This is a genomic window from Bradyrhizobium sp. CSA207, from assembly GCF_029051685.1.
In the GTDB taxonomy this organism is placed as follows: domain Bacteria; phylum Pseudomonadota; class Alphaproteobacteria; order Rhizobiales; family Xanthobacteraceae; genus Bradyrhizobium.
In genome coordinates, this window is the sequence record NZ_JAACFT010000037.1 from 1 (window position 1) to 56,676 (window position 56,676).

Below are 56,676 nucleotides of genomic sequence, written 5' to 3' on the forward strand. Positions count from 1 at the left end.
TCTCGGCGTCCTTGAGCGAAATCCAGGCCGGCCTGTCGGCCAGCTCCAGCGAAGTCTCCTGGGTCCAGACCGCCTATCTGATTGCCGAAGTCATCGCGATCCCACTGTCGGGCTTCCTGTCGCGCGCCGGACGGCGCCGTCGGCGCGGGCGGCGCCGGCATTGTCGGGTCCGGCCTCACCGTCGTCACCGGCGGCGCGATCAACGGCGGCCTGTCCGGCGACGGCGCGACGCGCGCCAATGCGATCAGTTTCACCGGCGGCAGCAATACGTTGCAGTTGCAGTCGGGCTATTCGTTCCTCGGCAATGTCGTCGGCGCCGGCTCCGACGCGCTGCAACTCGGCGGCTCGAGCAATGCGAGTTTCAACGTTTCGAACATCGGCGCGCTCTACACCGGCTTCGCCAGCTTCGAGAAGGTGGGCACGAGCACCTGGACACTGACCGGAACGACAAGCGCGGCGACGCCTTGGATCCTGACGCAAGGCGTTCTGTCGGCCTCCTCTGACGCCAGTCTCGGCGCGGCCTCGGGCGGCCTGACCTTCGGCGGCGGAACCTTGCAATTCGGCGCAAGCTTCAACCTGGCGGCAACGCGCGGCATGACGCTCAACACCGGCGGCGGGACGATCGACACGCAATCCTTTGCGACGACCATCGCCTCGGCGATCATCGGCACCGGCGGCCTGACTAAGCTCGGAAGCGCGACGCTGACCCTGACGGGCGCAAGCACATACACCGGAGCGACGAATGTGCAATCCGGGACGCTCATCGTCGATGGCTCGATCGCCGCGTCAAGCCTGACGAGCGTGAACGGCGGCGCGACGCTGTCCGGGCAGGGAACGGTCGGCGCGCTGAAGGTGCTCGCCGGTGGCGTCTTTGCGCCGGGCAGCGGCACCGCGGGCTCGTCGATGACGGTGACCGGCAGCCTCGCGCTGCAGTCCGGCGCCTCCTACATGGTGCAGATCAATCCGACGACATCGAGCTCCGCCAATGTGACAGGCGCGGCGACGCTGGGCGGATCGACCGTCAAGGCGATCTATGCCAATGGCAGCTACGTCGCGAAGCAGTACACCATCCTGACCGCCGCCAGCATCAGCGGGACGTTCGGGTCGCTGGTCGATACCAATCTGCCGTCGAATTTCCATACCACGCTGAGCTACGATGGCACCAACGCCTACCTCAACCTGGGGCTGAACTTCGTTCCGCCGCCCGGCAGCGGCCTCAGCGGCAACCAGCAGAACGTCGGCAATGCCATCGTCAACTACTTCAACAGCAATGGCGGCATTCCGCTGGTCTACAGCGCACTCACGGCCAACGGCCTGACCGAGGCGTCCGGCGAGACCGCGACGGGTTCGCAGCAGACCACGTTCCAGGCCATGACCCAATTCATGGGCCTGCTCACCGACCCCTTCGGCGTCGGACGAGGGACCAGCGCATCCGCGCTGCCGGCATTTGTCGAGGAAAGCGAAGCGGCAAATTCCTATGTGGCAAGCCGCACGCGCAACGCGGCCGCGCGCGACGCCTATGCGATGTTCGCCAAGGCGCCGCCGCGTGCCTTCGACGCGCGCTGGAATGTATGGGCCGCGGGCTTTGCCGGCGACCAGACCACCGATGGCAGTGCGACGCTGGGTTCGAATATGTCGACCAGCCGGCTCGGCGGCGTCGCTGTTGGCGCCGACTACTGGCTGTCACCACAAACCGTCGTCGGTTTCGCGCTGGCCGGCGGCGCGACCAATTTCTCCATCGCGAATGGATTGGGAAGCGGGCGCTCCGACCTGCTCCAGGCCGGTACCTTCGTGCGGCACACCGTGAATAACGCCTACATCACCGTGGCCGCGGCCTATGGCTGGCAGGACATCACCACGGATCGCACCGTGACCATCGCCGGCATCGACCAACTCCGTGCACACTTCAATGCCAATGCGTATTCGGGGCGTATTGAAGGCGGCAACCGCTACGTCGTGCCATGGATTGGCGGCGTTGGCCTCACGCCCTATGCCGCGGGCCAGTTCACGACATTCCAATTGCCCGCTTACGCCGAAAGCGTCGTGTCGGGCGCAGGAACCTTTGCATTGGCTTATGCGGCCAGCAGCGTCACGGACACGCGCAGCGAAATCGGGCTGCGCAGCGACAAATCCTACGCGCTGGCCGACGCCATCCTTACCTTGCGTGGCCGGGCCGCCTGGGCACACGACTTCAATCCGGACCGCACGATCGGCGCCACCTTCCTGACACTGCCCGGCGCAAGCTTTGTCGTGAACGGCGCACGACAAGCGAGTGACTCCGCACTCACCACAGCATCCGCCGAAATGAAATGGCTGAGCGGCTGGTCGATAGCGGCGACGTTCGAAGGCGAGTTCTCCAACGTCACCAGGTCCTATGCCGGAAAGGGCGTCGCGCGGTATAGCTGGTAGACAATGGAATTCATAAAGCAATCTCAACCAAATAAGAGTTCGTAGTTTTGTTCTGAGTGGCGCGCCACGCTACGGATGTTCCGCGCTGTTCTGCGATATTGTCCGGTGCTGCGCGGGTGAAACACGTGCGTCCGAACAAATTGAATCCACCCTTTCCTAAAGCTCATCTGCGCGAGACCCCCGCACCGGCCGAACTTCGCAAAGATTGGATCGATGCGACGGCGTGCCGCTGACGGGATCGCGGACGCTGGCGTCGATTGTCAGGTTGAAGTTCGTGCCGTTCGGATCGAACGGATCGCAATCGCCAAGTCCCAGTTCATCGCAACCTTGCCACCAGCCATGCTCGCCCACGACCACGCGCGGATCGAGCTTTTCACTGAAGCGCGCCCGGGCTCGCATTCCGCCGGCCGGGGTGCGCACGTCAACCCACTCTCCGTTGCTGATTCCGCGTGCTGAGGCTGTCGCCGGATTCAGCTCGATCTCCGGATCCAGTGCGCGCTTGCGCAGGCTCGGCAGTGAACGCTGCTGGGTCTGACAAAAAAGGCTGGGCTTCGCGCACGTCAGGATCAAGGGGAAGGACGCAGCCAGATCGGGGCGGGCAACCGGGCCGATGGTTGGTTCGACAAAATCCGGCATGGCCGAATAGCCGTGATCAAGGAAAGTTTCCGACCAGAATTCGACTTTCCGCGACGGCGTCGGGAAGCCGCGCGGGTTTCCCTTGTCATCGCTTGCTGCGTACTTGATGTGCTGCGTTGTCAGCGGCTTCCGTAGTCCGGCAGGGTGCGCTCGAAGCTCGTCGAGGGTGACGCCGCTGGGAGCAAGTTGCTGCCGGTAAGCGGCATCGACATCGCCGTTCCAGAAATGCTCGCCAAGGCCGAGACGCGCGGCAAGGCCCAAGACAATGTCGGTATCGGACCGTGCCTCGCCGGGTGGGGCGACGATGGCCTGCCTGAGCTGAACGTGCGATTGCGCTTCTGCGCTGATTTCGAATCCGATCTTGAGGGATTCGCGTTCGAAGCAGGAGGCCACAGGCAGCACGATATCCGCAAGCGCCGCCGTCGGCGTCATGAACAGGTCGGCGTGGGCGTAGAAATCGAGCGCGGCCAGCGCCGCGCGTCCGCGAACCGGATCGCCGTGAGCGAGCAGCAAGTTGGCGCCGAACCCGATGAGTCCGCGGACGGGATAGGGCTTGCTTTCGAGAACAGCTCGGTAAAAGTCGCGAGGGGAGACATGGTTCCAGCGCGCAGGTCCGAGCGGGCGCTCGGCAAATCCGACCGCGGGAGCAAGCTGACTTGCCGCGGGCAAGTTCTCCCCGGTGATCGACCCGGCCGGCACCGCAGGGAACAGGACATTGCCTCCGGCCACATCGAAACTTCCGGTCAGAGCATAGAGCATGGCCATCGCCCGCGCCGTCTCCGTGCTGTTGGCGTGATGCTCGTGCCCGCTCCAGGCATAATAAGAGACAGGCCGGGCGTGCCAGATCGTGCGGACAGCTTCCTCCAATTGGTCGCGCGTGATCCAGCATGTCGATTCAATTATTTCGGGCGAATATCTGCGGCACAGCGCTGCGTAGCGATCGAAGACCGGTCGGCAAGCGGTCGGACCGTCCCTGGTTGCGACCGTGTATTCGCCTCGCAAGGCAAGGGTCACGGCGCCTTCCTCGTAGCGGCCAACCGCCGGATCATAGCTGACCACGCGGCTGGATCCTGAATCCCAAGCGACAAATTGTCCGGCGCCGCCGCCAGAAAGGAGGTCATCCGCCCTGAGCAACCTATCTGTATCGGAACGCACCAAAAGAGGTCCGTTGCTCCATGTGCGGACGAACGCTTCATCGTACCATCCGCGCTCGATCATGATATTGGCCAGACCCAGCGCGAGGGCGCCGTCGGTTCCGGGGCGCACCCGCAGCCAGACGTCGGCCTTGTTGGCAAGCCCGACGTTGCGCGGATCGATCACGATCAATTTCATTCCGCGCTTCAGGCCCGCGACCGTCGCGGTCGCATGCGTAATGCGCGTAAACGATGGATTATACCCCCACAGGATCAGGCAGCCGGATTCGGCAATGTCTGCCATTGCGCCGCCGCCACTTCCGGTCGCAACGCTGCCGACGCCGAAGACGTAGCGCGTCGCAAAGCCGCGTCCCCAGCCGCACAGCTCAAGCGCCGACACCATGTTCGGCGTGCCGAATGCATTCATCAGCCTGACAACGAAGGCAGCAGAATCCGCAATGGCGGTTGTCGAAGGCGACGATTGACTGAACGCCACCGCTTCAGGTCCATGCTGCTCGGCGATGCGCCGCATGGCGCTGGCGATCTGATCGAACGCCGCATCCCACGATATTTCCTCCCATCCCGGATCGGAGTCGCGTTTCGGCCGTGTTCGACGCAGCGGTCGCTTCAACCTGTCCTTGTGATAGACCAGCTCGGGAGCCGCTCGGCCCTTGGCGCAAATTGCCGCGCCGGTAGGGTGGGTCGGATCGGGGTCCAGACGTGCAAATCTACCATCCGTCACCGTTGCGACGGTGCCGCAACGGGCGATGCACAGACTGCAGTACCCTTGCACCTGCCGAACGTCCGGGCTCTCTGCTGACACCACAAACTCCCTTGCGGCAATGAGTGCTGCGTATAGTCGCACCGTATCGCGTCGATCGCCAACTGGTCACGCGGACCGAAGCCATCCTTCAGCAGCCAAGGCTTCCAGCTCGGCGAAATAAGCCTCATGCGGATTCTGGTCGCATGGCGTATCGAGGTCGCCGCCGCCCGATCTGATTCCACGCACCAGGTCGTTGATGTATCCGGCAAGCACCGAGCCGATCGCATGAACGGCTTCGTGACGATCGAGCCCTTCGGACATCAGTCGTTGCGCCGTGCCGCGCACCGGCAGTTCGCGATCAGCAATCTGGTTCTCGACGATGGCGTGAATAACGGCATGCAATTTCTCGCGTGGGAAACGGATCCGCGCACGTCGATGATACTCCATGACAAGATCGATCCGTTCTTGTTCGTCCAGCGCAAGCCACTGCTCCGGGTCTGGCTCCGTGAATGGATCGTATCCTCGGATCGCTCCTTTCGCTTGCTCGAGCGCCGATCGGGCGAGTTCCCGCGCCTGCGGATCATCCGGGTGTAATCGGGACGAGGCCTCGTTCAGGCCCTGTGAGTTGAGACAGCACCTCTTGAATTTCTTGCCGCTGCCGCAGGGGCAGGGGTCGTTCCGTCCCACTCCCTTGTATGAATTCACCATGGAAACGGCAGCGATCTAGCCGAGCGACAAATTCTGTTCCGAGCCAAGGGAGAGTCAAGGGACAATATACAATATGGAATAGCGTGGCGAGCCGGGCAAGCCCAGGGTCGGCGACCAGCGCAGCGGTCATGGCCAGACGCGTTCACTCCCTCCGTTCGCTGAGACCCAACTCTGTCCACAGCCACGCGAAATTGTAGCTGGCCATCGGATCATCTGGATCGGCGGACTTCGCCGTCCGGTTCTCCATGATCTTGAGCCACTCAACCACCTTGATCCGTCCGCCCTCCGTCTTGACCGCGGCACGCGGTGTTTGCCCTCCAAGCGCGGGAACCGGTTGATCGAGCACGTCGCGGTAGTGCCGGTCCATGTAATCATGGACAATGGCGCGCTGCTCCTCCGCAGGGATATCGAGCTGGTTTGGCATCGCAGGTTCTCGCGACGCCATGATCTGTTCGATCGATTCCGTCTTGACCGAGGGCTGGCGCAGGCGTCCGCCGAGCGCGTCGGACAGTAGCGCGCATCCGCGGCCGCAGCGCTGTTCGGAGTTGGCGCTGAGCACCAACGTTTTGCCCTCCAGCCGTATATCGCCCAGCACGAGCTTGTCCTCGTCGGACCACGTTTCGAGGGTGAGCAGTTCCCGCGATGGCCCATCGGGCTCCGATGCGGCGGCGGCCGGCCCGGCTACGCCTCTTTCTTCGCCAACCCAGCTCCATGACTTCGAACTGGTGGCGCGAAACTCCGGACGTGCTTCCAAAGCCGCTCTGATGTCACGCCCCGTGGTGCGGGCGGCGAGCGGGAAGCGCGCTTCGCACAGCATCACCTTGTCCCCCTCGGCGTTCCGCAAATCGGGAATCCTCGGCGACTGAATTCGGTCAATCGCGTCGACAAGCCAGAATGTCGTGAACATGGGCGCGATTGCGCGCAGCCTCTCGGTGGGAGAAAGATCCGAGAATGCGTCCTCGTCGAACTCGTATCCGTTCGCTTCGGCCAATTCTCGCTCGTCCTCGCTGCCGAGCGACTCCAGCTTCCGAACGGCCTCGATCAGGAGTTCCGATGTCTCGTGGTCGAATGCCAGCACAGCGCCACCGATCTGCGTCCGCGATCCCACATCAACGACGCGCGCGGCAATGCGGTCCCATGGCTTGAGGCTTCGGGTCGCGCTCCGCTCGCTGACCAGGATCGGTTCGCCGTCGCGGAGCAGGTCGCGCGCCAGAAACGAAGTGCCAGGGACGATGTCGCTGACCTCATAGAGGCTCATCGTCGATTTTCGCAGCGCGGCCACGTAATTGCGAACCGAGGCGGGTTCCTTCCAGCCGCGGCGCTTGAGATAGTCATCGGTCGCGTTCTCGCCGTCGAATTCACGGGTCAGGAAGTCCTCGAAAGCGCAGGCCCACACCGCGCTCATGAACAGGTCTTCGCCGATGGTCGAAGCGATATCCGCAATCTCGATGCCGATTTCCTCGCAGGTGGGGGCAAGGTGACATTCAAGGACCCACTCGAACCGTTCGGCCCATCGCTCGCGTGTAGACCAACTTATCAGCCCATCGAGCATGTGCTTGCCGGCCATGTTCCTGCTCGCGTCACGGAGTTCCCAGTCGCCGCGTAAGCGCGACCGTGCCGCAGATTAGCAGGTCCGCGCCATCTGTTCGATCCGGAACTGGATCTTTCGAAATGACATCAACGAATTTCTTTGGCACCCGAACTGGCCCGGCGACGCTAGGCACGTCTTCGGCCGTTTCGAGGTCGAATCGCGTCTGCCTGTTCATCCGGAAGGCCGCGCCGGTCTCGAAGCAGTTTGCCGAGCCGCCGCGCATGCGGGTTAAATCAACCGACAATTTCGATCTCATTCAGCGCACACCAGTCGCGCAGCGCCTGCTCGGTGGCTTTTGCTTCGAAGGCATGCCAGTGATCGATCGCATCTCGTCTGGCGAGCAGCGCCTTGAATTTCGAATAGGCACCCCGCTTGTTGAAGAAATAGCGGACGTCATCGAAATCGTCCGGCAGGTATTCGCGCACAAAATTGAGCACGAGCGGCTTGCCCAGGTCGAGTTCGCGCTTGTCCGGGAGCGCGACATATTTTTCCTCGTCGTCGATGTCGGCCGGTAGTTCGTCGAGCAACTCTGCGGTGTCGGGGAAATCGGTTTGGTAATGGATCTTGCCCGTCCGCTTGCAGACGAAGGCGCGAAACTCTCCCATGTCGCCGCCGGTATTGGCGAACTCGAAAGCTTCGGTAATTTCCGCGATAGTTAATGGCATGGTGGTTGGCCCGTGGCGACTATGATGATCTCAGAATTACGGAATTACGGTGACCGTGCACTACACCCTTATGCCGCCTTGTAGGAGGCGATCTTCCTGATCTGCGGTGCCAGCACGTCTTCGGCCGTTTCGAGGTCGAAGCGCGTCTGAATGTTCATCCAGAATGCTGCGCCGGTCTTGAAGAACTTGCCGAGCCGCAGCGCAGTGTCCGCCGTGACGGGCTTTTCTTCGCGCGCAATGCGCTCGATCCGGGTACGCGGCACGTTCAGGGCGGCCGCCACCGCGTAGGGTGTCAGCTTGAGCGGAACGAGAAATTCTTCACGCAGGATTTCGCCGGGATGAATCGGCGGAAGTTTCCTTGCCATCTGCGAACTCCTTTGGTTGGCTACGGTGACCCGTCTAATGATAGTCGATGATCTCGACATCTTCGGGACCTGTATCGGTCCATCTGAACACGATCCGCCATTGATCGTTAATGCGGATCGAGTGCTTGCCCGCCAAATCGCCCTTGAGAGCCTCAAGGCGATTGCCGGGAGGCGATCTCAGGGCATCGAGAAAGTCGGCGGCGTCCACCATGATCAGCTTTCGGCGCGCGACCTTGGCGATATCTGCCGGGAACCCCTTTGAGACCATGCGGCCCTGAAGGATCGTCTCGGCGAACTTGCCCTTGAAGCTCTTGATCATGGTGATACGTATCTTGTCGGGATACGTATTGCAAGACCTTCGTATCTCAATGAGATACTATTTGCGAGTGGCGCTTCGCGCATGTCGAACGGACGTGCGGGCCTTGGCCCGGCCGTCGGGCAAAACAGCCTAAATCAATGTCAACGCGTTGCTGCGAAAATATTCCAGTTTACCGAAACTCGGAGTTGTCGTACGTGTCGGCCATCCCAGCCCACCAAAGGGGCGGTCGTACGTCGTCACGAACGCGGGCTGGGTTGCGGTGTACGCGGGCGGCGTTAAAGGCGGGCTCGTGCGTGCAGGGCGAGATGAACCTCGTGAGCATGGCACGAACCCGCGATCGACGGACGGCGCCCAAACTCGGCGGAGCCTTTGGGCGAAGCAGGGTTGCCCGCGTACGGCGAAACCGTGGGGTCCCGACCGTCGTTGCTACGGTCAAGCCTTTGCGAAGGCAGTCATCGCGTCAACCGGTGCGATGGTCGTGAATTTCGCCAGGGTGAGGGAGGCCAGAACGAACTCGGCTCCCGGGAGAGCGCGGCATAGGCCGTCAAACCACTGCGCAGGGAAGGCCGGACGTTTGGCTGCCCTGTGTCTCCCCTGTGCATTTCGCGTGCATCCATTCAGCACGGGGGCTTTGCGGGTGCCAGCCGGCGCCCGGTCTTCCCTGCGCCCTTTCTTCGGAGAGGGTGACGAGAGAAGCATAGCTCGGGCAAAACATGCCGCGAGAACGCGGGCGCGCAGCCGCGACCTGTTTGCGAATTCTTTCAGTCGCTGCTCCATCGCTCCTCGATGTGTCCTGCGAGCATCGGACCTTCCGCTCAAGCATGATGCATCGGCTTCAGTGGAGGTGGTCGTTCGCCTTGGAATCTGCCTCTATGCGGCTTGAATCTGCCTCCGGAGCCACTGTCGGCCTTTGGAGGCTTTGGCAATCTGCTTGCGGAGTGACGATATGAGCGGCTTGGTGATCTCTGGCGGCCGGGTGGTTGATCCCGCCAGCGGGATGGACGCGATCGGCGATGTGGCGGTGGTGGATGGCCGGATCGCCGCGGTCGGCTCCTCGCTCGGCGGCGCTGAGCGGGTGATCGACGCCAGCGGGCTCGTGGTCGCGCCCGGGTTCATCGATTTGCATGCGCATGGCCAGTCGCTTCCCGCCGACCGCATGCAGGCATTTGACGGGGTGACGACGACGCTCGATCTCGAGGCCGGCGTGCTGCCGGTCGCGTCCTGGTATCAGCGCCAGGCCAAGAAGGGACGCGTGCTGAACTACGGCGCCGCCGCCAACTGGGCGTTTGCGCGCATCGGCGCGATGACGGGTTCGAATGCGGAAAGTTCGCTGGAAGCGTTCGGCAACGCCATGCGCGATCGCCGCTGGATCGATAACGTCGCGAGCGATGCGGAGGTCGCCGGCATCCTCGAGCGCCTCGCGCGCGGCCTGAACGAGGGCGGCATCGGCATCGGCATTTTGAACGCCTATGCGCCGGGCGCCGGCGTGCAGGAGCTGACCGCAGTCTGCCAGCTCGCGGCGGCACAGGACGTGCCGACCTTCACCCACGTCGCCTACATGTCCCGCATCGATCCCGAAAGCGCCGCCGAAGCCTATATCCGCCTGATCGGCTATGCCGGCGCCACCGGCGCGCACATGCACATCTGCCACTTCAACTCGTCGAGCAAGACGGACGTCGAGCGCTGCCGCGTGCTGGTCGCAAAGGCGCAGGCGCAGGGCCTGCCCATCACGGTCGAAGCCTATCCCTACGGCACCGGCTCGACCGTGCTGGCCGCGGCCTTCTTCAGCGATCCCGAGTTCGTCGAGCGCAACGGCACCGGCTACGATTCCGTGCAACGCGTGACCGACGGTCATCGTTTCCGTGACCGCGAGGAGCTACTGAAGGCGCAGGCCGAAGAGCCGTCCTCGCTGGTGCTGTGGCACATCCTCGATACCGAGAACAATTCGCATCATCGCGATCTCCTCGACATGTCGGTGCTGTATCCCGGCGGTGCGATCGCGTCAGACGCGATGCCGTGGACGCTGCCCGACGGCAGCACCTACACTGGCGACGCCTGGCCCATTCCGGACGACGCTACCTCGCATCCACGCTCGGCCGGCTGCTTCACAAAATTCATCCGCGAATGGGTGCGCGAGCGCAAAACCGTGTCGCTGCTGGAAGGCGTGCGCAAATGCGCACTGATTCCAGCCGAGATCCTGTCGCAGAGCACGCCCGCGATGCGCGCCAAGGGCAGGCTTCAGGTGGGCGCGGATGCCGACATCGTGGTGTTTGACTACGAGAAGCTCAGCGACCGCGCGACATTTTCGGCGATGAACCGCCCGTCAGAAGGCGTGCGGCATCTGATCGTCAGCGGCCAGCCACTGATCAGCGACGGCGTGCTGGATGTGGCGGCGCGCCCCGGCCGGCCCGTGCGCCGGCCCGTCGTCGAGGGCTGACGCATGCCGGTCCCGATTCTCCTGGTGACGGGTTTCCTGGGGGCGGGCAAGACCACGGTCGTGAACCACCTGCTGGCGCATGCGGACGGGCGGCGGATCGCCGCCGTGGTCAACGATTTCGGCGCGATCAACATCGATGCGGAGCTGATCGCGGGCGCAAGCGACGGCGTGGTGAGTCTTGCCAACGGCTGCATCTGCTGCTCGCTCGAAGGCGATCTGCTGCGCACACTCGCGACCCTGCTGCGGCGAGATCCGCGGCCCGATTACATTGTCATCGAAACCAGCGGGGTCGCCGACCCCACCGACATCGTGCGCAATTTGATGGACCCGGTGATCCTGCGCGAGGCGCTGCTGGAGACGGTGCTCTGCGTGATGGACGCAGGCACACCGCTGGCGGCCCTGGATGATGCGCTGCTGCGCTCGCAACTGCGCGCGGCCGATATCGTGGCGTTGAGCAAGCTGGACCTGGCGGACGAGGTCGCGGGCGCGCGGATGCGCGAGGCTATCCGCGCGCTGCGCGTCACGGCCGCGGTGGTCGATGCGAAACACGGCGAGATTCCGTCCGCGCTGCTGTTTCCCGCAGACGTCGATCGTGTGCCCGCAACGCGCGAGGTAGGGCCGCGACGGCCGGCAGAGGAACGTTTCGAAACACTGAGCTGGACCTCGGACCGGCCCATCTCGCTGCCGCGCCTGCAGCAGGCCATTTCCCGGCTGGCGCCAAAACTCGCCCGCGCCAAGGGCCTGTTCGAGACCGTCGAGCAGCCCGGGCGCCTGACGGTGTTTCAGTTCGCCGGCGGCCGCGCCACGCTGGCGCCGGGCGAAGCTCCGGCCGCAGGCGTGCCGCGGGCCCGGATCGTCTTCATCGCCGAGCTCGGCGTTCTCTCTCGCGCCGAGCTCGATGAGACTATGGAGGCGTGTGTTGCGAGTGGGGAAGGTTCGTAGCTCCGATGCAGCTTCCCCGCAACGCCGCCATCTCACTCTCCCTCCGGCTCGACCGGCTTCTCAGTCATCTCTTCGGCATGGAGCGGCGGAGCGCCGTGCGGACCGCGCAGCCGGATCATGGTGTCGATCACGTCGACATCGACCTTGAGCATGTCGAGATCGCGCGTCATCTCGCGCACCTCCTGGCCTTTGCGCGCCAGCTCTTCGGATACGTCGACCGCCATCCTGCGCTCGGTGACATTGCCCGGCGTGTTGACGAACAGCTTCGCGCGCATCCATTCCAGCCGCGCCCGCTGGGTGTCGCGCTCGAACTTCTTCTCCGCGTAGCGCCGCCGCGCCTCCGCATAGGCGGCGGTCAGCGCGGTTTCCGGCAGGCTCCACAATTGCTCGACCGACATGGTCATGCCGTTTCAGGTCCCGGGGCTTCGGATCGGCGGAGATATCGCTCCGCAGCCCATCAAAACCCTTCGGCGGTGGATTCTCAAGGGGCGTTCGGGCCCTCGGCCTCACGCAAATTGCGCGAGCCCGTGGCCGACGGACCAGTTCTCCGCCGGGGCATCGAGAACGTTGACGAACACGTCCTCGGGGCGGATGCCCGGGCTTTCGCCGAGCAGGTCCGCGATCCGGCGGTACAGCGCCTTTTTCTGCTCCGCCGTGCGTGTGGCGAACACGGTGATCTGGATCAGCACGGCATCGTCGCTCCGCTTGACGCCGTAGGCATTGCCGCAGCGGAAATTCGCCGCGTCGACCTCACTGATGGTCATGAACTCGTCGCCCTTGGGCACGTTCAGCGCCTCGCGCATGGCGCGGTAGAGGCCATCGAGGATCGCCTGCCGGTACGCCTCCGGCTTTCCGGCCCGCATCGAGATGTGAAGGAGAGGCATGGCGAATCCTTTTGCATTCCGGCGCGACCGGCCGCCTGCGGTTCGGCTCATTGACGCAGCGAGCGATCGCCCCCATTTTGTTTTTGACACGATGTCGAAAAATCACGTTCTTGACGTCGTGTCAAATATTATCTGGCTGTCTCGCATCCTGGGACGGCCTACTGGACAGAGGATGGACATTTGAGGCCGCGCGAGTTCGATCACGACGACGTCCTGCGCATCGCGTTCGATCAGTTCTGGCGAAAGGGATTCCGCGGCACCTCGCTGTCGGACATCGCGCGCGATGCCGGCGTCCAGCGCGGCAGCCTCTACAATGCCTTCGGCAGCAAGGAGGCGTTGTTCCTCCAGGCCTATCGGCGCTATGCGGCCGACTATCTCGCCCTCCTGCAAAAGGCGCTCGGCGCCGGTTCTTTGCGAAATCGCCTCGCCGCGTTCTTCGATCTCACCATTGCCAACTTCTGCTCGGGCTCGCCGCCCCGTGGATGTCCGACCACGCGCGGATTGATGGAGCTTGGAGCGGCCGAAGGCGAAGGGCTCGACGAGGAAGCGCGCCAGACCTTCGCCAACCTCATCTCTCACATAACCACTCTTGTTCAGGACGCGTTGTCGGCAGGCGCCGAGCGCGGCGAATTCAAAGGCAACCCCGAGGCCGCAGCGCTGCACATCATAACCGTGACGCGCGGCCTTGCCGTGCTCGAACGTGCCTTCGGCGACGAAGCCCAGCTTCGCAAGATTGCCGCTCATACGGTCGATCTCGTGCTCGACAAGGCGAATGAAACGGTCAGCAGGAAGCAAGCGCGTTGATTGCCCGCGTTGCCGCATCCCCATTCTCGGTGCCGACGAACCGGCAGACGACCGCCTCCAGCTCACCGGTATCCCCGCGGCGCGCGGCCGCGAGCAGTCTCATCCGATTGCGTGTCGACAGCAAGAATGGTGGATCATCGGTGATCTCGTCAGTGCAATGTGGGACTTCCCACAAGCCAGCTCTTCATCGTCACCGTCCAATCGTGGCCGCGCGACTGAACCTGCCTGTCCGGCAGGATGAGACCGGCCATGCGGAAGATCGTTGCGAGTCCCCGGACGGGGTGCAGCGCCCAGTCCGCGCCTGCGGTCGAGAGCCAGCACGCGAACTGTTCGCGCGCGACATCAACGCGGTCCTGCTGCGCTGCGACGATCGCCCGCAGGATGCCGTGCTCGCCGTCCGACACGCGCGGACAAATGGGGCAGCGAACCTCGATCGCGGTGTGGGCCGTGCATGCGAAGATCTCGATCAAGGCTTCGAGTGAGGGCACGGCATCGCCGACGCGAAAATGGTCATACACTTGCTGGATATCGGCTGCGGTAGGAACGGCGCTTCCGTTGCGGGCCTTGGCCCGGAAACCCCAAATGAACAGCCGCTCCGCCGCGCTCAACGCGGGAAGGTCGAGGGATTGTGCGTGTGTCGGTGGATGCATGGAGCCTCCGGCCTTTGCCTGCGCGCGCACCGCGGCTGACGCTGGGTATCTTTGCCGATCGTTCTGCCAGAGCCTCGCCCAAGTCAACGCGCGGAAGGCCGATATCGAGGTCTTCTAGAGTTGCGGCCGTTGAACGAGTCCTGATTGGAATCATTCAATCCAGGCGTAAGCCTCGCACCGGTGACTCTCGCCGGCGAGCGAGGGACTTGTCCGCGTAATATTTGCGGGGATTTCGGGAGCCCGAATGCTTAAGGCTTTGCTAAGGCGTTCAGGATAAACTGGCATATCTGCATTGCCAATTCATGCGAGCACCGATGATTTTCTCCCGCATCAGTTTCAAGCTGGTTCTGATCGTTGCCATCAGCCTTGTCGGCATGATCGCGCTGGCGCCGATTGCGCTCTCGACCCTGCGAAGCCAGATGGTCGCCGACCGCGAGGCCAAGACGCAGCATATGGTCGATATCGGCTACGGCATTCTGGCGCATCACCAGAAGCTCGAAAGCGAGGGAAAGCTGACGCGCGAGCAGGCGCAGGCCGCGGCGATCGCGGAGATCAAGAGCCTGCGTTACGACAAGGTCGAGTATTTCTGGATCAACGACCTGATACCCAAGATGGTCATGCATCCGATCAAGCCCGAGCTCGACGGCAAAGATCTCTCCGGAATGAAGGATCCCTCCGGCAATGCGCTATTCATGGGCTTCGTCGACGTCGTGAAAAAGCAGGGCGCGGGCTTCTACAGCTATCTCTGGCCCAAACCCGGCTTCGAGCAGCCGGTGGCCAAGATCTCTTATGTGAAGGGCTTTGCGCCCTGGGGCTGGATCATCGGCACGGGCATCTATCTGGACGACGTCGACGCCGCCTTCCGTCAGAATGCCATGACGCTTGCGCTGGTGTGCCTGGCGGTATTTGTCCTCGTGCTCGGCTGCTCGTTCGTGATCGGCCGCAGCGTCACCCGGCCGCTCGCCAGGATCACTGCGCTCACCGAGCGCCTCGCCGCCGGCGACAGCGCGTTCGATGTGCCCTACACCCATCGCCGTGACGAGGTTGGCGGGCTCGCCAAGGCGCTCTCCGTTTTCAAGGACAATGCGTCGGCGGTGCGCCAGATGCATGCGGAGCAGGACGAGCTGAAGCGCAAGGCCGACGACGAAAAGCGCAAGACGATGGCAGATCTCGCCGGCAGGTTCGAGGCCAGCGTTCAGTCCGTGGTCCGTGACGTCTTCAACGAGGCGCGCGAGATGCAGCAGGCCGCGCGAGGCATGTCGGAGACCGCGAACAAGGCAACGGAGCGCGCCTCCTTCGTCGCCACGGCTTGTCAGCAGGCCTCGAGCAACGTGCAGACCGTGGCCTCCGCCGCCGGCGAATTGTCATCCTCGATCTCCGAGATCAGCCAGCGCGTCGCGCAGGCAGCAAGCGTGGCCGACAAGGCCGCTGCCGACGGACAGCGCACCAACGACACCGTGCAGGGGCTTGCCGCGGCCGCGCACAAGATCGGCGAGGTGATCGACCTCATCAACCAGATCGCCTCCCAGACCAACCTGCTCGCGCTCAACGCCACCATCGAGGCGGCGCGCGCCGGCGAAGCCGGCAAGGGCTTTGCCGTGGTCGCAAGCGAGGTGAAGTCGCTGGCGAGCCAGACCGCAAAGGCCACCGACGAGATCGGCGCGCAGATCTCGGCGATCCAGGCCGAGACCAACCAGGTCGTCGGCAACATCGAAAGCATCCGCAGCACCATCATGGAGGTCAATGAGATCTCGTCCTCGATCGCAGCCGCAGTCGAGGAGCAGGGCGCCGCGACGCAGGCGATCGCCCACAGCGTGCAGGAGGCGGCCTCCGGCACCGACCAGGTCTCGCGGAACATCTCCGGTGTCACTGACGCGACGGCCGAGACCGGCCAGGCCGCCGGCCTCGTATTGCAATCGAGCGGCCGGCTGACGCAGAAGCTGCAATCGCTTCAGGACGAAGTCAGCACCTTCGTTGCCGGCGTGCGGGCGGCCTAGTATAGCAGTAGGATGGCTCCCAATTCCGGTCGGCGCACGCGCATCCTCCTGATCAATCCGAACAGCCTTGAGGCGACCACCGCGATGATGGTCGCCATCGCGAAGTCGGCCGCCATTGACGCTTTCGACATCGTCGGCGCTACCGCAGCACGCTCACCGTTGATGATCGTGACACCGGACGCGCTGGACGCGGCCGCAGCCGAGGTCGAGGAAATCGCGCGAGCGCATCGGAGTTCCTGCGACGGCATTATCGTTGCGGCGTTCGGCGATCCCGGCCTTGCCGGGATCAAGGCCGGCATGGAGCTGCCGGCGGTCGGTATTGGCGAGTCCGCGATGTTCGCGGCCGCCGAGAATGGCCGCCGTTTCGGCGTGGCGACCACGACGCCGCTGCTCAAATCGAAGATCGACGCCTTGCCGGACGTGCTGGGATTGCGGTCCCGCTATACCGGCACCCGCTTTGCCGAGGGCGAGCCGCAAGACCTTATGCGCGACCCGGCGCAACTCAGTGCAGCCCTCGCCGGTGCGGTCGAGGCCTGCATCGCGCAGGACGGGGCCGAGGCGGTCATCATCGGCGGCGGGCCGCTCGGCGAGGCCGCGCGCGCGCTCCAGCCGATGTTCGCCGTGCCGGTTATCGCGCCGATCCCGTCTGCCGTGGCGCGGATTATTCGCCTCATCACAGCGCGTACAGCCAACTGATATTCCGGCTCGCGGGACCGGTCATTGCGACTGGCTTCCTGTCCCTTGACGGCTGCAGCCAAAGTGACGAAGCAGATATAGAACTGCCGACCCGCTTGCTTGCGGGCATGGAGGCCCCCGCATGTCGTTCAAGAAACTCCTGATCGCCAATCGCGGCGAGATTGCCATCCGCATCGCGCGCGCGGCGGCCGACGCCGGCATCGCGACGGTTGCGATCCATCCCGCCGACGACGCGCTGTCGCTGCACGTGCGAGTTGCCGACGAGGCGGTCGAAATCCCGGGCCGCGGCGCGCGCGCCTATCTCGACATTGATGCGGTGGTGAAAGCGGCGAAGACGTCTGTCTGCGATGCCGTGCATCCCGGATACGGCTTCCTCAGCGAGAACGCTACCTTCGCCAAAGCTTGCGCGGACCAGGGCATCACCTTCGTCGGGCCGAGGGTGACTGCCCTTGAACTGTTCGGCGACAAGGTCGCGGCACGGCAACTGGCAAAACGTTGCGGCGTGCCGATCATCGCCGGCACCAGTGGGCCGTCGAGGCTGGACGAGATCACAGCGTTCTTCACGTCGCTCGGCAGCAATGCGGCGATCGTGATCAAAGCAATGGCCGGCGGCGGCGGCCGCGGCATGCGCGTCGTCGAGAACGCTCCCGATCTTGCGGAAGCCTATGCGCGTTGCCAGTCCGAGGCCAAGGCGGCATTCGGCTTCGACGGTGTCTACGCCGAGCGCCTGATCCGGCAGGCGCGCCACATCGAGGTGCAGATCATCGGCGACCGCCATGGCGCGATCAGCCATCTCTGGGAGCGCGAGTGCACCATCCAGCGCCGGCACCAGAAACTGATCGAGGTCGCGCCGAGCCCCTCGCTGAGTGAGCCCCTGCGCGGCCGCATCATCGAGGCGGCGAAGCAGCTTGCGGCCTCCGCGTCCTACGACAATCTCGGTACGTTCGAATTCCTGGTCGATGGCAGCGCGGATGACAGCTTTGCCTTCATCGAGGCCAATCCGCGGCTCCAAGTCGAGCACACCGTCACCGAGGAAGTGCTTGGCCTCGACCTCGTCCGCGCCCAGCTCGCGGTCGCCGCAGGCGCTTCGCTGGCCTCGCTCGGTCTGGCGCAAAGCGCAATCCTGAAGCCGCGCGGCTATGCGATGCAGCTTCGCCTCAACATGGAGACGCTGGACGAGACTGGCGCGACGCATCCGACCGGAGGCGTGCTCGCCGTGTTCGAGCCGCCGTCGGGACCCGGCGTCCGGGTCGATAGTTTTGGATATGCCGGCTACAAGACCAGCGCTGCCTTCGACTCGCTGCTCGCCAAGGTCATCGTGCATACGCCGGGCGATGCCTGGCACGATGTCGTCGCCAAGGCTTCACGCGCTTTGCGCGAATTCCGGATCGACGGCGTCGTCACAAATATCGATTTCCTCCAGGCGGTGCTGGCGCATCCCGATTTCCGGGCCAACCGCATCGCGACCGACTTCATCGATCGCAATATCGCGAGGCTCGTGGAGGCGGCCGATGGCGCCGCCAGGCCGCTCTACTTTGCTGCGACAGAGCGAAGCGGCGGTCCGGGGACCGAAGCACACGTCATGCAGCAGGTGCCTGAAGGCGCGGTAATGGTCGCTGCACCTCTGCAAGGAACCATCGTCACCATCCAGGTGAAGGAAGGCGAGGTCGTGCGTCCGGGCCAGCAGCTTGCCGTGATCGAGTCCATGAAGATGGAACACCTCGTCATGGCCGAGCAGGGCGGCCGGGTCATGAAGCTTCTCGCCGGCGACGGTGTCACGCTGATGCATGGCGAGCCGATTCTTTATCTCGAACCGCTGGACGTTGCCGCCGATGCGTCGACGGCGGAAGCCGACGTGGATCTCGACTACATCCGTCCCGATCTCGCCGAGCTGATCGAACGTCAGGCCAACACGCTTGATGCGAACCGGCCCGCCTCGGTCGAGCGCCGCCGCAACACCAACCAGCGCACCGCGCGCGAGAACGTTGCGCAACTTGTCGACGAAAACTCGTTCATGGAATATGGCAGCCTCGCGATCGCGGCGCAGCGCCGCCGCCGCAAGCTCGACGACCTCATCAAGAACACGCCGGCCGATGGTCTCATCATGGGCGTCGCCACCGTGAACGCCGAACAGTTCGGTGCAGAAGGCGGGCGCTGCATCGTCGTGGCCTATGACTACACCGTGCTGGCGGGCACGCAGGGCCACATGAACCACAAGAAGATCGATCGCATGCTGGCGCTTGCGGAAGACTGGCGCGTGCCGCTGGTGTTTTACGCCGAGGGCGGCGGCGGCCGGCCCGGCGATACCGACCGGCTCGGCATGACCGGTCTCGACGGTCCGTCCTTCGTGCAGTTCGCAAGGCTCTCCGGCCTCGTGCCGGTGATCGGAATCGTCTCCGGCTATTGCTTTGCCGGCAACGCCGCGATGCTTGGCTGCTGCGACGTCATCATTGCCACCAAGAACGCCTCGATCGGCATGGGCGGCCCTGCCATGATCGAGGGCGGCGGCCTCGGCGTCTATCACCCGGCCGAGGTCGGCCCGGTCTCGTTCCAGTCCCCGAATGGCGTCATCGACATCCTGGTCGAGGACGAGGAGGAGGCGACGCGAGTCGCTCAGAAGTACCTGTCCTATTTCCAGGGTGCGGTGACGGAGTGGGAGGCCGCCGACCAACGCCTGCTCCGCCGCGCCATCCCCGAGAACCGTCTGCGCGTCTACGATATCCGCAGCGTGATCAATTTCGTCGCGGACAAGGACAGCGTGCTGGAGCTGCGCCGCGACTACGGCGTCGGAATGATCACCGCGTTGATCCGCATCGAGGGTAAGCCGTTCGGCCTGATCGCCAACAATCCCCGCCATCTCGGCGGCGCGATCGACGCCGACGCCGGCGACAAGGCCGCGCGCTTCCTCCAGCTCTGCGACGCCTTCGACCTGCCCATCGTCTCGCTCTGCGACACGCCTGGCTTCATGGTCGGCCCGGAGGCGGAAAAGACCGCGATCGTGCGCCACGTCTCCCGCATGTTCGTCACCGGCGCGAGCCTCACCGTGCCGCTGTTCGGCATCGTGCTGCGCAAGGGCTATGGGCTCGGCGCGCAGTCGATGATCGGCGGCGGCTTCCATGCCTCCTTCTTCACCGCGGCCTGGCCGACCGGCGAGTTCGGCGGCATGGGTCTTGAAGGTTACGTCCGCCTCGGCTTCCGCAAGGAGATGGAGGCGATCGCCGATCCAGCCGAGCGCGAGACCTACTACCGCAACAAGGTCGCCGAGCTCTACGCCAACGGCAAGGCGGTTTCGATCGCCTCGGTGTTCGAGATCGACAACGTCATCGACCCAGCGGAGACGCGGCGCTGGATCATGGCGGGCCTGCGCTCGGTGCCGAAGGCGCCTCCGAGGACAGCGAAGAAGCGGCCCTGCATCGATACGTGGTGAGCGCGATGCAGCAATTTGATTGCGCTCTGCCCGTTCCCGGTTCCCAATTGACATCCCCGCCTGCGGTGCCAGACTTTGCACAATAGTACAGGGTGGAGACGTCCGCGATGGCCAGCCTTTCGGCCTCGAACCATGTCGCCCGGGTCTTATCCGTCGCCAATCATGTGGCCGACGTCGATGCCTCCTCGCGGATCGCCAGTTCATGGCGGCGCTGCCTGATCAGCCACAAGCTGGATCCTGCCCGTCAGGGGCCGCCGCAGACGCTGACCGAAGCGGAGGTCCGGCATGTCGCTGAGCCGATGGAGCAACTGATCCGGCTGGCAACGCCGGAACTGGAGGATCTCGCCCGCGTGCTGCGTGACGCCGGCTACTGCGTCAATCTCGCCGACCCCAGCGCCACGATGCTCTGGAGCCGGCTGCCCGGCGCCGCCGATACCGAGATCTTCATGCGCTGGAAGGTCTACACCGGCTCGAATTTTTCCGAGGCCTTTGAAGGCACCAACGGGCTCGGCACGGCGCTGGCCGAGCAGAAGCCGATCCTGGTGCATCGCGACGAACACTTCCGCGCGCAATGGAGCATGTTCTCCTGCGCGGTGACGCCGTTGTTCGATGAGGCCGGCCGCCTCTCTGCTGCCGTCAACATCACGTCCTGCCGCGATGACCTCAGCCGCACCGCGCACCAGCTCGCGCTGGCAGTGGCCATCGAAGCGACGCGGCGGATCGAGGCCGCGATCTTCCGCGGCCATTTCCGCAATGCCTGGATCGCGACCCTGCCGGGGGACGGCGGCAGCGGGCTGCTCGCCTATGACGACGACCGCCGCATCGTCGGCGCCTGCCGCTCGGCGCGTGCGCTGCTGGGGCTGACCGACGGCATGATCGCATCCGGCATCGATCTGTCGCGCTACATCAGGTTCGATCATCAGGCCGCACGTGGCACCGACGATCCGGTCGAGCTGCGCCGCGCCGATGGCAGCTCGTTGGGCCAAGGCCAGATTGTGCCGCCGTTGCGTGCACGGTCATCCGCGCGTCCGATTGCTTCGCGGCGCGAGACCCCGGTCGACCGCTTCGACGCCCTGCACCGGCTCGCCGGCCGCGATCCCGGCCTGATCAGAAGCGTGAAACGGCTCAGAAGCATCGGCGATCACAATCTGCCGGTGCTGCTGCATGGCGAGACCGGGGTCGGCAAGGATGTCTTTGCGCGCGCCATTCACGCGGCCAGCAACCGTGCGCGCAACAACTACGTCGCGCTGAACTGCGCGGCGATGCCGGAAAGCCTGATCGATGCCGAACTGTTCGGCTACGAGGCCGGCGCCTTCACCGGCGCGCGGCGCGACGGCTCGAAAGGCCTGATCGTGCAGGCCGACGGCGGCACGCTATTCCTGGACGAGATCGGCGACATGCCGATCGCGCTCCAGACGCGTCTGCTTCGCGTGCTCGAGAACCGCGAGGTCTGGCCGCTCGGCGCGCTCAAGCCGATGCCGGTCGACATCCGCCTGATCAGCGCCACCCATCGCGATCTCGGCCGCATGGCGGAGGAGGGCGCCTTCCGCGCCGACCTCTATTTCCGCCTGCGCGGCCTGGAAGTGCGATTGCCGGCACTGCGCGAACGCGCGGACCGGGACGATGTAATCCGCCAGATCGCGAGCGAGGAGGCGCCCGGCTGCCGCCTCTCGCAGGAAGCCTGGTCGCTGCTCTCGGCCTATCCGTATCCCGGCAACATGCGCCAGCTCCGCCACTTGCTGCGGCTCGCCGGCTGCACGGCGGAGGATGGCGTCATCACGGATGCCGATCTCGATTTGCCGCCGTTCGGTGGGCGAGCGGCGGCGCCGGACCTAGCGGCAGCGGAACGCGCGACGATTGTCGAGGCGCTACGCAAGCATGATGGCCGCGTGACCGAGGCGGCCCGCGCGCTTAAACTCAGCCGCGCCACGCTGTACCGAAAAATCAAGCAGTTGAAGATTGTAACGACGCAGTAGCTCTTTCTTCCCCTCTCCCCTTGTGGGAGAGGGTGGCTCGCCGCGTAGCGGCGAGACGGGTGAGGGTCATCTCCGCGCGTGACTTTCTTGCGACTGAATTCGCAGATGCAACCCCTCATCCGGCGCTTCGCGCCACCTTCTCCCACAGGGGGAGAAGGAAAGAGTCATCTGCCTCCTCACGAAAAGTCGCTCCAGCTCAGATGCCGCGAGTCGAGATCGCCGACGGTTACGGTGCCGCGCACCTCGCGCGGGGTGTGGAAACTGCTGCGGAGATAGACGAGCGGCGCGGCTCCGTCCGAATGCGACACGCCGCGGACCTCGCCGACGAAGATCGAATGCGTCCTGGTCTCGAATTCCTGTGCCAGTATGCAGTCGAACGCCGCGACTGCATCCGTCAGCACCGGCGCGCCGGTTGCACCGCGCGTCCACTGGCCGAAGGCAAAACGGTCGTCGCCGTTGACGCCCTTTTGCCCGCTGAAGGTCAGCGCCAGCAGCGCGTGATCCTCGTGCAGGAAGTTGATTGCAAAGGCGCCTTCCTCGCGGATGCGCGCGTGCGCACTTGCGTTGCGGTTGACGCAAACGATCAGCGAGGGCGGACTGTCCGACAGTGAGCAGGCCGACGTCACCGTCAGTCCCGTGCGGGTGCCGTGCTCGGCCCCCACCGTTACCAGCGCGACGGCGCCGGCGCATTGGCGCATCGCCTGCTTGAAATCCTTAGCATCGATGCTCACGCGTGAGCCTCCGAGAATGAAGCGAGTGCGGCACGGTCGCGCCGCACCCGCTTGCGGTCAAGCCGCCTTCTTCGCGGAGCCGAGATGCACCAGCCGCGGCATCACCTCGTTCTTGAGCAGCGAGAGCGAGTGGTGCCAGGCTTCCGCCTTGTGCTTGTAGTCGAAGCCGAACACCAGGAGCACGCCGAAGCCGCCGACCTCGTCGTAGATCTTCTCGATCTTCTCGGCGACGGTTGCGGGCGAGCCGACGATCCAGTTCCGCTTGGCGCAATATTCGACGGTGACGTCGCTGTCGGACACGTCGGGCGCGTGCTTGAGATAATCCTTGAAGCCGAAATGGCCGAGCAGCGGCAGGAAGTATTCGTGCATCATCCGGCCCATCATATCGCCGGTGGAGAGCTTCCAGGCCTCCTCGTCGGTGTCGGCAACGAACACCTCGCGCACCAGCCGCCAGTCCTGGCGGTTCGGCTTGCGTCCGGTCTTCGCGGCGCCGATCTCGACCGAGTCCCAATGGCTGCCGACATAGGCCGGGTTGAGGTTGAGGCTCATCGGGATGAAGCCGCGCTCGCCGGCAAGCTTCAGCGTGTCCGAGTTCTTCGACAGCCCGGCAACCCCGATCGGCGGATGCGGCGCCTGCAACGGCTTGATGTGGGGCTTGAGGAAATCGAACATCGTGTCCGGCTTGGTCACCGTCCAGTATTTGCCCTTGTAGGTGAACGGCGCAGGATCGGACCAAAGCTTCAGGATGATCTCCAGCGCCTCGCGCGTCATGTCGCGGTTCTGCCCGCTCATGCCGTCGACGTTGAACATCGCCCAGTCGCTTGGCAGGCCCGACGCCGCGACGCCGAAATTGAGCCGCCCCTCGGACAGATGGTCGAGCATGGCGACACGGTTGGCGAGTTCGGCCGGATGGTGATAGGGCAGCAGGAAGCCGCCCGGCCCGATCCGCAGCTTCTTGGTCTGCATCAGCGCCTGGGCGATCAGCAGGTCCGGCGTGGGATTGGGTTCCCAGGGCGCGGTGTGGTGCTCGCCGACCCAGGCCTCCTGATAGCCGAGTTCGTCGAGCCAGCGCATGACTTGCAGGTCCCAGTCGTTCCCTTCCTTCAGGCCGCACTCCGGCGGGTGCGAAGGCATCGTGAAATAGCCGATCTCCATGGGTTTCCTCATCTGATGTTATCGCGTCTTGCTGCGCGGTTCACGGACGTGAGCGAGGAGACTTGAGCAAGCGGTGTGCCAGCGCGCGGATGCCGCGAAGATGCGAGAAAAGGCTGGTTTGAGCCGGCAATAGCCGATATCTCGAGGCAGATTTGCGGGCGGTCGTCTCATTGTCGCGAGACGGCGTCCTGGCAGTGAGACCAGAAGCGATATGACTGAACCCGCCTATGTCGCGGTGGACTGGGGCACCAGCAGTTTTCGGCTGTGGCTGATCGATCGCGCCGGCGACGTGCTGGCCGAACGCCGCAGCGGCGAGGGCATGCTGGCGGCGGCCAAGGCGGGCTTCGCCGCGGTGCTGCAATCGCATCTCGCTGCGGTCGAGGCGCCGGATCATCTGCCCGTTCTGGTTTGCGGCATGGCCGGCGCCCGCACCGGCTGGGTCGAGGCCGGCTATGTCGACACGCCGGCGCCGCTCTCTGCCATCTTGCAGCAGGCCGCGCGCGTGCCTGGCCAGGTTCGCGACATCCGCATTCTGCCGGGCATCGCGCAGCGGGATCCCAATACGCCGGATGTGATGCGCGGCGAGGAGACCCAATTGCTCGGCGCGCTCGGCCTCGATGCCCGAGGCGAGGCGCTGGTCTGCATGCCCGGCACGCATTCGAAATGGGTGCGTGTGAACAATGGCACCGTCGAGCAATTTTCGACCTTCATGACCGGCGAGCTCTTCAGCGTGGTGTCGCGCGAGACGATCTTGTCGCTTGCGGTGGTCGGTGCCGACGACGCCGAGGACGTCGCGAGCTTCAAGGCGGCCGTGATCGCCGCGTTCGAAGCGCCGGCCTACGCGGCCAACCTGCTGTTTCGCGCGCGGTCGCGGCAGCTCCTGTTCGGCGGCACGCCGGCCGCGGCGCGCGAGACGGTTTCGGGCACGCTGATCGGCATCGAACTGGCGGCAGGCCTCTCCCGCACTGTGCCGAAAGCGGGCATCGCACTGGTCGCATCGGGACGGCTGGCGATGCTGTATCGGCTGGCCTTTGACGCACTGTCGGTGAGCGCCGCACTGCTCGAGGCCGATGAAGCCGTCCGCCGCGGTCTGTCGATGGCGGCTGCCGCGATCTGGACAAGATAGAAGGAATTTTGACATGAGCGTTCCCTTTCCGCCGATGAAGCGACCGCTGGTCGCGATCCTGCGCGGCGTCAAGCCCGAGGAAACCGAGGCCATCGTCGGCGTGCTGATCGAGGCCGGCATGACCGCGATCGAGATTCCCCTGAACTCGCCGGATCCATTTCATTCCATCGCTATTGCCGCGAAGCAGGCGCCGGCCGGCGTCCTGATCGGTGCCGGCACGGTGCTGACGGCGCAGGACGTCGATCGCCTTCACGATGTCGGCGGTAAGCTCATGGTCTCGCCGAATGTCGACACCGAGGTGCTGGCGCGCGCGCATCAACACGGCATGGTGACGATGCCCGGCGTGTTCTCGCCGACCGAGGCCCTGCTCGCCGCGCGGTCGGGCGCGTCGAGCCTGAAATTCTTTCCCGCGAGCGTGCTCGGCGCATCCGGCATCGCCGCGATCCGCGCCGTGCTTCCGGCCGGCGTGATGATCGCCGCCGTCGGTGGCGTCTCCGACCAAAATTTTGCGGAGTACATCAAAGGCGGCGTGACAACGTTCGGGCTTGGCAGCAGCCTCTACAAGCCCGGCATGACAGCCGCCGATGTCGCGGCCCGCGCCAAGGCGACGATCGTGGCCTACGATCGGGCGATTGCGAAAGACTGATTCAGCAATAAACAAGCCGTGATCATGCCCGGTCTGTTGTCCCTCATATTGTCGCGATGTTGATGTTTCAGCATCGTACAATCTGGCCGGGGACAGCAGGAGACCGACATGGCGATCAACAACGTGGCCGATCTGTTCGTAGCGACGCTCGAACAGGCCGGCGTCAAGCGGATCTACGGCATTGTCGGCGACAGCCTGAATGCCCTGACCGAAGCGCTGCGGCGCCGTGGCACGATTGAATGGGTGCATGTTCGCCACGAGGAGGTCGCAGCCTTCGCCGCGGCCGGCGAGGCGGAGATGACGGGCAGCCTTGCGGTCTGCGCCGGCTCCTGCGGCCCGGGCAATCTGCATCTCATCAACGGCCTGTTCGACGCGCATCGCAGCCGGGTTCCCGTGCTGGCGATCGCCGCCCAGATTCCTACCGCCGAGATCGGCAGCGGCTATTTCCAGGAAACCCATCCGCAAAACCTATTCCGGGAATGCAGCCATTATTGTGAGCTGGTCTCGGACCCGAGCCAGCTTCCTTACGTACTCGAAAACGCGATCCGCGCCGCTGTCGGCTTGCGCGGCGTTGCCGTCGTCGCGATGCCCGGCGATGTCGCTTTCCGCGCGCCGCCGAAGCGCGCGCTGTCGACGACGCGGGGGCTCGCATTGTCGCCGCCGAAAGTCGTGCCGGCGGAGGACGAGCTGATGGCGCTCGCAGACCTGTTGAACGGCGCCGGGCGCATCACCCTGTTCTGCGGCCGTGGCTGTGCCGGGGCGCATGCACCGCTGATGCAGCTTGCGGAAACCTTGAAGAGCCCGATCGTGCATGCGCTCGGCGGCAAGGAGCATGTGGAATACGAGAATCCCTATGATGTCGGCATGACCGGCTTCATCGGCTTCTCCTCGGGCTATGCCGCCATGCACGCCTGCGACGCCCTGGTGATGCTCGGCACCGATTTCCCCTACAAGCAGTTTTTTCCGACCGACTGCCAGGTCGTGCAGATCGATATCCGTCCGGAAAATCTAGGCCGGCGCTGCAAGATCGATCTCGGCGTCGTTGGCGACGTCAAGCTGACCATCGAGGCGCTGCTGCCGCTCCTCAAGACCAAGACGCAGCGCAAGCACCTCGACGACGCGATCGCGCACTACCAAAAGGCGCGCGAGGGCCTCGACTCGCTCGCCAAGGGTACGCCGGGAGCTAAGCCGATCCATCCGCAATATCTGGCGAAGGTCATCAGCGATCATGCGAGCGAGGATGCCGTGTTCACCGCCGATGTCGGCACGCCGACGGTATGGGCCGCGCGCTATCTCGACATGAACGGCCGCCGCCGGCTGATCGGCTCCTTCGTGCACGGTTCGATGGCCAACGCCATGCCGCAGGCGATCGGCGCGCAGGCCTCGCGGCCCGGCCGCCAGGTGATCTCGCTCTCGGGCGACGGCGGCTTCACCATGCTGATGGGCGATCTGATCACGCTGACGCAAATGAAGCTGCCGGTGAAGATCGTCGTCTTCAACAACGGCGTGCTCGGCTTCGTCGCGCTCGAGATGAAGGCGGCCGGCTTCGTCGACACCAATGTCGATCTTCAGAACCCGGATTTCGCGGCGATGGCGCGCGCGATGGGCATCTTCGCCAGGCGCGTCGAGGATCCCGGCGAGCTCCCCGGCGCGATGCAGGAGATGCTGGCCCACAACGGGCCGGCACTGCTCGACGTCGTCACTGCCAAGCAGGAGCTGTCGATGCCGCCGACGATTACGCCCGAGCAGATCAAGGGTTTCAGCCTTTGGGTCCTGCGCGCCGTGATGAACGGCCGAGGCGACGAGGTGCTCGATCTCGCGAAGACCAATCTGCTGCCGCGTTGATTTCGGCTGAGGTAATTCGGTTCACCCCTCCCGAAGGGAGAGGTCGGATCGCATAAAATGCGATCCGGGTGAGGGGTTACAGTCTCACTGACCGCTGCGGCCCCTTACCCGGATTGCTTCGCAATCTGACCTTGCGTCCGAAAAATTTGCCAGAATGTGCGAACGGGCGGTTCTGACCAACCGCCCGCCGCTCTCCCCATCGGGGAGAGGTGGACCCCGAGCCTCTTGCAGAGGTTAACCCCGCTTCACCGACGGCGCAGGCAGCTGCTCGTCGCGGCGCTGGAAGCGCTGCCAGTGCAGCACGATGCCGATCAGAAGCGCCGGGACGAAGCCCAGCGCGATCAGGAAATGCGGCAGTTGCTTCGGCGAGATGAAAGCGATGGCGATGTCGGAGATCAGCCAGAGTGCGGCGAACATCACCGCGAAATCCAAGCGCGGGCAGCGCAGATAATAGAACACCGCGGTGATGACGATGGCTGGCCCGATCGCGATGCCGATCATGACCGTCGTCAGCTCCTTCGGCGTCAGCGCGTCGAGCATCATCGCTGCCAACAGCCAGATTGCGGCGAACATGGCGACGATGTCGAGCGGATGCCGCAACCCAATTCCTCTCGCAGGAAACGCACTATCGTTGTGGCCGCAAACCCCGTCCGTCAAGTAAAATACGCCTATTCCTCGTCGCTTCCGGGCGTCGGGCGCAGCATGAAATGACCGAAGGCGGAGGCGATCGGCCTATTCGCATCGTCCTGCCAGGCCCGCGCCTCGAAGGCGACGATGCGCCGGCCCTGCTTGACGATCGAGACATTGGCAAAGCTGTCCAGCGCGCGGCCGGAACGCAAATAGTTGACAGTGAGTCCGATCGGTTTGGGTAGTGCGGCGATCCCGAGCTCGCGCGTCACGCCGACGATCGCCGTGGTCTCGAGGAAGGCCCCGGTCATGCCGCCATGGATGGCAGGCAGGATCGGATTGCCGATGATCTTTGGCGAGAACGGCATCGTCAGCGTGCCGTCGTCGTTGATGCGAATGCCGAGCCAGCGCGCGAACGGGCTGCTCGCGAACGCGCCGTCCGGGTCCTCCGGCGCCTCCAGCGTCGGGATGCTGCGCAAATCCATCCTGCGGTCCGCCAGCATGTTGGTGCGATTGGCGCCGATCATGAAGCAGGCGGTCGCGGTCGCGACCGGATCGCCCTCGGATTCCTGATAGGCGGTGGAGCGCACGAACGCGATCGAGCGGGTGGTACGGTAGCAGACCGAATGCGCCTTGATGTCGAGGCCAGGGGTCGCCGGTTTCTGGTAGTCGATGCGCAGATCCAGCGTCGCGATCGCGCTTGTGCCGTCGAGCGCGAGCTGCACCGCCATGCCGCAGCTCTCGTCCAGCATCGCCGTGACGACGCCGCCGTGCAGCACACCGGTCTCGGTGTCGCCGACGAACACGGGCCGGAAGGGCAGGCTCGACCAAGCCTCGCCCGGCCCGAACCGGTCGAGCTGGAGCCCGCTGATATGGCCGTAGTCGGAGCGGCGGCCCTGGATGGCCTCGGCGAGTTCCTCGAACGGGAGCGTGGTCGGAGAGGTGGACATCGTGACGTTCTAGACCAGTGCCGCGCGCCGCGCAAAACCCCGCGTGCGCCGTCTAAGGCTGGTCTGCCGGGGGGCGGTTTGGCCTCGACAGAGCCGGGCGAAGCAACGATGGTGGGCGTCCTGTTCGTCCACTACCCGTAAGGAGTGCCCATGGCCGATCCCGACACGCCCGCCACCAGCCAGGGTCCCGTCACCATTTCGAGCTCCAGCGCGGAGCGGGCGCCCATCGTCTATTTCGACGGCGCCTCCTGCTTCGGCCACCACAACGGTGCGATCCAGATCGAGCTCGCCGCGAACCTCTTGATGCCGGTCGGCGCCGCCGTCAGGGTCGACGTGGTCCAGACCGCGCATCTGCGCTGTAGCGTCGCCGCGGCGCTGGCGCTGCGCGAGGCGCTCGACAAGGCGCTCGCGATGTATCAGCAGGGGCGGCAGCAGCCGACGGAGGAGATTCCGGCTGTGAAGAATTGAGGCTGGCAGCGAATCAGCCTGCGAGATTTGCGTTCAGGCAGCACTTCTTGAACTTCTTTCCGCTGCCGCATGGGCAGGGGTCGTTGCGGCCGACGTGTCGGAACGGGTTGCGTTCGGGATCATAGAATGACACCGGTGCTGGTTTCTTTGCGCGAGGCTCCGGATTGAAGGCGGCCCATGTCGACAGTTCCAGAATCGTGTCGTCGAATAAGGTCAAGTCATTTTCGGCGCGGAACGGCGGAGCATCGGGATTGTCGAGCGTGTATTGCAGATCTCCTTCGAAATCCGCGTATGAAAGCCACCCTTTCTCGATGAATCCTTGTGCAAAGGCGCGTTCAACCAACGGCTTCAGACTGGAGAGTCCAAGCCAGGCAATCGATTGCTGCCAACCGGACCAGACATAACAATAATCTTGCGGCCGAAGCCGGTCATAGCACTCGCGCAAGAATTGTTCGGACCATGCGCGCGAAACGTCTCCGCGCAAGGTCAATAGCGCGATCGCCTCGATCATGCGTGAACGCACGAATTCTTCGGCATCTTCATCATAGATGATGTCGCACAATGGCTGCAGGTTGCCATCGAACACGGAGGCCATCACGCGGTGAGTCGTCTCGGTGATTGCACCGCCCAAGACCGCATCCACGACGTCGGGGGGCTTGCGCAAAAATCTTGCAAGCACCGGGTAGGCAGGCTTCACGCGCCATTCGCCAAGGAGGTGGAACGCGAAGAACAGCGCTTCTTTGTAATTCGTTCGATCAGGCGATTCGATTTCTTCGAAGGCACGCAAGAAGACGGGAATGACCGAGTCCTTGTCAGCCCGCGCCGCCTGAATCGCTTCGGTCGGAAAACCCGCCTTCTTGTTGAGGCCTTCAAGGATCTGCAACGGGTCCATGTCGTGTCCTCCGATAGAGCGGCTTGTTTCCATCTCACCCGTTCGCCACATGCACCTTCGGCTTCTTGCCGTCGTTCCACTTGCCGTCGAGCGCGCGCTCGATCTGCGCAGCAAGTTGCAGCAGCAGGCCGTCATTGGCCTGCTTGGCAATGGCCTGGATGCCGAGCGGCAGGCCGTGCTCGTGGGTCGCCATCGGCATCGAGATCGCGGGCATGCCGCAGAGATTGGCGAGCGGCGTAAACGCAAAATTGCGCCAGAGTTTGCCGAACCAGTCGAGCACGTCGGGATTGTCGGAGATGGTGAGATACTCTTTCGTGCCAACCTTCGGCGTCGGCAGCGCGGTGATCGGCGTCAGGATCACGTCCCACTGCTCGAAGAAGGCACCGAAGCCGCGCGAAATCGTGTTGAACACGCCTTGCATCTTCGCGCGCTCGGCGAAGCTGGTGTGCCGGCCTGCTTCCCAGATGCGGATGTTCATGGGTTCGATGAGATCTTCCGGCGGCCGTTCCAACCCGCGCGCGGCGAGCATGTTGGAAATCACCACGGCAAAATTGCTGATGTAGCAGGCGGTCTGCGCCTCGAATGCGGCGCGAAAGTCGAGCTCGGGCAAGGCATAGTCGACGTGATGACCAAGGCCTTCGAGGAAGCGGCCGGTCTTCGCCAACTCGGCGGCGATGTGCGGCGTCGCGGTGTAGTCGCCCCAATTGTGCGACAGCGCAATTCGCAACTTGCCCGGATCGCGCTTGATCATCTCGCTGTAAGGCTGCGCCGTGGTCCAGAACGGCATGAACTCGCCGGGCGCGGGTCCGCGGGCGTGGTCGACGAAGACAGCGGTGTCGCGCACGGAGCGCGACTGGCAACCCTGGATCGAGACGAGGCCGGTGAGGTCCGACATGTGCGGGGCGAGCGAGAACACGCCGCGCGAGACCTTCAGCCCGATATTGCCGTTGACGCCGGCGGGAATGCGGATCGAGCCGCCGCCGTCGGTTGCATGCGCGATCGGCACCACGCCGGCCGCGACCATCGCCGCACTACCCGCCGACGAGCCGCAGGTGGTGTAGTCGGTGTCCCAGGGATTGCGCGTGACATAAACGGCGGGATTGTCCGCCGAACTGCACACGCCGAATTCCGGCGTCGTGGTTCGCCCGATCAGGTTCAGCCCGGCCTGACGGAATTTTCCGGTGAGGAACGTGTCGGCGGCGGCGCGATTGCCGCGCATCAGGAGCGAGCCCATCTCCTGAAGCCGGCCCTTCATGGTCGGCCCCAAATCCTTCATCAGGAACGGCAGGCCGGCGAACGCACCGGCGAGATTGGCGCCGTCCTTGGCCGGGTCGGCGATCACGTCCTCGAACAGCTCGACCACGCCCGAAAGCGCCGGATTGACCTTGGCGACGCCGGCGGCGGCCTGGCGCGCCAAGTCCTTCGCCGTGAGCTCGCCCTTGCGGACGCGCGCCGCCAGCCCCACGCCATCGTGCTGCGCCCATTCGTTCCAGCTCATCGGCAAAGTCATGCGGTCCAAACCTCTTCGTGCGGCGCCATCTTAGTTTCGCACAGGAACAGTTTAATCAACTGAGCCGGCGCGAAGGGCAGGGTTGCGCCGGATGGAGGGGTCGTTGGCGAGCCGGCGTTGCATGCGCACGCATCAATTCGAGAGTTTTGCGATCACTGCAACCGGCCCGCCGCCGGCCGGCCCCTGGTGCTCGGCGCCACCGGAGACGTAGACCGCACTGGTGCCTGCGAGGCCGGCGATCAGGCCGCCGACCGCGGCGCGGGCGTGGCGTGTCGAGCTGATGTCGGTGTCTTCCAGCATGGTGTGGCGCAAGCCGCGCACGCTGCCGTTCGGCGAGGCCTCCGTCTTGGCGAAGATATTGACGAACTCGCGCCCTGCGGTTGCCTGCGGCGCGATCCCGAGTCCGACGCTGTTCAGCGCTGCGATCACCGCGGCGGAGTCGATGGCGTCGCTCATCACGGCGTGCCCGATCTCGAACTGGCTCACCGATGACGCCGAATTGCCGAGCACGATGACGACGTTGTGCATCAGCTCGATGCCGGCCGAGGTGGAGGCAACCTTCGAGAACCAATTGTAGCGCCGCAGCACGTCCCCGTCGCCGATATCGGATGCGATCTCGCCAAGCGCGACCGCAACCCCGAGCGCGGAGGCGCCGCGCGAATACGCCATCGAGCCGTAGGCGCTGGTCGTCGCCGTTTGGTTGCCGCGCGCGCTTGCGGCCTCGACACGGTCGCTGGTCAGCAGCGGGCACTTGATCTGCACGAAATGGACGTCGGCGGGATCAGTGATCCCAGCATCGTCCATCGCGGCTTTCACGGCCTTGGCCGTTTCCGCGATCTGCGCGGAGCGTCCGAGCTCTTCGGGGAGGAAATCCCTCGTGTGTGCCATACCGATGCTCAGGCGTTTGCCGGAGATGCCTGCCGGCCGGTGCTCGATCTCCTGGCGCGTGAATACGGTGATGTGCGGGCTGAGCACGCCCTCGGTGCCGCCGGACATCACGAAGGCGATGCGCTGCTCGACCTCGTGCGGAGCAAGGCCTAGATGGGGCGCCAGCGCGGTGCACAGCGCAGCAACCGCGTATTCCCGGGTGAAATCATTGACGCCGCCATTGCCCTCGGTCTTGCCGAGGATCGCCAGGATCGATGCCGGATCGATCGCGCCGGAGCCGATCATGCTCATGAGGCCGGACACGTCGCCGGGGCCTTTGGTGGCGATCCTGATGACGCTGACCGATGTCGTCCGCATTATAGTCCTCGTGTGGAGTTCAGGGGCCCGGCGGACAAACCAGCCGCTGAACCGGAGCGGCTGTCAAGATGCTGTTGTGGCCTTTGTGTCGCTGACAGAAGCAAGTAACGTCGCGCTATTCTCGATAGTTCACCGTCATCCGGCTATTTTGGTCTGGCGCGAAGGAGAGAGCCTGCCACCCGCACGATTGTGGCGAGATCGCATCGCACCAGCAAAAAAACCTCTGTCGACGGTTGCGCGCCGCACCTTGATGAATCAACCTTGGTTGGTCCATAAGCGGCGTCCCGCGGCCCGGTTTCGGTTTCCGCGTTGCGTGCTTGGATAGAGGGGTTCTCGCGTGGCGAATATCAACCAGAAAATTGCGCAGGAGCTTGGGGTTCGCCCGGAGCAGGTCGAGGCGGCGGTGACGTTGCTCGACGGTGGCGCCACGGTTCCCTTCATCGCCCGCTACCGCAAGGAAGCGACCGGTGCGCTCGACGACACGCAATTGCGCAACCTGGAGGAGCGCCTAGCTTACCTGCGCGAGCTCGAAGACCGCCGCAAGGCCATCCTCGAATCGGTACGCGAGCAGGGCAAGCTCGACGCGGCCTTGGAAGCGACCATTCTCGCCGCCGACAGCAAGGCGCGGCTCGAAGACATCTATCTGCCGTTCAAGCCGAAGCGCCGCACCAAGGCGGAGATCGCCAGGGAAGCCGGCCTCGAGCCGCTCGCCAATAAGCTGATGGCGGAGCCTGCCAGCGATCCGAAACTCGTGGCCGAAGCCTTCGTCAACGCCGAGAAGGGCGTCGCGGATGCTGCCGCCGCACTGGACGGTGCCCGCGCCATCCTGGTCGAGCGTTTTGATGAGGATGCCGACCTGATTGGCGCTTTGCGCGAGGAGATGTGGACCAATGCGCGCATGGCATCCAAGGTGCGCGACGGCAAGAAGACGGAAGGCGAGAAGTTCGCCGACTATTTTGATTTCTCCGAGCCACTGACCAAGCTGCCCTCGCACCGCATCCTCGCGATGTTCCGTGGAGAAAAAGAAGAAATCCTCGACCTCCAGATCCAGGCCGAGGCTGAGGCGCCGCCCGCGGGCGTGCCGGGCGCCTATGAGTTGAAGATCATGAAGCGGTTCGGTATCGCCGATCTCAAGCGGCCCGGCGACCGCTGGATGATCGACACCGTGCGCTGGGCCTGGCGCACCAAGATCCAGGTGCATCTCAACATCGATCTGCGCATGCGGCTGTGGAATGCGGCCGAGACAGAGGCCGTGCGCGTGTTCGCCTCGAACCTGCGCGACCTCTTGCTTGCCGCGCCCGCCGGCACCCGCGTCACCATGGGGCTCGATCCCGGCTTCCGCACCGGCGTCAAGGTCGCCGTGATCGACGCAACAGGCAAGGTGGTCGACACTGCCGTGATCTATCCGCACGAGCCGCAGCGGCAGTGGAACGAGGCGCTCGCGATCCTCGGCAAGCTGGCGCTGAAGCATCGCGTCGAGCTGATCGCGATCGGCAACGGCACTGCATCGCGCGAGACCGACAAGCTCGCAGCCGACCTCGTCAAGGGCCTGCCCGACTTGAAGATGACCAAGATCGTGGTGTCGGAGGCTGGCGCGTCGGTCTATTCGGCCTCCGCCTTTGCTTCGCAGGAATTGCCGAGCCTGGACGTCACCTTGCGCGGCGCGGTCTCGATTGCCCGGCGCCTCCAGGACCCGCTCGCCGAGCTCGTCAAGATCGAGCCCAAGGCGATCGGCGTCGGCCAGTATCAGCACGATCTCGGCGAGGCCAAGCTCGCTCGCTCGCTCGATGCCGTGGTCGAAGACTGCGTGAACGCCGTTGGCGTCGACGTCAACACTGCCTCCGCGCCGCTGCTCGCGCGGGTGTCAGGTGTAGGCTCCGGCCTCGCACAGAGCATCGTGCAGCATCGCGACGCCAACGGCCCGTTCAAGTCGCGAAAGGCACTGAAAGACGTGCCGCGGCTCGGGCCGAAGGCGTTCGAGCAGTGCGCGGGCTTCTTGCGCATTCTCGGCGGCGAGGACCCGCTCGATGCCTCCGGCGTGCATCCGGAAACCTATCCGGTGGTGCGGCGGATTCTCAGCGCCACCAAGAGCGATATCAAGGCACTGATCGGCAACAGCGATATCGTGCGCATGCTGAAGCCGAAAGACTATGTCGACGAAACATTCGGTCTGCCGACCATCACCGACATCCTGCGCGAACTGGAAAAGCCCGGCCGCGACCCGCGCCCGGCGTTCAAGGCCGCGGTGTTCAAGGAAGGCGTCGAGGAGATCAAGCATCTCAAGAAGGGCATGATCCTGGAGGGCACGGTGAGCAACGTCGCCGCCTTCGGCGCCTTTGTCGACATCGGCGTGCACCAGGACGGGCTCGTCCACATCTCGGCGATGTCGAAGACCTTCATCAAGGATCCCCGCGAGGTGGTGAAGCCCGGCGACATCGTCAAGGTAAAGGTGCTGGACTTCGAGGTCGCACGCAAGCGCATCTCGCTGACGCTGCGGCTCGACGACGAGGTCGGCGAGAAGAAGGATGCGCCCGGCATGCAGCGCGACAATTCGCGCAACACCGCCCGCATGACATCGTCGGCGCCGCGCAAGCAGGAGTCCTCCGGCGGCGGCGCTCTCGCCGAAGCCCTGCGCCGCGCAGCCGAGAAGAACGGCGGCAAGCGGGCGTGATGTCCTAACATCTCCCCGCTCTTCCGCGGGGAGAGGTCGGAATTCGCGCGCAGCGCAAATTCCGGGTGAGGGGGGAGCCCCCGCGAGTTGAGCTGCTCAACGTACGGAGAGCTCTATCCACGTCGTCATTGCGAGTGCAGCGAAGCAATCCAGACTGCCTTCGCCGGGACAGTCTGGATTGCTTCGTCGCAAGGGCTCCTCGCAATGACGAGGAGAGGGCGGGTCCGCGTCCCTGACTTCTGCGTCAGAATCTGGCGCATTTGTAAGTTGAAGGCGGCCGTCCATTCTTCTCATCTGATCCTTCTCGCGCGGCAGAACTGTCGCTGCGCAGCACGGAGGATGCTTCGATGAACAGCAGGTTTCTCAAAGGCCTCACCGCGGTGACGATCGCCGCGACGCTGGCGGTCGCTTCGCCGGTTCTCGCTCGAGGTGGAGGCGGCGGCTTTGGCGGCGGCGGGCACTTCGGTGGCGGCATGCACGCGGGCGGCTTCGGCGGAGGAATGCGCGGAGGCGGCATGCATGTCGGTGGCATGGGCGGCGCCCATTTCGCCGGCGCCCGCTTTGGCGGACCGGCCTTCGGCGGCGCCCGTTTTGCCCATGTCGGCGGACCGGCCTTTGGCGGGCCACGTTTCGCGCATGCCGCGATCGGGCCGCGCTTCGCCGGCGCCGGCTTGCACGGCAGGCCTTTCATCGGCCGTCATGCCTTCTTCCATCACCGCCATTTCCGTCGTTTCGCCGTCTTCGGCGCGCCGTTTGTCTACGCCGGCTACTATGACGGCTGCTGGCGCAGGAGCTGGACGCCCTATGGATGGCAATGGGTCAATGTGTGCGGAGACACTTGGTACTAGCATCGCCGTACCGCACCATTGTCGCGATCGCCACCGGGCGGTTCCGCTCAGCCCCGGGACGGGATAGTCTGATGGCGATCGTCGCGCGGAGTTTGTCATGACCGGAGGTCACCGCCGCATCCTGGTCGTCGAGGACGATCCGGAAACCGCAGGCCAGCTCGTCGAGGAATTGACGACCTCCGGCTACGACGTCGATCTCGCCGCCACGGGGCGCGAAGCCCTCAGCCACGGCGCCGCGCGCGACTATGCCGTGATCACCATCGACCGCATGCTGCCCGACATCGACGGCATTACCGTGATGCGGCAATTGCGTGACGACGGCATCGCCTCCCCCTTCCTGATCATCTCCGCGCTCGGCGAGGTTGACGACCGCGTCCGGGGCCTGCGCGCCGGCGGCGACGACTATCTCGTCAAGCCGTTCTCCTTCGTCGAACTTCTTGCGCGGCTGGAGGCGCTCGGCCGCCGCAGCGAGACCATTGCCAAGGAGACGATCCTGCGGATCGGCGATCTCGCCGTCGACCTGATCGCCCGCAGCGCCAGCCGACGCGGCCGGAAAATTCCGCTGCTGCCGCGCGAGTTTCAGCTGCTCGAATATCTCGTCCGCAACGAAGGCCGCGTCGTCTCCCGGGCGATGCTGCTCCAGCATGTCTGGGACCTGCACTTCGATCCCTCCACCAACATCATCGACGTCTATGTCGGACGCGTCCGCCGCAAGGTCGACGATGCCCAGGCCTATCCACTGATCCACACCATCCGCGGCATCGGATATTGTCTCCGTGCTCCTGGTTAAGACGCTCCGGTCCTCGACGTTCAGGCTGGCGCTGATCGCGATCGCGGCGTTCGGACTGATCGTCGCGGCGATCATGGCTTACGTCTATTTCGGCACACTGGCCTATGTGCAGAGCCAGGTCGGCGACGCCGGCGACCACGCCGGCTTCAAGCACATGATCGGGCTCGCGATGACCGCGGTCGCCGTGCTGCTCCTGGTGCTGGCCGGCCTTGCCGCCGTGCTGGTGACGCGGCGCACGGTCGGGCGGATCGAACAGATCAATGCTACCAGCCGCGCCATCATGCTTTCGGGCCTGGACCAGCGTATTCCGCTGCGCGGCAGTCACGACGAATGGGACCGCGTTGCCGAAAACCTCAATCAGATGCTCGACCGCATCGAGACGCTGATGGGCGAGGTCAAGCAGGCCAGCGACAACGTCGCCCACGATTTGCGCACGCCGCTGACGCGGATGCGCGGCAGGCTGGAAAAGGCCTATCATAACCAGCGCAACGACGAGGCGGATGCCGCGCTGATCGGCGACACCATCGCCGATCTCGATGCCGTGCTCGGCATGTTCGCCTCCATCACCCGCATCTCGGAGATCGAGAGCCGCGCCCGCAAAAGCGCCTTTCGCGCGCTCAACCTCGCCGAGATCGCCGGCGAGGTTGTCGAGCTCTACGATGCCGCGGCCGAGCAGGTCACAACCCGGCTCAGCCTCGGCGGGGACCGCGAGGTGCTAATCACCGGCGACCGCGACCTGCTGTTCGATGCCATCGCCAATCTCGTCGACAACGCGATCAAGCACGGCCGCGCGGGCGGGCGGGTGAGCGTGACCTGTCGCAGCACCAATGAGGGGGCGGTGATCGCGGTTGCTGACGACGGCCCGGGCATTCCGGCGGATCAGCGCGATCACGTGTTCAAGCGCTTCTACCGGCTCGAACAGAGCCGCTACACCCCGGGCAACGGCCTGGGCTTGAGCCTCGTCGCGGCCGTTGTGCACCTCCATGGCGCCGCGATCGCACTGCATGACAATACACCGGGCCTGGCGGTCCGGCTCAGCTTCCCGCCGCACCTGCCCTAGAGATCGATCACGCCGCGGCGTGCCGCATGCGCCACCGCGTCGGTGCGGCCGGTGGCGTCCAGCTTGTCGAACAGCGAGCCGACATGGAATTTCACGGTGTGCACGGAGATGCCGAGCTCGCGCGCGATCATCTTGTTGGAGGCGCCCTCGGCCATCAGCGCCAGCACGTCGAGCTCGCGCTGGGTCAGTGCGATGTCGTCGGGCATGCTGCGCGAATGATAGGCGACAACTGCCGCCGCTGCTCGCTCGCCGGGCGCGGCGAGGCGAAGCCCGGCGACGCTGCCGAGCAGGGTGGCCAGCCGGTCGGCGAGGGCGGGATCGTCAATCTCCAGGGCGAGCACGATCTCCGGCGCGTTGTCTTCGCTCACGCCTCCGGCCTCTCGCCGATCGTGACCTTGAAGTCGATCGGCTCGCCGCCGCGGCGCGCTGCGACGCCGACCACCGTGCCAACGCTCGCAGGTCCCAGCGTCCGCGACAGCGCGCGCACGCCGGACAGTTTTTGGTCGTTGACCGCCACGATGACGTCGCCCTGGCGGATCCCGGCCGCGGCCGAGGGGCCGGCCTTGTCGACGTTCATCACCATCGCTCCGACGCCGTCGTCGAGCCGCACCGGCTGGAGCCCGAGGCCGAGATAGCCGCGGGCGACGCGGCCGCGTGTTTCGAGCTGCGCCGCGACCCGCTCGATCGTCGCCGCTGGGATCACCAGCACCCGCCGCGGACCGAGCACGGCCATGCCGAAGGCTTCGCCCGCTGCATCGAGCGCGAGGCCGCCCTCCTGGCTGGGACGCAGGAGGACGTCGAGCTCGATCCGGGCATCGATGTCGCCGCCGCGCAGGCTGCGCCAGCTCTTGCCGGACAGTGATACCATTCCCAGCGCGGCGCTCGGCGTATCGCGGTTGGTGGCGACCACGACTGACAGGGCGCCGAGGGCAGGGACCGTGGTGGTCAATTTGATCGGAGCGATGCCGGTGTCGGCGCGCAACAAGGCGATGTCGGTCGTATGGTCGCGGCCGGCAATCGTGGCGGCCATCCGGCTGCCGTCGGCGAGGCCGATCTCGACCTCACCCTCCTCGGCCAGCGCCTCGTCGGCGGTGACAATGAGGCCGGACTTCCAGACGAAGCCGGTGGCGCGAGAGCGGTGCGAATGCACGGAAACGACGGACGGTGCGGCGCGCGCCACCAAGTCCGCAAGCGCGGATGATAGCGAGGACAGAGGGGTGAGGTCGGTCATGGAAAGCTCCTGTAAGCTGTCATCAATCTGGGATGTCGCGGGTGGTTCGGAAACTGGCCGGATGGCCAGGACCTTGCTCCGTAACGCCACGGCCGACGAATATGTGATTGGGAGCTACTCACGAGAACGTGTAGCAATTGCCAATTCCGCCGCATGGCCTCAACGATTTTCAGCGAGCCCTGACTGATGAGCCTCGACCTCACCCGCCGCACCCTGCTTCATCTCGCCGGCGCCGCCTCGCTTGCCGTAGCCGCCGCGGCCGCGGCGCGCGCCGAGGGAAATCCCCAAGGCGGCGGGCCAACCTATGCCAGCCGCACGCCGATGCGGGTCGGCATGGTGACGCTCCGGGTCAAGAATCTCGACGTGGTTGCCGACTACTATCGCGACGTGATCGGGCTCACCGTAATGGAGCGGTCGGGCACCGCCGCAAAGCTCGGCACCGCCGGGATCGCGCTGCTCGTGCTCGAGGCGCGTCCCAAAGCCGTGATCGAGCCGCGCGATTCAGCCGGTCTCTACCACACCGCCTTCCTGATGCCGACGCGCAAGGATCTCGCGCGCTGGCTGGTGCATGCGGCCTCGCATCGCGTGCGGCTGTCGGGCTTTGCCGATCATCTCGTCAGCGAATCCGTCTATCTCGACGATCCCGAAGGCAACGGCATCGAAGTCTATGCCGACCGCGATCCCTCGCAATGGCAATGGAGCGAGGGCGTCGTGAAGATGGCGTCCGACGAGCTCAACATTCCCGACCTCTTGTCGCTGACGAATGCGCGCGTTGCCGATTATGCCAAGGCGCCGGACGGCCTGCGTATCGGCCACATGCATTTGCGCGTCGGCGATCTCGCGCAGGCGGAAAGCTTTTATCACGGCACGGTCGGCCTCGACCCGACCCGCCGCCGCAACGGCGCCGCGTTCCTGTCGTCGGGCCGCTATCACCACCACCTCGGCATGAATGTCTGGCAGAGCCAGGGCGCCGGCCAACGCGACGATGCCACCACGGGGCTCGCCTGGTTCTCGCTGGTGACGGAGAAGCAGGACCTGCTCGCCGCACAGGAAGAGCGCCTGCGCAAGGGCGGCGCGGAAGTCACGGCGCTTGTGAATGGCGTCGAGGCTATCGATCCCTGGGGTACGCGGGTGCGTCTGCTCAAGGTTTGATCGGGCGCGCGAGCACTGCTAATACCCGCGCAGCACAACCTGATTTTAAGGGATCTGCACCCGCCATGCGCGATTTCCACGGCGTCTTTCCCTATCTCGTCTCGCCCGTCGATGCCGACGGCGCGGTGCGGACCAATGTGCTCGGCAAGCTCTGCGACGATCTGATCGGCGCCGGCGTGCACGGTCTGACCCCGCTCGGTTCGACCGGCGAATTCGCCTATCTCAATGCCGCGCAGCGAACGGAGGTAGTCCGGACCACGATCGAGGCCGCGAACCGCCGGGTGCCGGTCGTGGCCGGTGTGGCCTCCACCTCCACAGCAGATGCGGTGGCGCAGGCCAAGACATACGAGAAGCTCGGCGCCGACGGCATTCTGGCGATTCTGGAGGCGTACTTCCCGCTCGCCGACGCCCAGATCGAGTCCTATTTCCGCAGCATCGCGGATGCCGTGGACATCCCCGTCGTCATCTACACCAATCCGCAATTCCAGCGCTCCGATCTCACGCTCGACGTCGTCGCCCGCCTCGCCGAGCATCCGCGCATCGGCTACATCAAGGACGCCTCGACCAATACCGGCCGGCTGCTCTCGATCATGAATCGCTGCGGCGATTCCCTGCGCGTGTTCTCGGCATCAGCTCACATCCCCGCCGCGGTGATGCTGATCGGCGGTCTCGGCTGGATGGCGGGCCCGGCCTGTGTTATCCCGCGCCAGAGCGTCGCGCTCTACGACCTCTGCAAGGCCGCCCGCTGGGACGAGGCCATAGCGCTCCAGCGCAGGCTGTGGCGGATCAACGAGGCCTTCGCCCGCTTCAATCTCGCCGCCTGCATCAAGGCGGGGCTTTCGATCCAGGGCTACGACGTCGGCGATCCCGTCCCGCCGCAGGCCGCGCTCAACGCCGAGCAGCGCAAGGTCGTCGAAGCGGCGCTGCGAGACCTGGCATAGCCATCTACCAAGCGGCTATATGCCCAGGGAACGCGCTTTCCAAAGGGCAAACCGCTCCAATTTGCCGGCGCACAGAAACTTCCGTTCGACTGCTGCGTTGCCGCGTGAGCCGACGTCAGGCCCGGCACCTGATGCATTTGTGCTCGAGCAAAACTCTCTTGCAGCACGCGGTGATTGCCCATGGAACGTCGCTACGGAATTGCTGCGGCAGTCTTGGCTGCCCTGTTGCTTGTGGCAACAGCCACGAAAATGCATTTCGCGCCATGGACCGGTCCGGTTGCGCGAGCCGTTGAACAGCGTGGCCCGCTGTCTGAAGCCGAACGGGCGACGATCGACATCTTCGAACGCGTATCTCCGTCAGTCGTCCAGGTTGCGGCGAAATCAGCAGCCAATCCCCTCATGGGAGAGGAAGGGCAGGGCGCCGCCTCCGGCACCGGATTCGTCTGGGACCGCGACAGTCACCTCGTCACCAACAATCATGTGGTGGCAAGTGGCGGCGAAATCGCGGTGCGCTTCGCGTCAGGCGAGGTGGCACAAGTCGATCTTATCGGTACGGCTCCGAACTACGACCTTGCGGTCCTGCGGATCAGGAGCGTGCGCGAGCTTCCTCCGCCCGTGCCGCTTGGCAGTTCGAGCGATTTGAAAGTTGGGCAATCGGCGTTTGCAATTGGCAATCCCTTCGGATTGGACCAATCGATGACGAGTGGCATTATCAGCGCGCTCAAGCGCAGGCTGCCAACCCATGGAGGCCGGGAGATTGCCAACGTCATCCAGACCGACGCGGCCATCAATCCCGGCAATTCAGGCGGGCCGTTGCTGGACTCCGCCGGCCGGCTGATCGGCGTCACGACAGCGATCATATCGCCGTCCGGTTCGAATGCCGGGATCAGTTTCGCGATCCCCGCGGATATAGTCAACCGCGTGGTCCCCGAGCTCATTCGAAACGGCCGGGTGCCCACGCCGGGAATCGGCATTGTCGCGGCCAGCGAGGACATTGCGACACGGCTCGGCGTCGAAGGAGTGATTGTGGTCCGGACGGCCGCCGGAAGTCCTGCCGAGCGGGCAGGGATTCGTGGTGTCAACATGTCGACGGGCGCGGTCGGAGACATCATCACGGCGGTCGAAGGCAAGCCGGTGCGGCGCCTCTCTGATGTTACCGATGCGCTGGAGCAGGCCGGCGCCGGTCGTACCGTTCGGCTCACCGTCAAGCGGGGCACGGAGACCCGTGATGTAAAAGTAGACATCATCGACGTCGACAGGTCCTAGCTGGCCGATCTGCGCCATCAAAGGGGCGTGGCACGCATTGCAGATGTGTCGGGGCTCGGTTGTCTCGCCCGTAAAATCGGCTAAAACCGCCGCGATCGTTTTCCGGATTTCGAGGACCCAGCGGAATGAACATTCTTCCCGGCAATTTGCGTTTCGGAGCGGGGCAGCCCGTCAGGCGTTTGGAAGACCAGCGGCTGCTCACCGGGAAGGGCCAATTCATCGACGACAAGCCGGAGGACGGCGCGCTGTGGTTGCATGTGCTGCGCTCGCCGCATGCGCACGCGAAGATCGTCTCGATCGACACCAGCGCGGCGGCCGCGATGCCCGGCGTGACCGCGATCTACACCGGTGCCGATCTGATCAGGGACGACGTTGGCACCATCCCTACGCTGAGCATCTTCAAGCGCCCCGACGGCAAGCCGATGACGGTACCGCCGCGGCGGCTGCTCGCCCACGAGGTGGTGCGTTACGGCGGCGAGGCGGTAGCGGCGGTGGTGGCCGCCTCGCGTGCCGACGCGCAGAGCGCCGCCGAAGCGATCGTGATCGAATATGACGTGCAGCCTCCTGTGGTCGATCCGGTTGAGGCCGTGAAGCCCGGCGCGCCCGTGGTGTGGCCCGAGGCGCCCGACAACATCGTCGGCGCGATGAGCTATGGCGACGCCGCCAAGGTGGACGAGGCCTTCGCCAACGCCGCGCACACGGTCGAGCTTGATCTCGTCAGCCAGCGCCTGGTGCCCTCCGCGATGGAGCCGCGCTCGACCATTGCCGAGATCGACAAGAAGTCGGGCAGGCTCCTGCTGCATGTGCAATCGCAGACCCCGGCCTCGACCCGCGACGTGCTGGCGGAGGCCGTGCTGAAGCGTCCAAAAGACAGCGTGCGCGTGCTGGTCGGCGATATCGGCGGCGGATTCGGCCAGAAGACCAACCTCTATCCCGAAGACGGCATTGTCGCCTATGCCGCGACCAAGCTGAACAGGAAGATCCGCTGGCGTGGCGACCGCACCGACGAGTTCATCGGCGGCACGCACGGCCGCGATCTCACCTCGACGGCGTCCTTCGCGCTCGACCAAAAGGGCAAGGTGCTCGCCTATCGCGTCAAGTCGATCGGCTGCACGGGCGCGTATTCCTCGGGTGCGGCCAACATCATTCCGCTGGTGCTCGGGCCGTTCGTGCAGACCGGCGTCTATGACCTGCCGCTGGTGCATTTCGAGGTGAAGTCGGTGATGACGCACACCGCGCCGGTCGGCGCCTATCGCGGCGCAGGCCGTCCAGAGGCGGTGTTCATCGTCGAGCGTCTGTTCGACGCCGCCGCGCGAAAAATCGGCATGGATCCGCGCGCGATCCGCAAAGTAAACTACATCAAGCCGGCGCAGCTGCCCTACACCAACGCTGCGGGGCAGGTCTACGATTCCGGCGCCTTCGCACACATGCTCGATCGCGCCGTGAAGCTCGCCGACTGGGACGGCTTTGTCGCGCGCAAGAAAGCCGCGAAGAAGAAGGGCCTGCTCTACGGCCGCGGGCTCACCTCCTATATCGAATGGACCGGCGGCCGCGCCCATACCGAAAAGGTCAGTCTGCATGCGACCTCGCAGGGCCGTGTCATCCTGCATTCCGGCACGATGGCGATGGGGCAGGGCTTGCAGACCACCTACACCCAGATGATCTCCGACACGCTCGGCATTGCCATGGACAAGATCGACGTCGTGCAGGGCGACACCGATCTGGCGATGGGCTTTGGCAGCGTCGGTTCGCGCTCGCTGTTCGTCGGCGGCACTGCGGTGGCGGTCTCCTCCAACGATTTGATCCAGAAGGCGCGCGAAAAGGCCGCGAACGTGCTCGAGACGTCGGTCGAGGACATCGAGTACCAGAGCGGCATGCTCACCGTGGTCGGTACCGACCGCAGCATCAGCCTGTTCGAGCTCGCCGAGAAGGAAGGCGGCGCTAAGCTCAGCGTCGATTCCGAAGGCGAGGTCGATGGTCCGAGCTGGCCGAACGGCACCCATATCTGCGAGGTGGAGATCGATCCTGAGACCGGCGTGTCCAAGGTCGTGCGTTACACCACGGTCGACGATGTCGGCGTGGCCGTGAACCCGATGCTGGTCACCGGCCAGATCCATGGCGGCGTCGCGCAGGGCATTGGGCAAGCGCTGTATGAAGGCGTGTCCTATGATGCCGAAGGCCAGCTGCTGACCGCGAGCTACCAGGACTATTGCATCCCGCGTGCCGATGACGTTCCGCCGATCGTGGTGGCGCTCGATGATTCCGCGCCCTGCCGCACCAATCCGCTCGGCGCCAAGGGCTGCGGCGAATCCGGCGCCATCGGCGGCCCGCCTTGCGTCACTAACGGCGTGATGGACGCGCTCGCCGAGCTCGGCATCACCCAGCTCAACACGCCGCTGACGCCGCAGAAGATCTGGAAGGCGATCAGGGACGCGAAGGCGGGCTAACGCTTTCAGTCGCCGTCATTGCGAGCACAGCGAAGCAATCCAGAGTCCCTCCGCGGAAACGGTCTGGATTGCTTCGTCGCAAGGGCTCCTCGCAATGACGGATGAGAGAGTCAAATCCCCAGCATCATCTTCGCGATGATGTCGCGCTGGATCTCGGATGTGCCGCCGAAGATCGTATAGGCCCGGCCGTTGAGATATTCCGGCACCACCGTCAGCATCTCCTCCGGCATCGCCGGCTCGTGATTGAGCTTGTAGAGCGGACGCATCGGCTCGACCGCAAGGGCGTCGTGGCCGATCACGTCGGCTCCGAGCCGCGTTACCGCTTGGCGGATTTCACTGTTGCGCAGCTTGAGGATCGACGACACCGCGCCGGGATTCTGCCCGGTCTGGAGCGCCGACAGCACGCGCAGCTCCGTCATTTCAAGTGCGTCGATGTCGACCTCGACCTCGGAGATGCGAGTGGCGATGTCGGGGCTGTCGATCGCGCGTCCGGTGAGATCGGACAGCGCCAGCTCCGAGATCGCCTTCAACCCCTCACGAAGTTTCGCCGACGCGATGCCGGAGCCGCGCTCGAACTCGAGCAAATATTTGCCGTAGGTCCAGCCCTTGCCCTCATCGCCGACGCGGTTCGCCACCGGCACCCGCACGTCATCGAAGAACACCTGGTTGACTTCGTGGTCGCCGCCGATAGTGAGAATGGGGCGCGTCGTGATGCCCGACGTCTTCATGTCGATCAGGACGAAGCTGATGCCGTCCTGCTGCCGCGGCCCGTCGCTGGTGCGCACCAGCGCGAACATGCGGTTGGCATGATGCGCATGCGTGGTCCAGATCTTGGTGCCGTTGATGATGTAATCGTCGCCGTCGCGCACCGCGCGCGTCTTCAACGAAGCGAGGTCGGAGCCGGAGCCCGGCTCGGAATAGCCCTGGCACCAATAGTCCTCGCCGGAGAGAATGCGCGGCAGATAGAAGTTCTTCTGCTCAGGGCTGCCGAAGCCGATGATGACGGGGCCGACCATCTTCACGCCCATCACGTTGACGTTCGGCACGCCGGCACGTGCGCTTTCGGTCTCGAAGATCCAGCGCTGCGCCGGCGTCCAGTCGGGCCCACCATGCTCCACCGGCCAGCCCGGTGCGCCCCAGCCTCGGGCGTTCAACGCGCGCTGCCAGGCCATGCCGATGTCGGGGTCGGAGAACACCGAGGGCGTCAACGCGGTGGCGCGCTTCATCTCGTCGGTGAGGTTTTTGGCGATGAAATCGCGCACCTCGTCCTGGAAGGCGCGCTCCTTGGCGTTGAACGACAGATCCATGATCCGCTCCCTCAGGCTGAAATGGCGGTGCGGCCAAGCTCGGCATGGCGGCGATAGTGATGCGCGCTGCCGCCGAACAGCGTGTCGAAGGCGACGAGGCGCTTGAAATAGGCGCCGACCTCGAGCTCTTCGGTGACGCCCATGCCGCCGTGAAGCTGGATTGCCTGCTCGCCGATGAAGCGCGCGCACCTGCCGATCTTCGCCTTCGCGCCCGACGCGGCCCGCGCGCGTTCGACCGGCTCGGCGTCGATCTTCAGCGCGGCGCGCAGCGCTATTGAGCGCGCCTCGTCGACCTGCATCGCCATGTCGGCGAGGCGATGACGGATCACCTGATTGGCGGACAGCGGCCGGCCGAACTGTTTCCGGATCTTGGTGTACTCCAGCGTCGTATCGAGCAACGTCTGCATGATGCCGACGGCTTCCGCGCCGAGCGCCGCCATCGCACGGTCGATCGCCGCTTCGATCGCGGGCAGCGCGTCATGACCGTCGCCGAGCAAAGCGTCTTCCGGCAAATGCACCTCAGACAACTCGATATTGCAGGCCCGTCCGCCGCCGAGGCGCGGATAGTCGGAGATTGTCAGGCTCGGCGTCCGCGCCGGCACCAGGAACAGGCCAATCCGCCCCGATGGCCCCTGAGGGTCGTGGATATTCGCGGAGACGATGATCTCGTCGGCGGCATGGCCGTCGAGCACCGCGATCTTGTGGCCCGCAAGGCGCCAGCCCTGCGCGGTCTTGTGCGCGGCAGTCGCGACCTTGGACAGATCGAACCGTGCTGCGCGCTCCGAGTGGGCAAAGGCGAGCTTCAACGATCCGTCTGCGATCCTGGGCAACCGCGCCTGCTTCTGCGCGGTGCTGCCGCACATGTCGACCAGAGCCGCGCCGAGCACGACGGTTGCGACATAGGGCTCCGACACAAGGCCGCGGCCGAACGCTTCCATCAAAATGCCGGTCTCGACGGCGCCGCCGCCGAGCCCGCCGAATTCCTCCGCGATCGGCAGCGCGAGCCAGCCGAGCTCGGCGAACTGCTTCCAGACCGCCGGACTGTAGCCGAGCGGATCGTTCGCCATCTTGCGGCGATGATTGGCATCGTAGCTCTCGGCCACGAAGCGTTCCGCGCTCTCGCGCAGCAGCCGTTGCTCGTCACTGAGATTGAGATCCATTGCCTCTACTCCGCAGCTGCCGGCGGCTTGCGCACGGAGGGATGCAGGCCGGATGGATCGACGATCATGCCGAATTCCTGCAGATTGTGGGCGTGGCAGAGCTGATGCAGCGCAAATGCCTGGTCGATCGCGGCCGGCTGGCCCATCACGTCGACCGAGCGGTTGACTGCCTCCTTGGTCAGCTTCAGTGCAAACGACGGCTTTGCCGCAATCCGGCGCGCCAATGTCAGCACGCTCTCCGACAGCTCTGCGCGCGGCACGACCTGGTTGACCATGCCGAGCTGGTGAGCTTCCTGCGCGCTCCAGCTATCAGCTGTGAACAGGAATTCCTTGGCCTTGCGCGGGCCGAGTTCCCAGGGATGTACGAACCATTCGACGCCGCACACGCCCATGGTGACGACGGGATCGCAGAACTGCGCATCGTCACTGGCGACGATGAGGTCGCAGGCCCAGGCCAGCATCAAGCCGCCGGCGATGCATTTGCCGTGCACTTCCGCGATCGTCGGCTTGGCGAGGTTGCGCCAGCGCCGCGTAATCTGGAGATAGATTTCCTGCTCGCGCGCGAAGCGCCCATGGGTGTTCGCTTCCGCGAAGCCGCCCCAATTTCCGATCGGCGGAAAATCGACGCCCGCAGCATTCTTGTCGCCCGGCCGCAGGTCGTGGCCGGATGAGAAATGCGGACCGTTGCCGGCGAGGATGATCACCTTGATCGTATCGTCCTGCACCGCCGCATCGAACGCGGCATTGAGATCGTAGGTCATTTGCAGGTTCTGCGCATTGCGCGCATCGGGCCGATTCATCACGATCCGGGTGATCGCCGGCTCCGGCCTCTCCACGAGGATGGTCTCGAACGAGGTCATGGCGTTCCCCTGGCGTTTCCATCTCGGTATTATTGTTTCCTTGAGTTGACTATGTCGGCCAGGGATAGGCAAGGGGCTTGCGTCAATCGGCTGCTTTTCGCGGCTCCGGCACAAGATGTCTGGCACGGCGCGCGCTCAATCTGGTAGTTTGCGCCAGATTCCACCGGGAGAAATTTAATGCGCAAATTCCTGACTGTGCTGGCGGCACTCGCCTCGCTCAGCCTGACCAATTGCGGCTACAACGCGATCCAGACCGAGGACCAGCAGATCAAGGCCAATTGGTCGGAGGTGGTGAACCAGTATCAGCGCCGCGCCGATCTCGTGCCCAATCTCGTCAACTCGGTGAAGGGCTTTGCGCAGCAAGAGAAGGACGTGCTGCTCGGCGTCACCAATGCGCGCGCCAAGGTCGGCAGCATCCAGGCGACGCCCGAGGTGCTGAACGACCCCGCCGCATTCCAGAAATTCCAGGCCGCGCAAGGAGAGCTCTCCAGCGCGCTGTCGCGGCTGCTCGTCGTCACTGAAAACTACCCGCAGCTCAAGTCGGACGCGTTGTTCAAGGACCTGATGTCTCAGCTCGAAGGCACCGAGAACCGGATCACGGTCGCGCGCAACCGCTACATCAAGGCGGTGCAGGACTATAATGTCACCGTCCGCTCGTTCCCGAGCAACCTCACCGCGATGATGTTCGGCTACAAGGAGAAGCCGAACTTCTCGGTCGACAACGAGAAGGCGATCTCGACCGCGCCGAAGGTCGACTTCAATCCTGCGCCTGCGCCGTCGAAGTAAACGCGCACCGATTTGCGAATGCGCTTCGCCCCACCCACCACTGTCATTCTTCGCGAAAGCGGGGAATCCAGTACGCCGCGGCTCCTCCGTATCCCGTTGGCGTCTCTGGAATACTGGATCGCCCGGTCAAGCCGGGCGATGACAGTGAGGTTGTGGCGGGCTTGTTCGCTCTTCTCCTCGCGTGTCGTCCTCATCCTTGCGCTCTTTCTCGCTCTTGCCTTCCCTGCCTTAGCCGACGTCGCAGTGCCGCAGCTCACCGGGCGCGTGGTCGACCAGACCGGCACGCTGTCGAGCGGCGATATCGCAGCGCTGTCGCAAAAGCTGCGTGATTTCGAGACGCGGAAGGGCAGCCAGATCGCCGTTCTGATCATACCGACGACGCAGCCGGAGACGATCGAGCAATTCTCGATCCGCGTCGCCGAGGCCTGGAAGATCGGACGCAAGAAGGTCGACGACGGCGCGATCCTGGTGGTTGCCAAGAACGATCGGCATCTGCGCATCGAAGTCGGCTACGGCCTCGAAGGCGCGCTGACCGACGTGACCTCGCGGCGGATCATCGACGAGGTCATCACGCCAAAGTTCAGAACGGGCGACTTCGCCGGCGGCATCGCCGATGGCGCCGATCGCATGATCCGCGTCATCAACGGTGAACCGTTGCCGGTTCCCTCGCCCAGCGTGAACTTCGGCAATCTGGACGACCTCGGGCCGCTCTTCATCGTAACGCTGTTCGCCTCGCTGGGGGTGGGCGGGTTCTTTCGCGCCGCACTGGGCCGGTTGCTCGGATCATTGGTGACCGGAGGCATCATCGCAGCGCTGAGCTGGCTTATTCTCGGCTCTTTGGCACTCGCGCTCGCCCTCGGAGCTCTCGGCTTTGTCATCGGATTTATCGCCGATCTGTTTTCGGCGATGGCGCCAGGCACGACGTCGTCGCGCCGCGGCTCATGGTCGAGCGGCTCCTCGTCCGGTGGCTGGAGCAGCGGATCGTCGTCCAGCGACAGTGGCAGCTTCAGCGGTGGCGGTGGCAGCTTTGGCGGCGGCGGCGCCTCGGGGAGTTGGTAGGATGAGCATCAAGCGCATTGCCAAACATCTCGTGCAGCACCATTGGCGGGCGAAGCAGATCTTCCCGCAGAGCGTGCTCGACCGCATCGAGCAGGCGATCAGCCAGAATGAGACGACGCATTCCGGCCAGGTCCGCTTCGTCGTCGAAGGCGCGCTTGACGGCCGCCCGCTGTTTCGCAATCAGCCGGCACGCGAGCGTGCGCTCGACGTGTTCTCGCAATTGCGGATCTGGGACACCGCGCACAACAACGGCGTCCTGATCTATCTCTTGCTCGCCGACCGCGACGTCGAGATCGTCGCCGACCGCGGCATCCATGCGAAGGTGGGCGCCGAGGGCTGGGAGTACATCTGCCGCGCGATGGAAGCCGAGTTCAGGTCGGGCCAGTTTGAGCGCGGCGTGGTCAGAGGCATCGAGGCGGTGTCGCGCGAGCTGGCCAAGCACTTTCCGCCAGCCGGACCACATCCGAACGAGCTGCCGGACAAGCCGGTCGTGATGTGAGCGCAAGTCAATCCACGTGCGTCATTACGAGCGCAGCCAAGCCACCCAGACTACCTCCGCCGAAAGAATCCTGGATTGCTTCGTCGCTTCGCTCCTCGCAATGACGAATCAGTCATCCAGCTTGTTCAGATCCCGCACTGACTGCATGATCGGCTCGAAGTTCGAGCGCGCGTCGAGCGCGTCGAATAATTGGGCGGTGTCATCCAGCAGACCGTGCGATCTTGCAATCGCAATACGCACATCGTCTTGCGGTGTATCCGACAGGCGCCCGTGCCCGGACAACAAGATCTTCGCGTCCAGCCCCTTAAGACGCTCCAGCGACTGGATGTAGTCGGCGATGCTGCCCGAGCCGAACACGCCGCCCATCACGCCGCCGGGCATCAGGGTGTCGGCGGCGAACAAAAGGCCCTTGTCCTGATCGAACATCGTGATGCAGGCCGAGGTGTGGCCCGGCGTGTGCATCACGTTGAGGCGGAAATTGCCGAGGTCGATCAGATTGCCTTCCTCGAGCCAGATGTCGACGTTGATCGGCACGTTCGGCTCGTTGAACATCTTTCGCAACATCGAGAAGTCGTCGCGCAGCATGATCTTGTTGGCGGCGAGGCGATGGGCGGCGACGAAGGTGCGGCGCTCGTTGAAGTGCCAGGCGGCGCCGATGTGGTCGAGATGCTCGTGGCTCAGCACCACCATGTCGATCTTCTCCGCCGGGCAGCCGACGAAGTTCAAGCATTCGGCCATCGCCGGATAATTCGAGGACAACCCGACATCGATCAGGATGGTCCGCGCCGAGCCGCGCACCAGATAGGCGTTGGCGGCGCGGTTGGAGAAACGGATTTGATAGACGTCGTCCGTCGCCTGGATCAGCGAGCAGGTGTCGTTCTTCATCAGGACCGGAAAGGCCGTCGGCTTGCGATCGTTCATGACTCCGCCGCCCTGTAGGTGACCGCGTTGGAGGCGCGCAGGCGCTTCGAGAGTGCATCCATCACCATCAGCGCAAACGCCGGCTGCTGGCTGACGAGATAGACGAAGCGGGCGTGATTGATCCGCATCACCTTGGTGTTCGGCGCCGCCGCGATTGCAGTTGCCGAGCGTGCCGAACCATCGATCACGGCCATCTCGCCGAAGAACTCGCCCTTGCCCAGCCTGACGATGGTGGTCCTGGTCTTGCCGCTGACCTTGGCGATCTCGACCTCGCCGTCAAGGACGACGAACAGCTCCCGGCCCGTCGAGCCCTCTTCGAAGATAACGTCACCGACATCAAACGCGTTGATGCACTTCTCGATCGTCATTGTGCCTCCCCTTGGCCTTCTGGCTGGCGGGACGGACCAATGTTAGCCGGGGAACACGGATGGGCAAACAGCACGTTCGACCAAGGCTGGCGACCTGCCGCAGAGCAGCATCAACTGACAATTTGTTGCACGCTGCCACGCCGGTTCCACTTTCCGGGCCAAATTCGGCCCCGGATGATTTCCTAAAATTTTGGTAAGCGGGTCCCAAGGTAAGGATTTCGCAAGCAATGAAAGTTACCAAAAGGTCAATCTTGACTGGAGTATTTGAGCCGTGAGCGAACCAATGCCCGAGCAGGCTGCCCAGGACACCGCCGTCGCAGCCGCCGCACCCGCGCCGCAGGCCGTCGAGGCTGCCGCCAGCGTCGAGGCGCCCTCGATCGCGCCCGACCACGAGGCGCCGCCCAAACCGGACGCCCCCCAGATCGATTCGCCCAAGGTCGAACCGCCACAGATCGAGGCGTCGAAGATCGAGGTGCCGAAGTTCAGCGCCAAGCCCAAGGCCGAAGCCCAGATCAAGCCCGAGCCGAAGCCGGGCAAGCTCATCGTGATGGCGTCTTCCAACCGGTCCTGGGACCGCGAGGAGTTCGCCCCACATGTGAAGGCAGACGAGGCGCGCGAGACTGGCGGCACCCGCCGCCTGTCGGCAATGGCTGCGGTCGTGGCGATCGCGGCCAGCGTCGGCGCAATCAGCGGCGCGCTTGCGACCGCCGGCATGATGCACTTCGCAAGCACCCCGGCGCCGGCTCAGGTCGCCGACACCAGCGCCCTGGAAGCTTCGGTCGCCCGGATCGATGCCGATGTGGTTGCGCTCAAAGCGAACGTCGAGCACACCTCGAAGACCGGCCTCAGCCAGTTCAATCGGGCCAACGATCGTCTCGACAAGCTCGAGAAGGCGCAGGCCGAGCCGATGGCCAAGATCGCAAAGCTGTCCGAGACCGTCGACAAGCTCCGCGCCGCGCCGCCTGCGGCGCCCGCGCAGACCGCAGCCGCAGCGCCCGCGAAGGAAACCACCGGCTCGATCGCGCCGACTCAGGTTGCTGCCGCCGCCGCGCCGGCTCCTGTGCCTGCCGCGCCCAAGGTTGAGGTCGGCCGGCTGCCCACGGTCGAAGGCTGGGTCTTGCGCAACGTCGCCAATGGCGGCGCGCTGATCGAGGGCCGGGGAGGTCTCTACGAGGTCTATGCCGGCGATCCCCTGCCGGGCGTCGGCCGCGTCGATGCGATCCGCCGCCAGGACGGCCGCTGGGTGGTCGTCACCAGCAAGGGCCTGATCGTCGCGCGCTGAGTCCTGGCATCCGAACTTTCAAAGGGGCGCTTCACCGCGATGTGAAGCGCCTTTTTGCTTGAATAGGCGTCGCTGTGCGGTGTTAGTTGAGGCATGAGCCGCGCGTTGCGAATTCTCGTTGCTGTCGTCGTTTTGTTGGGCGGCGCCGTATCGTCAATGGCTGCAGAGAACGCGGCGCTCGCACGCGGCACCGCGATCACCGATCCCGATCTTCTGCGCAAGCTCGAACAGCGCGACGTGCTCGCGATCTCGCGCCTGCTATGGCCGGAGCGGAACGCGGAGTTTCCGCTCACGACCGACCTGCTGTTCGCCTGGCAGCCGCAGCTTGCGCTAATTCCCCCCGCGATCGATGCGGAGTTCGAGCGCTATATCGCACGGCACAGGGCGATATCGCCGACCGAGACGATCGGCGCCGGTGAGGGCTTTGATGTCCAGCTGTTCGATCGAGCCGTCCTGAAATCCCGCCACACGCGCTTCGTGCTGGCCGGCATCGTCAATCGCATGGACCGCGCCTATGTCTCGGCAGAATCCTGCGGTGAGATCCGGCTGATCTATCGCCTGACCCGCTTCGACACCAAGTCGGACGACAGCAAAGCGACCCGCCTGCCGATGACGCTCAATCTGGTGCTGAAGGCCAGGGATGTTCGTCAGACCGATCGCAGCACCAAGCCGGTTACCTGCGCCGAGCTCGCGCGGCGCTGGCTCGACAATGACGACTGGCAGGGGCTGATCGGCAGTCGCTTCCCGCCTTCCGATGCCATGCTCGACCGTATCGAGACCAACATTCAGCTCTCGGTCGCGTCGAAATCGGCGCTGCACGATTTCCGCTCCGACTATCTCTTGAAGGTGTTCAAGTACAATGCTGCCACCAAGCAGTTCGAGGAAGGGGCGCTGGAGAACCAGATCGATCGCGACCGCATTCTCGCCGACGACGATCTCCGGCGCGACTTCAAGGCCTGGCTGCTTGCGCCCGACAACCTGCGCGATTTCGATCGCGGCACGGTGTTGATCCCGGAGAGGTATTTGGCCAAAGCCGCCATCGTGCCGACGCCGGCTGGCTTCGATGCGTCGGACTTGCAGCCGGAATTCGGCCTGATGCAGGGCGAGGGCAAGGACAAGGAAAGCGATCCCGTCTTCACCGACAATGATGTTGTCGGTGCGCTGAAGCGCGCGGCTGCTGGCGGCATCGCCCTGCAGAACATCCGCTCGGTCGCGGGCTTCCAGCGCCGGCTCAACGACGTCACGTGCTCGGGCTGCCACCAAACCCGCGGCATCGGCGGCTTTCATTTCCCGGGCGTCGACTGGCTGGCGGACAAGCCGTCGAATTCCACCATCGTGCCGGCCTCGCCGCATTTCTTCGGCGACTTGCTCCGCCGCCGCGACATCCTGACCGCGCTTGCCGCGGGAAAACGTCCTGATTTTTCACGCGGATTTGCCAGCCGTCCGCAGACCCGCGGCAGCAGCGAGCTGGCCGGCACCGAGTATCAGGACGGCTGGGGCGCGCATTGTTATTTGCAAGAGGCGGGATCGCGAGCGCCCGACAAGAGTTTTACGTCATGGAGCTGTGCTAAAGGTCTCACCTGTCAGGCTGCTTCGGCATCGAGCCGCATCGGCATGTGCTTCATCAAGACGCGTTAAACCGATTTGGATGACCATGACTGATACCAGCGACGCCAACGAAGAGCGCAATCGGAAGATCGCGCGCAATGAAGAAGCCAAACAGGTCACCGGCAGCATCCGCGTCAGCACCTGGGCCGTCGCGGTGGTCGTTATCGTCGGCGGGATCCTGTTCACGCTTGGCTGGCTGGCGGTGCGATAGTACGTGCCCTCTTGCGGCTTTGTCGATTGCCATACTGGGACGGTCCCCGGTCGTCATTGCGAGCGCAGCGAAGCAATCCAGGAGTGCGTCTGCGGAAACAGGCTGGATTGCTTCGCTGCGCTCGCAATGACGGTGTGGATGGACAACAGCGCTACACTCTCCGTCGTCGTCCCGGCCTCGTGCGCAATTGCGCACGGGGGCCGGGACCCATACCGCGGAATCTATCCACTGCGGGTTGGTGGAAGTACCAACGATGCGGCTAAACTACCCGACAGCCCCCGACGATCGCAGCTGCTTGATCGCGGCTTCGTCGTATCCAGCCTTGCGCAAAATCTCGTCACTGTGCTCGCCGACGCCGGGCGGTTTGCGCGGCTGCACCTTCTTGGCACCGTCGACCCAGATCGGGCTAGAGATGGTGAGCATGGTGTCGTTCTCGAACGGCACCAGCACCTCGTTGTCGAGCATCTGCTTGTCGTTCGGAATGTCGTCGAGAATACCGACGACGCCGAACACCAGCCCGTTGCCGTCGAGGATCTTTCGCCATTCGGCGAGATCCCTGGTCGCGAAGGTCTCGTCCAATACCTTGATCAGCTCCACCGAGCGGGCGTGGCG

At 64.6% G+C, this 56,676-nt stretch carries 50 protein-coding genes (1 of these 50 only partly in view); 26 read left to right on the forward strand and 24 right to left on the reverse strand.

The window, feature by feature from the left end; translation table 11 throughout:
* Positions 1-81 precede the first annotated feature (81 nt).
* Entirely contained in the window at positions 82-2,409 is a 2,328-nt protein-coding gene (locus GWG65_RS32370) for an autotransporter domain-containing protein (protein WP_275199556.1), read from the forward strand.
* Positions 2,410-2,565: 156 nt separating this feature from the next.
* Here GWG65_RS32370 and GWG65_RS32375 read toward each other — a convergent pair whose 3' ends face one another.
* The 6 genes from GWG65_RS32375 to GWG65_RS32400 all read right to left on the reverse strand — a co-directional run bounded on the left by GWG65_RS32375 (position 2,566) and on the right by GWG65_RS32400 (position 8,589).
* Positions 2,566-5,043, reverse strand: a complete 2,478-nt coding sequence (locus GWG65_RS32375; RefSeq protein WP_342760688.1) for a molybdopterin-dependent oxidoreductase — start codon at positions 5,041-5,043, stop codon at positions 2,566-2,568.
* 24 nt (positions 5,044-5,067) lie between these two features.
* On the reverse strand, positions 5,068-5,649 hold the full coding sequence (locus tag GWG65_RS32380) for an SEC-C metal-binding domain-containing protein (protein WP_275199557.1): 582 nt from the start codon (positions 5,647-5,649) through the stop codon (positions 5,068-5,070).
* A 142-nt stretch (positions 5,650-5,791) separates the two neighbouring features.
* On the reverse strand, positions 5,792-7,216 hold the full coding sequence (locus GWG65_RS32385) for a hypothetical protein (protein WP_275199558.1): 1,425 nt from the start codon (positions 7,214-7,216) through the stop codon (positions 5,792-5,794).
* Positions 7,217-7,473: 257 nt separating this feature from the next.
* Positions 7,474-7,905, reverse strand: coding sequence for a hypothetical protein (locus GWG65_RS32390; RefSeq protein ID WP_275199559.1), 432 nt, complete (start codon positions 7,903-7,905; stop codon positions 7,474-7,476).
* Between the two features lie 68 nt (positions 7,906-7,973).
* Complete coding sequence (locus GWG65_RS32395; protein ID WP_275199560.1) at positions 7,974-8,270, reverse strand: HigA family addiction module antitoxin; 297 nt, start codon at positions 8,268-8,270, stop codon at positions 7,974-7,976.
* Between the two features lie 34 nt (positions 8,271-8,304).
* The gene (locus tag GWG65_RS32400; protein ID WP_275199561.1) at positions 8,305-8,589 is read right to left on the reverse strand and encodes a type II toxin-antitoxin system RelE/ParE family toxin; all 285 of its coding nucleotides are present in this window, start codon (positions 8,587-8,589) and stop codon (positions 8,305-8,307) included.
* A 946-nt stretch (positions 8,590-9,535) separates the two neighbouring features.
* Here GWG65_RS32400 and GWG65_RS32405 point away from each other — a divergent pair.
* Both GWG65_RS32405 and GWG65_RS32410 read left to right on the forward strand, forming a co-directional pair.
* The gene (locus tag GWG65_RS32405; protein WP_275199562.1) at positions 9,536-11,026 is read left to right on the forward strand and encodes an amidohydrolase family protein; all 1,491 of its coding nucleotides are present in this window, start codon (positions 9,536-9,538) and stop codon (positions 11,024-11,026) included.
* Between the two features lie 3 nt (positions 11,027-11,029).
* Positions 11,030-11,968: a GTP-binding protein gene (locus GWG65_RS32410; RefSeq protein WP_275199563.1), complete on the forward strand. Its 939-nt coding sequence runs from the start codon at positions 11,030-11,032 to the stop codon at positions 11,966-11,968.
* A 32-nt stretch (positions 11,969-12,000) separates the two neighbouring features.
* Here GWG65_RS32410 and GWG65_RS32415 read toward each other — a convergent pair whose 3' ends face one another.
* A complete protein-coding gene (locus tag GWG65_RS32415) occupies positions 12,001-12,372 on the reverse strand; it encodes a hypothetical protein (RefSeq protein ID WP_275199564.1) in 372 nt (123 codons plus the stop codon).
* A 102-nt stretch (positions 12,373-12,474) separates the two neighbouring features.
* Positions 12,475-12,852, reverse strand: coding sequence for a tautomerase family protein (locus GWG65_RS32420; protein WP_275199565.1), 378 nt, complete (start codon positions 12,850-12,852; stop codon positions 12,475-12,477).
* A gap of 180 nt (positions 12,853-13,032) precedes the next feature.
* Here GWG65_RS32420 and GWG65_RS32425 point away from each other — a divergent pair, with 180 nt between their 5' ends.
* Positions 13,033-13,656, forward strand: a complete 624-nt coding sequence (locus tag GWG65_RS32425) for a TetR/AcrR family transcriptional regulator (RefSeq protein ID WP_275199566.1) — start codon at positions 13,033-13,035, stop codon at positions 13,654-13,656.
* Positions 13,657-13,805: 149 nt separating this feature from the next.
* Here the strand turns inward: GWG65_RS32425 and GWG65_RS32430 are convergent, their stop codons facing one another.
* Positions 13,806-14,264: a hypothetical protein gene (locus GWG65_RS32430; RefSeq protein ID WP_275199567.1), complete on the reverse strand. Its 459-nt coding sequence runs from the start codon at positions 14,262-14,264 to the stop codon at positions 13,806-13,808.
* 356 nt (positions 14,265-14,620) lie between these two features.
* Between GWG65_RS32430 and GWG65_RS32435 the strand changes: the two genes are divergently transcribed.
* From GWG65_RS32435 to GWG65_RS32450, 4 genes are all read left to right on the forward strand, one after another.
* A complete protein-coding gene (locus GWG65_RS32435; RefSeq protein WP_275199568.1) occupies positions 14,621-16,303 on the forward strand; it encodes a cache domain-containing protein in 1,683 nt (560 codons plus the stop codon).
* A 12-nt stretch (positions 16,304-16,315) separates the two neighbouring features.
* Entirely contained in the window at positions 16,316-16,999 is a 684-nt protein-coding gene (locus GWG65_RS32440; protein ID WP_275199569.1) for an aspartate/glutamate racemase family protein, read from the forward strand.
* A 121-nt stretch (positions 17,000-17,120) separates the two neighbouring features.
* Entirely contained in the window at positions 17,121-20,426 is a 3,306-nt protein-coding gene (locus tag GWG65_RS32445; protein ID WP_275199570.1) for a carboxyl transferase domain-containing protein, read from the forward strand.
* A gap of 107 nt (positions 20,427-20,533) precedes the next feature.
* On the forward strand, positions 20,534-22,402 hold the full coding sequence (locus GWG65_RS32450; RefSeq protein ID WP_275199571.1) for a sigma-54-dependent Fis family transcriptional regulator: 1,869 nt from the start codon (positions 20,534-20,536) through the stop codon (positions 22,400-22,402).
* A gap of 176 nt (positions 22,403-22,578) precedes the next feature.
* On the opposite strand, the gene GWG65_RS32455 is transcribed toward GWG65_RS32450, so the two are convergent.
* Positions 22,579-23,133, reverse strand: coding sequence for a flavin reductase family protein (locus GWG65_RS32455; RefSeq protein ID WP_275199572.1), 555 nt, complete (start codon positions 23,131-23,133; stop codon positions 22,579-22,581).
* 57 nt (positions 23,134-23,190) lie between these two features.
* Positions 23,191-24,288, reverse strand: coding sequence for an LLM class flavin-dependent oxidoreductase (locus tag GWG65_RS32460; RefSeq protein ID WP_275199622.1), 1,098 nt, complete (start codon positions 24,286-24,288; stop codon positions 23,191-23,193).
* A 211-nt stretch (positions 24,289-24,499) separates the two neighbouring features.
* Here GWG65_RS32460 and GWG65_RS32465 point away from each other — a divergent pair, with 211 nt between their 5' ends.
* From GWG65_RS32465 to poxB, 3 genes are all read left to right on the forward strand, one after another.
* Positions 24,500-25,414 carry a 2-dehydro-3-deoxygalactonokinase gene (locus tag GWG65_RS32465; RefSeq protein ID WP_275199573.1) on the forward strand — a complete coding sequence of 305 codons (915 nt, stop codon included), beginning with the start codon at positions 24,500-24,502 and terminating at the stop codon, positions 25,412-25,414.
* 13 nt (positions 25,415-25,427) lie between these two features.
* Complete coding sequence (locus GWG65_RS32470) at positions 25,428-26,060, forward strand: 2-dehydro-3-deoxy-6-phosphogalactonate aldolase (protein WP_275199574.1); 633 nt, start codon at positions 25,428-25,430, stop codon at positions 26,058-26,060.
* Positions 26,061-26,168: 108 nt separating this feature from the next.
* Positions 26,169-27,905: a ubiquinone-dependent pyruvate dehydrogenase gene (poxB, locus tag GWG65_RS32475; protein ID WP_275199575.1), complete on the forward strand. Its 1,737-nt coding sequence runs from the start codon at positions 26,169-26,171 to the stop codon at positions 27,903-27,905.
* Positions 27,906-28,139: 234 nt separating this feature from the next.
* Here poxB and GWG65_RS32480 read toward each other — a convergent pair whose 3' ends face one another.
* Positions 28,140-28,505: a hypothetical protein gene (locus tag GWG65_RS32480; protein WP_275199576.1), complete on the reverse strand. Its 366-nt coding sequence runs from the start codon at positions 28,503-28,505 to the stop codon at positions 28,140-28,142.
* A gap of 68 nt (positions 28,506-28,573) precedes the next feature.
* Complete coding sequence (locus GWG65_RS32485) at positions 28,574-29,482, reverse strand: hotdog domain-containing protein (RefSeq protein WP_275199577.1); 909 nt, start codon at positions 29,480-29,482, stop codon at positions 28,574-28,576.
* A gap of 150 nt (positions 29,483-29,632) precedes the next feature.
* On the opposite strand from GWG65_RS32485, the gene GWG65_RS32490 reads away from it, so the two are divergent.
* Positions 29,633-29,950: a hypothetical protein gene (locus GWG65_RS32490; protein ID WP_275199578.1), complete on the forward strand. Its 318-nt coding sequence runs from the start codon at positions 29,633-29,635 to the stop codon at positions 29,948-29,950.
* A 13-nt stretch (positions 29,951-29,963) separates the two neighbouring features.
* Here GWG65_RS32490 and GWG65_RS32495 read toward each other — a convergent pair whose 3' ends face one another.
* The 3 genes from GWG65_RS32495 to GWG65_RS32505 form a co-directional block, all read right to left on the reverse strand.
* Entirely contained in the window at positions 29,964-30,842 is an 879-nt protein-coding gene (locus tag GWG65_RS32495; protein WP_275199579.1) for a DUF1186 domain-containing protein, read from the reverse strand.
* A gap of 34 nt (positions 30,843-30,876) precedes the next feature.
* Positions 30,877-32,352, reverse strand: a complete 1,476-nt coding sequence (locus tag GWG65_RS32500; RefSeq protein WP_275199580.1) for an amidase — start codon at positions 32,350-32,352, stop codon at positions 30,877-30,879.
* 132 nt (positions 32,353-32,484) lie between these two features.
* Complete coding sequence (locus GWG65_RS32505; RefSeq protein WP_275199581.1) at positions 32,485-33,597, reverse strand: ring-opening amidohydrolase; 1,113 nt, start codon at positions 33,595-33,597, stop codon at positions 32,485-32,487.
* A 337-nt stretch (positions 33,598-33,934) separates the two neighbouring features.
* On the opposite strand from GWG65_RS32505, the gene GWG65_RS32510 reads away from it, so the two are divergent.
* The 4 genes from GWG65_RS32510 to GWG65_RS32525 all read left to right on the forward strand — a co-directional run bounded on the left by GWG65_RS32510 (position 33,935) and on the right by GWG65_RS32525 (position 38,966).
* Positions 33,935-36,268: a Tex family protein gene (locus GWG65_RS32510; RefSeq protein ID WP_275199582.1), complete on the forward strand. Its 2,334-nt coding sequence runs from the start codon at positions 33,935-33,937 to the stop codon at positions 36,266-36,268.
* A gap of 347 nt (positions 36,269-36,615) precedes the next feature.
* A complete protein-coding gene (locus tag GWG65_RS32515; protein WP_275199583.1) occupies positions 36,616-37,116 on the forward strand; it encodes a hypothetical protein in 501 nt (166 codons plus the stop codon).
* Positions 37,117-37,213: 97 nt separating this feature from the next.
* Positions 37,214-37,906, forward strand: coding sequence for a response regulator transcription factor (locus GWG65_RS32520; RefSeq protein ID WP_275199584.1), 693 nt, complete (start codon positions 37,214-37,216; stop codon positions 37,904-37,906).
* Positions 37,893-38,966 (forward strand): HAMP domain-containing sensor histidine kinase, encoded by a 1,074-nt coding sequence (locus tag GWG65_RS32525; RefSeq protein WP_275199585.1) that lies wholly within the window; start codon positions 37,893-37,895, stop codon positions 38,964-38,966. The genes GWG65_RS32520 and GWG65_RS32525 overlap by 14 nt, the downstream gene beginning before the upstream one ends.
* Here GWG65_RS32525 and GWG65_RS32530 read toward each other — a convergent pair.
* Both GWG65_RS32530 and GWG65_RS32535 read right to left on the reverse strand, forming a co-directional pair.
* The gene (locus tag GWG65_RS32530; RefSeq protein WP_275199586.1) at positions 38,963-39,334 is read right to left on the reverse strand and encodes a helix-turn-helix transcriptional regulator; all 372 of its coding nucleotides are present in this window, start codon (positions 39,332-39,334) and stop codon (positions 38,963-38,965) included. The two genes, GWG65_RS32525 and GWG65_RS32530, sit on opposite strands and share 4 nt — an antisense overlap.
* The gene (locus GWG65_RS32535) at positions 39,331-40,197 is read right to left on the reverse strand and encodes a S1C family serine protease (protein ID WP_275199587.1); all 867 of its coding nucleotides are present in this window, start codon (positions 40,195-40,197) and stop codon (positions 39,331-39,333) included. Before GWG65_RS32535 ends, GWG65_RS32530 begins: the two co-directional genes overlap by 4 nt.
* Positions 40,198-40,383: 186 nt before the next feature.
* Between GWG65_RS32535 and GWG65_RS32540 the strand changes: the two genes are divergently transcribed.
* The 4 genes from GWG65_RS32540 to GWG65_RS32555 all read left to right on the forward strand — a co-directional run bounded on the left by GWG65_RS32540 (position 40,384) and on the right by GWG65_RS32555 (position 46,003).
* Positions 40,384-41,349 (forward strand): VOC family protein, encoded by a 966-nt coding sequence (locus GWG65_RS32540; RefSeq protein ID WP_275199588.1) that lies wholly within the window; start codon positions 40,384-40,386, stop codon positions 41,347-41,349.
* A gap of 65 nt (positions 41,350-41,414) precedes the next feature.
* Positions 41,415-42,290, forward strand: a complete 876-nt coding sequence (locus GWG65_RS32545) for a dihydrodipicolinate synthase family protein (protein ID WP_275199589.1) — start codon at positions 41,415-41,417, stop codon at positions 42,288-42,290.
* Positions 42,291-42,470: 180 nt separating this feature from the next.
* Positions 42,471-43,556, forward strand: coding sequence for a trypsin-like peptidase domain-containing protein (locus tag GWG65_RS32550; protein ID WP_275199590.1), 1,086 nt, complete (start codon positions 42,471-42,473; stop codon positions 43,554-43,556).
* 125 nt (positions 43,557-43,681) lie between these two features.
* Positions 43,682-46,003, forward strand: coding sequence for a xanthine dehydrogenase family protein molybdopterin-binding subunit (locus GWG65_RS32555; RefSeq protein WP_275199591.1), 2,322 nt, complete (start codon positions 43,682-43,684; stop codon positions 46,001-46,003).
* A gap of 110 nt (positions 46,004-46,113) precedes the next feature.
* Here the strand turns inward: GWG65_RS32555 and GWG65_RS32560 are convergent, their stop codons facing one another.
* The 3 genes from GWG65_RS32560 to GWG65_RS32570 are packed head-to-tail and all read right to left on the reverse strand — an operon-like array spanning position 46,114 to position 49,330.
* Positions 46,114-47,310 (reverse strand): acyl-CoA dehydrogenase family protein, encoded by a 1,197-nt coding sequence (locus GWG65_RS32560; RefSeq protein ID WP_275199592.1) that lies wholly within the window; start codon positions 47,308-47,310, stop codon positions 46,114-46,116.
* An 11-nt stretch (positions 47,311-47,321) separates the two neighbouring features.
* Positions 47,322-48,470, reverse strand: a complete 1,149-nt coding sequence (locus tag GWG65_RS32565; protein WP_275199593.1) for an acyl-CoA dehydrogenase — start codon at positions 48,468-48,470, stop codon at positions 47,322-47,324.
* A gap of 5 nt (positions 48,471-48,475) precedes the next feature.
* Positions 48,476-49,330 (reverse strand): enoyl-CoA hydratase, encoded by an 855-nt coding sequence (locus GWG65_RS32570; RefSeq protein WP_275199594.1) that lies wholly within the window; start codon positions 49,328-49,330, stop codon positions 48,476-48,478.
* A 177-nt stretch (positions 49,331-49,507) separates the two neighbouring features.
* On the opposite strand from GWG65_RS32570, the gene GWG65_RS32575 reads away from it, so the two are divergent.
* The 3 genes from GWG65_RS32575 (at position 49,508) to GWG65_RS32585 (ending at position 51,674) form a co-directional block, all read left to right on the forward strand.
* Positions 49,508-50,116 (forward strand): LemA family protein, encoded by a 609-nt coding sequence (locus GWG65_RS32575; RefSeq protein ID WP_275199595.1) that lies wholly within the window; start codon positions 49,508-49,510, stop codon positions 50,114-50,116.
* Positions 50,117-50,254: 138 nt separating this feature from the next.
* A complete protein-coding gene (locus GWG65_RS32580; protein WP_275199596.1) occupies positions 50,255-51,175 on the forward strand; it encodes a YgcG family protein in 921 nt (306 codons plus the stop codon).
* A 1-nt stretch (position 51,176) separates the two neighbouring features.
* Entirely contained in the window at positions 51,177-51,674 is a 498-nt protein-coding gene (locus tag GWG65_RS32585) for a TPM domain-containing protein (RefSeq protein ID WP_275199597.1), read from the forward strand.
* A 108-nt stretch (positions 51,675-51,782) separates the two neighbouring features.
* Here the strand turns inward: GWG65_RS32585 and GWG65_RS32590 are convergent, their stop codons facing one another.
* Entirely contained in the window at positions 51,783-52,595 is an 813-nt protein-coding gene (locus GWG65_RS32590) for an MBL fold metallo-hydrolase (RefSeq protein WP_275199598.1), read from the reverse strand.
* Entirely contained in the window at positions 52,592-52,963 is a 372-nt protein-coding gene (locus tag GWG65_RS32595; RefSeq protein ID WP_275199599.1) for a Crp/Fnr family transcriptional regulator, read from the reverse strand. Before GWG65_RS32595 ends, GWG65_RS32590 begins: the two co-directional genes overlap by 4 nt.
* A 283-nt stretch (positions 52,964-53,246) precedes the next feature.
* Between GWG65_RS32595 and GWG65_RS32600 the strand changes: the two genes are divergently transcribed.
* From GWG65_RS32600 to GWG65_RS32610, 3 genes are all read left to right on the forward strand, one after another.
* A complete protein-coding gene (locus tag GWG65_RS32600) occupies positions 53,247-54,245 on the forward strand; it encodes a hypothetical protein (protein WP_275199623.1) in 999 nt (332 codons plus the stop codon).
* 93 nt (positions 54,246-54,338) lie between these two features.
* Positions 54,339-55,883 (forward strand): hypothetical protein, encoded by a 1,545-nt coding sequence (locus GWG65_RS32605; protein ID WP_275199600.1) that lies wholly within the window; start codon positions 54,339-54,341, stop codon positions 55,881-55,883.
* A gap of 16 nt (positions 55,884-55,899) precedes the next feature.
* Positions 55,900-56,064, forward strand: coding sequence for a hypothetical protein (locus tag GWG65_RS32610; protein WP_275199601.1), 165 nt, complete (start codon positions 55,900-55,902; stop codon positions 56,062-56,064).
* Between the two features lie 264 nt (positions 56,065-56,328).
* On the opposite strand, the gene GWG65_RS32615 is transcribed toward GWG65_RS32610, so the two are convergent.
* Positions 56,329-56,676, reverse strand: partial view of a CoA transferase gene (locus tag GWG65_RS32615; RefSeq protein WP_275199602.1) — the final stretch only. Its footprint extends 858 nt past the window's final position; only the last 348 of its 1,206 coding nucleotides appear in the window; the start codon falls outside the window, past its right edge — the gene reads right to left on this strand; the stop codon is at positions 56,329-56,331.

What these genes read in the sequence shown, in the direction of transcription:
- GWG65_RS32380 (WP_275199557.1), bottom strand. Translation starts at nt 5,649, where the DNA reads ATGGTGAATTCATACAAGGGAGTGGGACGGAACGACCCCTGCCCCTGC.
- GWG65_RS32385 (WP_275199558.1), bottom strand. Translation starts at nt 7,216, where the DNA reads ATGGCCGGCAAGCACATGCTCGATGGGCTGATAAGTTGGTCTACACGC.
- GWG65_RS32390 (WP_275199559.1), bottom strand. Translation starts at nt 7,905, where the DNA reads ATGCCATTAACTATCGCGGAAATTACCGAAGCTTTCGAGTTCGCCAAT.
- GWG65_RS32395 (WP_275199560.1), bottom strand. Translation starts at nt 8,270, where the DNA reads ATGGCAAGGAAACTTCCGCCGATTCATCCCGGCGAAATCCTGCGTGAA.
- GWG65_RS32400 (WP_275199561.1), bottom strand. Translation starts at nt 8,589, where the DNA reads ATGATCAAGAGCTTCAAGGGCAAGTTCGCCGAGACGATCCTTCAGGGC.
- GWG65_RS32405 (WP_275199562.1), top strand. Translation starts at nt 9,536, where the DNA reads ATGAGCGGCTTGGTGATCTCTGGCGGCCGGGTGGTTGATCCCGCCAGC.
- GWG65_RS32410 (WP_275199563.1), top strand. Translation starts at nt 11,030, where the DNA reads ATGCCGGTCCCGATTCTCCTGGTGACGGGTTTCCTGGGGGCGGGCAAG.
- GWG65_RS32415 (WP_275199564.1), bottom strand. Translation starts at nt 12,372, where the DNA reads ATGACCATGTCGGTCGAGCAATTGTGGAGCCTGCCGGAAACCGCGCTG.
- GWG65_RS32420 (WP_275199565.1), bottom strand. Translation starts at nt 12,852, where the DNA reads ATGCCTCTCCTTCACATCTCGATGCGGGCCGGAAAGCCGGAGGCGTAC.
- GWG65_RS32435 (WP_275199568.1), top strand. Translation starts at nt 14,621, where the DNA reads ATGATTTTCTCCCGCATCAGTTTCAAGCTGGTTCTGATCGTTGCCATC.
- GWG65_RS32440 (WP_275199569.1), top strand. Translation starts at nt 16,316, where the DNA reads ATGGCTCCCAATTCCGGTCGGCGCACGCGCATCCTCCTGATCAATCCG.
- GWG65_RS32445 (WP_275199570.1), top strand. Translation starts at nt 17,121, where the DNA reads ATGTCGTTCAAGAAACTCCTGATCGCCAATCGCGGCGAGATTGCCATC.
- GWG65_RS32450 (WP_275199571.1), top strand. Translation starts at nt 20,534, where the DNA reads ATGGCCAGCCTTTCGGCCTCGAACCATGTCGCCCGGGTCTTATCCGTC.
- GWG65_RS32460 (WP_275199622.1), bottom strand. Translation starts at nt 24,288, where the DNA reads ATGGAGATCGGCTATTTCACGATGCCTTCGCACCCGCCGGAGTGCGGC.
- GWG65_RS32465 (WP_275199573.1), top strand. Translation starts at nt 24,500, where the DNA reads ATGACTGAACCCGCCTATGTCGCGGTGGACTGGGGCACCAGCAGTTTT.
- GWG65_RS32470 (WP_275199574.1), top strand. Translation starts at nt 25,428, where the DNA reads ATGAGCGTTCCCTTTCCGCCGATGAAGCGACCGCTGGTCGCGATCCTG.
- poxB (WP_275199575.1), top strand. Translation starts at nt 26,169, where the DNA reads ATGGCGATCAACAACGTGGCCGATCTGTTCGTAGCGACGCTCGAACAG.
- GWG65_RS32485 (WP_275199577.1), bottom strand. Translation starts at nt 29,482, where the DNA reads ATGTCCACCTCTCCGACCACGCTCCCGTTCGAGGAACTCGCCGAGGCC.
- GWG65_RS32490 (WP_275199578.1), top strand. Translation starts at nt 29,633, where the DNA reads ATGGCCGATCCCGACACGCCCGCCACCAGCCAGGGTCCCGTCACCATT.
- GWG65_RS32495 (WP_275199579.1), bottom strand. Translation starts at nt 30,842, where the DNA reads ATGGACCCGTTGCAGATCCTTGAAGGCCTCAACAAGAAGGCGGGTTTT.
- GWG65_RS32500 (WP_275199580.1), bottom strand. Translation starts at nt 32,352, where the DNA reads ATGACTTTGCCGATGAGCTGGAACGAATGGGCGCAGCACGATGGCGTG.
- GWG65_RS32505 (WP_275199581.1), bottom strand. Translation starts at nt 33,597, where the DNA reads ATGCGGACGACATCGGTCAGCGTCATCAGGATCGCCACCAAAGGCCCC.
- GWG65_RS32515 (WP_275199583.1), top strand. Translation starts at nt 36,616, where the DNA reads ATGAACAGCAGGTTTCTCAAAGGCCTCACCGCGGTGACGATCGCCGCG.
- GWG65_RS32520 (WP_275199584.1), top strand. Translation starts at nt 37,214, where the DNA reads ATGACCGGAGGTCACCGCCGCATCCTGGTCGTCGAGGACGATCCGGAA.
- GWG65_RS32535 (WP_275199587.1), bottom strand. Translation starts at nt 40,197, where the DNA reads ATGACCGACCTCACCCCTCTGTCCTCGCTATCATCCGCGCTTGCGGAC.
- GWG65_RS32540 (WP_275199588.1), top strand. Translation starts at nt 40,384, where the DNA reads ATGAGCCTCGACCTCACCCGCCGCACCCTGCTTCATCTCGCCGGCGCC.
- GWG65_RS32545 (WP_275199589.1), top strand. Translation starts at nt 41,415, where the DNA reads ATGCGCGATTTCCACGGCGTCTTTCCCTATCTCGTCTCGCCCGTCGAT.
- GWG65_RS32550 (WP_275199590.1), top strand. Translation starts at nt 42,471, where the DNA reads ATGGAACGTCGCTACGGAATTGCTGCGGCAGTCTTGGCTGCCCTGTTG.
- GWG65_RS32555 (WP_275199591.1), top strand. Translation starts at nt 43,682, where the DNA reads ATGAACATTCTTCCCGGCAATTTGCGTTTCGGAGCGGGGCAGCCCGTC.
- GWG65_RS32560 (WP_275199592.1), bottom strand. Translation starts at nt 47,310, where the DNA reads ATGGATCTGTCGTTCAACGCCAAGGAGCGCGCCTTCCAGGACGAGGTG.
- GWG65_RS32565 (WP_275199593.1), bottom strand. Translation starts at nt 48,470, where the DNA reads ATGGATCTCAATCTCAGTGACGAGCAACGGCTGCTGCGCGAGAGCGCG.
- GWG65_RS32570 (WP_275199594.1), bottom strand. Translation starts at nt 49,330, where the DNA reads ATGACCTCGTTCGAGACCATCCTCGTGGAGAGGCCGGAGCCGGCGATC.
- GWG65_RS32575 (WP_275199595.1), top strand. Translation starts at nt 49,508, where the DNA reads ATGCGCAAATTCCTGACTGTGCTGGCGGCACTCGCCTCGCTCAGCCTG.
- GWG65_RS32580 (WP_275199596.1), top strand. Translation starts at nt 50,255, where the DNA reads ATGACAGTGAGGTTGTGGCGGGCTTGTTCGCTCTTCTCCTCGCGTGTC.
- GWG65_RS32585 (WP_275199597.1), top strand. Translation starts at nt 51,177, where the DNA reads ATGAGCATCAAGCGCATTGCCAAACATCTCGTGCAGCACCATTGGCGG.
- GWG65_RS32590 (WP_275199598.1), bottom strand. Translation starts at nt 52,595, where the DNA reads ATGAACGATCGCAAGCCGACGGCCTTTCCGGTCCTGATGAAGAACGAC.
- GWG65_RS32595 (WP_275199599.1), bottom strand. Translation starts at nt 52,963, where the DNA reads ATGACGATCGAGAAGTGCATCAACGCGTTTGATGTCGGTGACGTTATC.
- GWG65_RS32600 (WP_275199623.1), top strand. Translation starts at nt 53,247, where the DNA reads ATGCCCGAGCAGGCTGCCCAGGACACCGCCGTCGCAGCCGCCGCACCC.
- GWG65_RS32605 (WP_275199600.1), top strand. Translation starts at nt 54,339, where the DNA reads ATGAGCCGCGCGTTGCGAATTCTCGTTGCTGTCGTCGTTTTGTTGGGC.
- GWG65_RS32610 (WP_275199601.1), top strand. Translation starts at nt 55,900, where the DNA reads ATGACTGATACCAGCGACGCCAACGAAGAGCGCAATCGGAAGATCGCG.